Origin of the sequence: Butyricimonas faecalis (assembly GCF_003991565.1) — a bacterium.
In the GTDB taxonomy this organism is placed as follows: Bacteria; Bacteroidota; Bacteroidia; order Bacteroidales; family Marinifilaceae; genus Butyricimonas; species Butyricimonas faecalis.
The window spans coordinates 2647186-2704856 of sequence record NZ_CP032819.1 but is presented as its reverse complement, the minus strand read 5'-3'; the positions used below and the strand labels follow the sequence as shown (position 1 = coordinate 2704856).

51 protein-coding genes, 1 tRNA gene and 2 pseudogenes (2 of these 54 only partly in view) are annotated in these 57671 nt (G+C 45.0%); 30 read left to right on the top strand and 24 right to left on the bottom strand.

All coding sequences use genetic code 11. The features are described 5' to 3' along the window. The 5 genes from D8S85_RS11880 to D8S85_RS11860 all read right to left on the bottom strand — a co-directional run. Positions 1-971, bottom strand: partial view of a S41 family peptidase gene (locus D8S85_RS11880; protein ID WP_106480827.1) — the 5' portion only. 394 nt of this gene lie to the left of the window's left edge; the window shows 971 of its 1365 coding nt (coding positions 1-971); its start codon is at positions 969-971; its stop codon lies off the left edge, out of view. A gap of 158 nt (positions 972-1129) precedes the next feature. Further along, a complete protein-coding gene (locus D8S85_RS11875; protein ID WP_106480826.1) occupies positions 1130-2947 on the bottom strand; it encodes a hypothetical protein in 1818 nt (605 codons plus the stop codon). Next, positions 2940-4427 carry an O-antigen ligase family protein gene (locus D8S85_RS11870; RefSeq protein WP_106480825.1) on the bottom strand — a complete coding sequence of 496 codons (1488 nt, stop codon included), beginning with the start codon at positions 4425-4427 and terminating at the stop codon, positions 2940-2942. The genes D8S85_RS11875 and D8S85_RS11870 overlap by 8 nt, the downstream gene beginning before the upstream one ends. Before the next feature lie 78 nt (positions 4428-4505). Further along, complete coding sequence (locus tag D8S85_RS11865) at positions 4506-5165, bottom strand: hypothetical protein (RefSeq protein ID WP_106480824.1); 660 nt, start codon at positions 5163-5165, stop codon at positions 4506-4508. Further along, positions 5162-5653, bottom strand: a complete 492-nt coding sequence (locus D8S85_RS11860) for a hypothetical protein (RefSeq protein ID WP_106480823.1) — start codon at positions 5651-5653, stop codon at positions 5162-5164. Before D8S85_RS11860 ends, D8S85_RS11865 begins: the two co-directional genes overlap by 4 nt. A 505-nt stretch (positions 5654-6158) precedes the next feature. On the opposite strand from D8S85_RS11860, the gene D8S85_RS11855 reads away from it, so the two are divergent. The 8 genes from D8S85_RS11855 (at position 6159) to D8S85_RS11820 (ending at position 15276) form a co-directional block, all read left to right on the top strand. Continuing rightward, the gene (locus D8S85_RS11855) at positions 6159-6848 is read left to right on the top strand and encodes a GNAT family N-acetyltransferase (RefSeq protein ID WP_317046364.1); all 690 of its coding nucleotides are present in this window, start codon (positions 6159-6161) and stop codon (positions 6846-6848) included. A 16-nt stretch (positions 6849-6864) separates the two neighbouring features. Next, complete coding sequence (locus D8S85_RS11850) at positions 6865-8067, top strand: argininosuccinate synthase (RefSeq protein WP_106480822.1); 1203 nt, start codon at positions 6865-6867, stop codon at positions 8065-8067. After that, positions 8064-9026 carry an N-acetyl-gamma-glutamyl-phosphate reductase gene (gene argC, locus D8S85_RS11845; RefSeq protein WP_106480821.1) on the top strand — a complete coding sequence of 321 codons (963 nt, stop codon included), beginning with the start codon at positions 8064-8066 and terminating at the stop codon, positions 9024-9026. The genes D8S85_RS11850 and argC overlap by 4 nt, the downstream gene beginning before the upstream one ends. Before the next feature lie 11 nt (positions 9027-9037). Continuing rightward, positions 9038-10156 (top strand): aspartate aminotransferase family protein, encoded by a 1119-nt coding sequence (locus D8S85_RS11840; RefSeq protein WP_106480820.1) that lies wholly within the window; start codon positions 9038-9040, stop codon positions 10154-10156. Positions 10157-10159: 3 nt separating this feature from the next. After that, positions 10160-10936: an acetylglutamate kinase gene (gene argB, locus D8S85_RS11835; protein ID WP_127075105.1), complete on the top strand. Its 777-nt coding sequence runs from the start codon at positions 10160-10162 to the stop codon at positions 10934-10936. Next, positions 10936-11985 (top strand): M20 family metallo-hydrolase, encoded by a 1050-nt coding sequence (locus D8S85_RS11830; RefSeq protein ID WP_106480818.1) that lies wholly within the window; start codon positions 10936-10938, stop codon positions 11983-11985. The genes argB and D8S85_RS11830 overlap by 1 nt, the downstream gene beginning before the upstream one ends. A 232-nt stretch (positions 11986-12217) precedes the next feature. After that, a complete protein-coding gene (gene argH / locus D8S85_RS11825) occupies positions 12218-13558 on the top strand; it encodes an argininosuccinate lyase (protein ID WP_106480817.1) in 1341 nt (446 codons plus the stop codon). 383 nt (positions 13559-13941) lie between these two features. Then, positions 13942-15276 (top strand): sigma-54-dependent transcriptional regulator, encoded by a 1335-nt coding sequence (locus D8S85_RS11820; protein WP_106480816.1) that lies wholly within the window; start codon positions 13942-13944, stop codon positions 15274-15276. A 14-nt stretch (positions 15277-15290) separates the two neighbouring features. Here the strand turns inward: D8S85_RS11820 and D8S85_RS11815 are convergent, their stop codons facing one another. From D8S85_RS11815 to D8S85_RS11770, 10 genes are all read right to left on the bottom strand, one after another. Further along, a complete protein-coding gene (locus D8S85_RS11815) occupies positions 15291-17771 on the bottom strand; it encodes a hybrid sensor histidine kinase/response regulator (protein WP_106480815.1) in 2481 nt (826 codons plus the stop codon). 114 nt (positions 17772-17885) lie between these two features. Beyond that, on the bottom strand, positions 17886-18476 hold the full coding sequence (locus D8S85_RS11810; protein ID WP_106480814.1) for a type 1 glutamine amidotransferase family protein: 591 nt from the start codon (positions 18474-18476) through the stop codon (positions 17886-17888). A 22-nt stretch (positions 18477-18498) separates the two neighbouring features. Beyond that, positions 18499-19083 (bottom strand): ORF6N domain-containing protein, encoded by a 585-nt coding sequence (locus tag D8S85_RS11805; RefSeq protein WP_106480813.1) that lies wholly within the window; start codon positions 19081-19083, stop codon positions 18499-18501. Between the two features lie 130 nt (positions 19084-19213). Next, positions 19214-19288: transfer RNA gene (locus D8S85_RS11800), tRNA-Arg, on the bottom strand. Between the two features lie 80 nt (positions 19289-19368). Continuing rightward, positions 19369-19836, bottom strand: coding sequence for an ExbD/TolR family protein (locus D8S85_RS11795; RefSeq protein WP_106480812.1), 468 nt, complete (start codon positions 19834-19836; stop codon positions 19369-19371). Then, on the bottom strand, positions 19836-20420 hold the full coding sequence (locus D8S85_RS11790) for an ExbD/TolR family protein (protein ID WP_106480811.1): 585 nt from the start codon (positions 20418-20420) through the stop codon (positions 19836-19838). Before D8S85_RS11790 ends, D8S85_RS11795 begins: the two co-directional genes overlap by 1 nt. 29 nt (positions 20421-20449) lie before the next feature. Next, on the bottom strand, positions 20450-20896 hold the full coding sequence (locus tag D8S85_RS11785; RefSeq protein WP_106480810.1) for a hypothetical protein: 447 nt from the start codon (positions 20894-20896) through the stop codon (positions 20450-20452). 3 nt (positions 20897-20899) lie between these two features. Continuing rightward, on the bottom strand, positions 20900-21709 hold the full coding sequence (locus D8S85_RS11780) for a MotA/TolQ/ExbB proton channel family protein (protein WP_106480809.1): 810 nt from the start codon (positions 21707-21709) through the stop codon (positions 20900-20902). A 128-nt stretch (positions 21710-21837) separates the two neighbouring features. Beyond that, on the bottom strand, positions 21838-22878 hold the full coding sequence (locus D8S85_RS11775) for an asparaginase (protein ID WP_106480808.1): 1041 nt from the start codon (positions 22876-22878) through the stop codon (positions 21838-21840). Positions 22879-22958: 80 nt separating this feature from the next. Further along, on the bottom strand, positions 22959-23744 hold the full coding sequence (locus D8S85_RS11770; protein ID WP_106480807.1) for a TatD family hydrolase: 786 nt from the start codon (positions 23742-23744) through the stop codon (positions 22959-22961). Between the two features lie 119 nt (positions 23745-23863). On the opposite strand from D8S85_RS11770, the gene D8S85_RS11765 reads away from it, so the two are divergent. The 8 genes from D8S85_RS11765 to D8S85_RS11730 all read left to right on the top strand — a co-directional run bounded on the left by D8S85_RS11765 (position 23864) and on the right by D8S85_RS11730 (position 34773). Beyond that, positions 23864-24424 carry an RNA polymerase sigma-70 factor gene (locus tag D8S85_RS11765; RefSeq protein WP_228423196.1) on the top strand — a complete coding sequence of 187 codons (561 nt, stop codon included), beginning with the start codon at positions 23864-23866 and terminating at the stop codon, positions 24422-24424. A gap of 79 nt (positions 24425-24503) precedes the next feature. After that, entirely contained in the window at positions 24504-24770 is a 267-nt protein-coding gene (locus tag D8S85_RS11760; RefSeq protein ID WP_127075103.1) for a hypothetical protein, read from the top strand. Next, positions 24742-25446 (top strand): FecR family protein, encoded by a 705-nt coding sequence (locus D8S85_RS11755; protein ID WP_172726506.1) that lies wholly within the window; start codon positions 24742-24744, stop codon positions 25444-25446. The genes D8S85_RS11760 and D8S85_RS11755 overlap by 29 nt, the downstream gene beginning before the upstream one ends. A gap of 167 nt (positions 25447-25613) precedes the next feature. Continuing rightward, positions 25614-29147: a SusC/RagA family TonB-linked outer membrane protein gene (locus D8S85_RS11750; protein ID WP_127075099.1), complete on the top strand. Its 3534-nt coding sequence runs from the start codon at positions 25614-25616 to the stop codon at positions 29145-29147. A gap of 20 nt (positions 29148-29167) precedes the next feature. Then, positions 29168-30640 carry a RagB/SusD family nutrient uptake outer membrane protein gene (locus tag D8S85_RS11745; RefSeq protein WP_106480802.1) on the top strand — a complete coding sequence of 491 codons (1473 nt, stop codon included), beginning with the start codon at positions 29168-29170 and terminating at the stop codon, positions 30638-30640. A 17-nt stretch (positions 30641-30657) separates the two neighbouring features. Next, positions 30658-31569, top strand: coding sequence for a hypothetical protein (locus D8S85_RS11740; RefSeq protein WP_106480801.1), 912 nt, complete (start codon positions 30658-30660; stop codon positions 31567-31569). A 29-nt stretch (positions 31570-31598) separates the two neighbouring features. Beyond that, positions 31599-33611 carry a TlpA family protein disulfide reductase gene (locus tag D8S85_RS11735; RefSeq protein ID WP_127075097.1) on the top strand — a complete coding sequence of 671 codons (2013 nt, stop codon included), beginning with the start codon at positions 31599-31601 and terminating at the stop codon, positions 33609-33611. After that, complete coding sequence (locus tag D8S85_RS11730; protein ID WP_158641560.1) at positions 33598-34773, top strand: TlpA disulfide reductase family protein; 1176 nt, start codon at positions 33598-33600, stop codon at positions 34771-34773. The genes D8S85_RS11735 and D8S85_RS11730 overlap by 14 nt, the downstream gene beginning before the upstream one ends. A 90-nt stretch (positions 34774-34863) precedes the next feature. Here D8S85_RS11730 and D8S85_RS11725 read toward each other — a convergent pair whose 3' ends face one another. The 3 genes from D8S85_RS11725 to dprA all read right to left on the bottom strand — a co-directional run bounded on the left by D8S85_RS11725 (position 34864) and on the right by dprA (position 39039). Continuing rightward, a complete protein-coding gene (locus D8S85_RS11725) occupies positions 34864-36249 on the bottom strand; it encodes an MATE family efflux transporter (RefSeq protein ID WP_106480798.1) in 1386 nt (461 codons plus the stop codon). A gap of 149 nt (positions 36250-36398) precedes the next feature. After that, positions 36399-37733, bottom strand: coding sequence for an NADP-specific glutamate dehydrogenase (gdhA, locus tag D8S85_RS11720; protein ID WP_106480797.1), 1335 nt, complete (start codon positions 37731-37733; stop codon positions 36399-36401). 193 nt (positions 37734-37926) lie between these two features. Beyond that, positions 37927-39039 (bottom strand): DNA-processing protein DprA, encoded by a 1113-nt coding sequence (gene dprA / locus D8S85_RS11715; RefSeq protein ID WP_106480796.1) that lies wholly within the window; start codon positions 39037-39039, stop codon positions 37927-37929. A gap of 158 nt (positions 39040-39197) precedes the next feature. Here dprA and aroB point away from each other — a divergent pair, with 158 nt between their 5' ends. The 3 genes from aroB to D8S85_RS11700 all read left to right on the top strand — a co-directional run bounded on the left by aroB (position 39198) and on the right by D8S85_RS11700 (position 42807). Continuing rightward, a complete protein-coding gene (gene aroB / locus D8S85_RS11710) occupies positions 39198-40229 on the top strand; it encodes a 3-dehydroquinate synthase (protein ID WP_106480795.1) in 1032 nt (343 codons plus the stop codon). A 15-nt stretch (positions 40230-40244) separates the two neighbouring features. After that, positions 40245-41453, top strand: a complete 1209-nt coding sequence (locus D8S85_RS11705) for a 3-phosphoshikimate 1-carboxyvinyltransferase (RefSeq protein ID WP_127075095.1) — start codon at positions 40245-40247, stop codon at positions 41451-41453. Positions 41454-42126: 673 nt separating this feature from the next. Beyond that, entirely contained in the window at positions 42127-42807 is a 681-nt protein-coding gene (locus D8S85_RS11700; RefSeq protein WP_158641559.1) for a PdaC/SigV domain-containing protein, read from the top strand. 130 nt (positions 42808-42937) lie between these two features. Here D8S85_RS11700 and D8S85_RS21655 read toward each other — a convergent pair whose 3' ends face one another. After that, on the bottom strand, positions 42938-43354 hold the full coding sequence (locus tag D8S85_RS21655) for a hypothetical protein (RefSeq protein WP_005832096.1): 417 nt from the start codon (positions 43352-43354) through the stop codon (positions 42938-42940). 15 nt (positions 43355-43369) lie between these two features. Here D8S85_RS21655 and D8S85_RS11685 point away from each other — a divergent pair, with 15 nt between their 5' ends. From D8S85_RS11685 to D8S85_RS11675, 3 genes and pseudogenes are all read left to right on the top strand, one after another. After that, positions 43370-44197 carry a DUF4121 family protein gene (locus D8S85_RS11685; RefSeq protein ID WP_005832098.1) on the top strand — a complete coding sequence of 276 codons (828 nt, stop codon included), beginning with the start codon at positions 43370-43372 and terminating at the stop codon, positions 44195-44197. Between the two features lie 18 nt (positions 44198-44215). After that, positions 44216-45157, top strand: coding sequence for a hypothetical protein (locus D8S85_RS11680; RefSeq protein ID WP_005832100.1), 942 nt, complete (start codon positions 44216-44218; stop codon positions 45155-45157). A gap of 79 nt (positions 45158-45236) precedes the next feature. Then, positions 45237-46640, top strand: a pseudogene (locus D8S85_RS11675) (N-6 DNA methylase); the annotation flags it as partial. Between the two features lie 107 nt (positions 46641-46747). On the opposite strand, the gene D8S85_RS11670 reads toward D8S85_RS11675, so the two are convergent. The 3 genes and pseudogenes from D8S85_RS11670 to D8S85_RS11660 form a co-directional block, all read right to left on the bottom strand. Then, positions 46748-47866 carry a fimbrillin family protein gene (locus D8S85_RS11670; RefSeq protein ID WP_205702807.1) on the bottom strand — a complete coding sequence of 373 codons (1119 nt, stop codon included), beginning with the start codon at positions 47864-47866 and terminating at the stop codon, positions 46748-46750. Between the two features lie 108 nt (positions 47867-47974). Beyond that, positions 47975-48895, bottom strand: a complete 921-nt coding sequence (locus D8S85_RS11665) for a DUF5119 domain-containing protein (protein ID WP_127075091.1) — start codon at positions 48893-48895, stop codon at positions 47975-47977. Beyond that, positions 48892-50113 (bottom strand): annotated as a pseudogene (locus tag D8S85_RS11660) (DUF3575 domain-containing protein). Before D8S85_RS11660 ends, D8S85_RS11665 begins: the two are co-directional and overlap by 4 nt. A gap of 303 nt (positions 50114-50416) precedes the next feature. On the opposite strand from D8S85_RS11660, the gene D8S85_RS11655 reads away from it, so the two are divergent. Beyond that, positions 50417-51478 (top strand): helix-turn-helix domain-containing protein, encoded by a 1062-nt coding sequence (locus tag D8S85_RS11655; RefSeq protein WP_015545978.1) that lies wholly within the window; start codon positions 50417-50419, stop codon positions 51476-51478. Positions 51479-51606: 128 nt separating this feature from the next. Here the strand turns inward: D8S85_RS11655 and D8S85_RS11650 are convergent, their stop codons facing one another. After that, positions 51607-51963, bottom strand: coding sequence for a beta-barrel fold lipoprotein (locus D8S85_RS11650; protein WP_077153011.1), 357 nt, complete (start codon positions 51961-51963; stop codon positions 51607-51609). Next, positions 51951-52187: a hypothetical protein gene (locus D8S85_RS11645; RefSeq protein WP_127075089.1), complete on the bottom strand. Its 237-nt coding sequence runs from the start codon at positions 52185-52187 to the stop codon at positions 51951-51953. Before D8S85_RS11645 ends, D8S85_RS11650 begins: the two co-directional genes overlap by 13 nt. Before the next feature lie 90 nt (positions 52188-52277). Here D8S85_RS11645 and D8S85_RS11640 point away from each other — a divergent pair, with 90 nt between their 5' ends. From D8S85_RS11640 to D8S85_RS11610, 7 genes are all read left to right on the top strand, one after another. Then, positions 52278-54050, top strand: coding sequence for a DUF3945 domain-containing protein (locus D8S85_RS11640; RefSeq protein ID WP_075965624.1), 1773 nt, complete (start codon positions 52278-52280; stop codon positions 54048-54050). Between the two features lie 48 nt (positions 54051-54098). Further along, a complete protein-coding gene (locus D8S85_RS11635) occupies positions 54099-54362 on the top strand; it encodes a DUF4099 domain-containing protein (RefSeq protein ID WP_075966082.1) in 264 nt (87 codons plus the stop codon). A gap of 93 nt (positions 54363-54455) precedes the next feature. Beyond that, entirely contained in the window at positions 54456-56555 is a 2100-nt protein-coding gene (locus tag D8S85_RS11630) for a type IA DNA topoisomerase (protein WP_077153013.1), read from the top strand. 195 nt (positions 56556-56750) lie between these two features. After that, a complete protein-coding gene (locus D8S85_RS11625) occupies positions 56751-56987 on the top strand; it encodes a hypothetical protein (RefSeq protein ID WP_055300465.1) in 237 nt (78 codons plus the stop codon). 11 nt (positions 56988-56998) lie between these two features. Continuing rightward, positions 56999-57322 (top strand): hypothetical protein, encoded by a 324-nt coding sequence (locus tag D8S85_RS11620; protein ID WP_159441746.1) that lies wholly within the window; start codon positions 56999-57001, stop codon positions 57320-57322. A gap of 12 nt (positions 57323-57334) precedes the next feature. After that, a complete protein-coding gene (locus tag D8S85_RS21890) occupies positions 57335-57550 on the top strand; it encodes a hypothetical protein (protein WP_075965632.1) in 216 nt (71 codons plus the stop codon). Between the two features lie 33 nt (positions 57551-57583). Beyond that, positions 57584-57671, top strand: partial view of a PRTRC system protein E gene (locus D8S85_RS11610; RefSeq protein WP_075965633.1) — the start only. It continues 887 nt past the right edge of the window; only the first 88 of its 975 coding nucleotides appear in the window; the start codon lies at positions 57584-57586; the stop codon falls past the right edge of the window.

Here is a 57671-nt window from a genome sequence, read left to right as displayed (position 1 = left end):
CTTATCAGCATTTCGGAGGCTGACGCGGTCACGTGACTCGTGATCACCCACAGGCGTTTTAGGTTCAAGCGAGAGTCAAGGGGTACGGTATTGTCAAAATGTTCTTCCAATCGGTCAGGATCGTTCGCGTATCTTTCCTGGTATGCTTTGTTCCATTTTTTGTGAATGAGCAGTTCTTCATTTTCCACGACTTCTTCCGGGGCGAGAAGTGAGCATAGTTGTTTCACGGCAAAAATGTACCCGCCTTGATTGTAACGTAAATCTAGGATGAATTCGTCAATATTTGCCGCTTTTAAGGTTTGGAACACGTGGTTCAGTTGCGCTAACGACGCGTTGCCGCGGAACACGAAATCCGTGTAGATCATGTACCCGATGGTTAGGTGTTCCAAGGGAATCAACCCGTAATCAAGTACCGGATCGATCGCGTATGTTTGGGCGGTTAGCGTTTTCGTTTCATACGGTTCTGACGTTTCGTCGTTTGAAAGTCCGAGGGAGAGCTGGGAGGCGTAGTACAAGTCCGTGTAATTATCCGTTGTCATCCGTTCCCCGTTCATGTGAGTGATCAAGTCTCCCCGTTTAAGTCCCGCTTTTGCCGCGGGGGAATTCGGGTAAACGAAGTTAACATCAGCGAATATGTAGCCCTTTTTCTCCCAAAAAGTCAGGTTGTAACCGAAGCCTTTGTCGTAGCCGGAAGCATCGGCAATTTCTCCCAGACCGTTGGAACTTGTGATGTGTGACCAGTGGTCGTCGGGATATTTCATGGTGGCAAAATATTCCGCCGGGTTACTATCTGGATCAATGTCTTTGTCCTTGACTTCATCCGCCCAAAAGTATTGGTCGGTCATTTTGTCTTTCGTGAACGTGTTAATCCGGACATACGAGTAAGGGCCCGGAGTAGGACTTACTCCGCGTGAATCCTTGCAACTTGATAGGAATCCTGCTAAAATCAAAAAGAAGAATAATCTATACATAAGTTGATGTCTGATAGTGAATAGCAAAATTACGAATTTTTGGTGGATATCCGTATGCAATTTTGGATAAAAATTGATTTTGCAGATTCAACTCTCCCAAGGCGAAATTTAGAAGGTAGGGTTTGAAATTTGGAACAAAGTGGGGGAATAAGCGGGTATTACCAGAATATTACTTGATTCTCTATACAGGAGAATATTCTTTCCTCTACTCCCGTGGTCAAGTTACGTAACCAGTATAAAGCGTTCCCGGGCACGTTCTCGTATTCCAGGTAAAATTTGTTCCCCTCTTGTATTCCCAAGGATTGCCAGCCGTTTTGTTCAAAATAGAATAACTCGTACACGTTGTCAGGGTATATCCCATTTCCGTCACTTCTGGGTAAACAAACTAGTTTTTTCACGTTTACTGCCGAATCAAAGTGTATGACCAAATCCTCGTGCAAGTGAATGTTCGTTAGCGGATTCCCATCGATAGCGGGGCGTTTTAACGAGTCCGTCTGTCCCAGTAGTATTTCATTTTTCGAGTTAATGAAATATAATTCCGCGAGAAAGCTCTTGGGTTGTCCCTTTACTCGATACCATTTGTACCGTTTGTCGGGATGGAGATTCGTGATTTCGTAATACAATTTGTTTGTTTCATCCAGTATAAAAACCGTGTCAACCCGAGAGAATCTGTTATTGTCGGAACCTTCTACAATGGTTCCTCTCAAGTTTTTCACGTGATAGGATAGGTAATTCATTAGATCAGGATTTTTCCGTTCCAAGTGCAATGAGATATTATTTGCTTTATCCGGAACAAGGAATTTGATATTTCCCTTGGTGTCGAGGATGAAAGGGTAATTGAACGGGACTATTTCTCCGTTGGCTTCATAGTAAACCGGTAAATACACGATGTTTTTCGCCATTTGTTTGAACTCGGCTTCCCCGTGAATAACCTCCCCGGAAACAATGGGTTTCCATTGGAGATCATTGAACACGCAAAGATAGGCGTGAGGAGTGGGACGTGTTATATTACCCTTTATCTTGATATCAACAGTATGACAATACAAGCTTGTCACGTCCTGCTGAAACGGGTTTTGAAAGAATTCAGGAATAAATTCTCCCTTGTCGGGCGTGAGGAACGGGTTACGTGTGTACGTGTGCCTGTACACTTTTGCCGTTCTCCTGTCAAAAGCGTTAGGCATCGTTGATTCTTTGAAAACTAGAGGGGGATCCGTACACCAGTAATGGTAACCGTTTCGATTAGAATAAAAGGGTATGCAGTCAACAATAACAGGTATTCCTAAAGATCGACGTTCTAGCATGGCATTATAGGCTATAAAGTAACAGTCACCGAACGGATTTTGTTTTAGTAAATTGCAAATAGCATCTGGATGGTATTTTTTGTCTCCCTTTAACTTGAAATAAGATTGTAGTTTGGAAAAGTTTAGAGAGAATACCCCCGTGGGTTTTTCTTCGAAAATAACCTGTAAGGAATCTCGCCAGAGATCCAAACGTTCATGTTCGAAACGATACGGTAACACGTGTTCAAGGAAGAGATCGAAAGGAAGAATGTCGAGTAACTTTTGCTCCCTGGCCAAGTCAAACGAGGCATCAATATGGCGGATCAAGAAGTCAGCGGTGATATGTTCCACGTCTTCCTCGTGACGCACGTTCTTGTCCTCGGTAATGAAATGATCCAGGGTGATTTCGTATAATTTTTTGTAATAGTACGAACAAGTGGTATCTTGGTCGATAGCTTGTCGAAATAGATCAATCTTATCACCTCGTAAGGTATAATGTCCCGGCATGTTCTCGATCAAGAAGAGAGCAGCCTGAAGTTTCAAGCTATCAGCCGGAGAGGAATAATGTTGTAACACCTTTTCCAGTTGTACACGATTACTACCGCTAAGTTTCAACGCTTCGCACGTACCGGGCGTGTATCTCTCGCACGAGAAGAGTAACAAGGAAATCCAAATGACAGGTAAAATCTTATTCATGGTTTAAAAATTTTTTTGCATCAGCACGGGCGCGTAACACGACTGAACCGACGAAAGGTGTTTTGAAATTCAATATTTGCCTCGCATAATCCTCCGCAACGGTGCTATTTCTTTGCTTGTAAAGCAGGTAGAGTTTGTGCAAGGGTTTAATTCTACATGGGACCATTTGCCGAGCGAGAGAATAGCAACTATCCGCCCGTTTTATATCTCCCCGTGTTTCATAAAGATCTCCCATGTCACAGAGAATGTCCGTGGAGGAACAAACGTCCCTTGTGAGCCTCTCTAAAACATGGATGTCCCGTTTCTGTCGGGCAAATTGAAGCATGTACTCTCGATTATACGGGAATTGGGGAGCCGTGTCAAATTTTATATTTTTGACGGCATTGTCGTATCTTAAGGTTGTTGCAAGGGTAAACGGGATCATGACAAGGCTACATAGAAACCATTTTTTATTGAACTTCAAGCACCAACCGGGATTTTCTCCCGCGCAAAGAGCAAGGCTCAACACGAACACAATCATTAACCATTCGCAATCTGCCGGATATGAAAACATCGAGAACGTGAACCACGTGAGGATGAAAGGGAATCGGGAGGAATGGCGACAAGTTAGAATAATCCCAAATAATAATAACAAACCGATAAATCCCTGTTCCACGGTAATATGTAAGAACTCGTTGAAAGCCTGGTAATTGTTGTTCGCCACGATGGACAGGTCCGAATCGGGGTGGGCAGCGAAATATTCCGCTTGGGCGTTCATGTAATGTTGTGGGAGGGTCCCGATTCCGAGTCCCGTGAGTGGTTCTAGTTTTATTAAACGAGCACATACTTGCCATATCAGTATGCGCGCATCAGCCGACCCGGGGCGTAAGAAGTAAAGACCGACGACAAACGCCCCCGTTATAATGGAGATTATTGTTCTTTTACCCCATCCATCGTGAAGTCTGGGAAACAGAGTGACAATCCCGACAAGGGCTGCAATCCACGCTGCCCGGGAGGTTGAAATGACTAGCATGACAAGTAATAATAACAATACACCCCACGGGAATGCCTTTAACCTTGCCCCCGAACGCAACACCCATGCGATTGCAATTAACGAAACAGCCAAGAGTCCCCCGTAGGGTCCCGGGTTCTGGAATGTTCCGGTCACGGGAAAATCGGGATGGTTTGAAGGAAACCATCCCGCTAGTTGCGTGATGCCGATTATAGCCTGCGTGATGCCGATCCCGATAATAAGCCAGGTCACGAGAAGCTTGTTGGCAACATTTCGAGTGACAATGTACAATATCGTGTACATCCCCCAGTGACACAAGGCGAGCGAGTCCGGTGGAGTATCACGGGTAAACATCAAGTTACACAGACCGTGTAACAAATAGGCGATAATCGCCATATCCGTTAAGGTGATTCTTGCCAAAGAGGTACTTCCCCGTTCAAAAAGTACCCACAAGGCAATGACAATTATTATCGAAGGTAACAGAAACATGTATTGATACAAATAAACGGTGTTATACCTCTCGTAACCCCCAAATGACGATTCTTTCTCTCCCTAAAATTTGCCGGGTTACGGTTGGAGTTTTTTTCGGGATTCCTTGATGGAGTCTTGTTTCCAGATCGAATCTCGTTTTTGTAGGTATTGCTGGCGTAAAATAATTGCAGAGTCCCGTCTTCTTTTTTTCATGTCCAAAAATTTCTGATACTTTTCTTTCATCTCTGGAGGGGGATCAGTAAGAATTTTAGGGTTATTAAATTTCTCGATCTCTTTTAAATATTCCTCCACGGTTTTAAATTTTCGCTTGGTGATTTTTGCTTTGGAGTCGACTTTCTCCAAAGCCAATTGTCCCCAGCTAGTATTATCAATATAAATGATTTCTGTCACCTTGCCTATGTCCGCGAGAACAAGAGCCTTCACGAGAGTATCATTTTCATAAAACTTTTTCTCTTTGTCTGTGGCTAAATAGTACACCGCGTAAAGATATCTATCTGCATATTCTTTAAGACATTGTTTTTTATATGTCTCGCTTAGTTTATACCCGATGTCTTCAATATACGGTTTGTTTCCCGGTCGTAAATAACCAATTGAAAATCTATTGATTGCCTCGTTGGCGACCTTAACCAGAATCGAATCCCGTTCTTTTTGGGGTAACTTATCTAGGTTTTGGTGCTGTGCTAGAAGTATGTTAGAGAATAATAGAAGTATTGTTATGATAAAATTTGTTTTCATGTCTCTTTTGTTTTTAGGGGTATAGCAAGAATTCCGAAGTTGAAATTTGTATTTGGTCCAAAATTTATTTCAATTTTAGACATATCTATTCGTAAGTTCATATAGTGATCTAAGATTGTACGTAAATCTTTTAATGTTATTTTTTCTTCTGGTATATCTTCATTATCAAGTTCAAAGTATCCATATAGCATTTTTCCTGTTTTATCAAAACATAGCCTTATTTTTGATTTATATGATACAATCTTGGTCGCTATGATTTCTTTTATCATTCCATTTCGAACACTGTCGATTGAAAGTTGCATGTATTTATGATCCATGATCTCGTAACGAGAACTTCGTGTAAAATCAGGAGATGTTAAATAAATAGGTTTTACTATATAAGCATATTTACGTTTTTCTATCGTAAAATCTTTTTTAGATTGGGCGTATACCACCATGGAGATTCCCAATACGAACAACAAGATGACGATTGAAATTTTAGTTTTCATAATTTCAATTTTTTCATAGGTATAATTGGGTTAATACTATTTTGCAATGTATGCATTTAAAAAGTAGTATGCAAATTTAATTGAAGCATTAATGACGATGTAGGCATATTTTCAAAAAAATGAAATAAATTGTGTTTCAAGGTAATTTTTCTATTACTTGTTTACTGTGCTACTTTAAAAAAATTGGAACTTATATACAAATTTACGGTAAACCAACTCCCTCCCCCCTCCGGGGTACTCCCTCTATGAACAGAGGGAGAGCTAAGTTACTCACCATCTTTGAGGATGTATTATTTACTTTAAAATGGTATATAATGACCAAAAATTTAATGTAATCTGGCGTTTATGTTGCTGTTGTTTGAATAAAAATGCAATAAAAATGAATTATATGTGGTTTTTTTGTACAATATGACGATATAATGCATATATTTGCACCGTGAATAAATAAATATGCACAATGAGTAATTAAAAAGAATTTGAATGATTTAGATTAAATTGTAAAAAGATGAAGATTGAAGTTGTAGTTGCATCTGAGAAACACCTGTCATACGTGACGGCGATAAACGATGCGATTGATCAGGCTGCAAAAGCAAGAGGTACTGGTATAGCCAGAAGAACGGACGAGTATATTGCCGATAAAATCCGAAACGGGAAGGCGATTATCGCTCTGAATCGAGAGGAGTTCGTGGGCTTCTGTTATATTGAATCATGGGGGCACCAGAAATTCGTGGCGAACTCCGGATTAATCGTGGTACCGGCGTACCGGGGATTGGGAGTGGCAAAACAAATAAAGAAGGCTGCTTTTCAATTGTCGCGAAGGCGATTCCCGCAAGCAAAGCTTTTCGGCTTGACAACTGGTGAGCAGGTGATGCGAATCAATACTTCATTGGGTTACGTGCCTGTTACTTTTGCCAAACTCACGGATGATGAGGAGTTTTGGGCCGGATGCAAGTCTTGCGTGAATTATGACATATTGCAGCGGACGAATATGACCAAGTGCCTTTGTACCGGGATGATTTATGACCCGGAGGCCGTGGCCCAACAACAGGAGGCGGCTAAAAAAGCAGCTAAAAAGGCGACTAAAGGGATGTCGTTGCCTTTGTTCAAGCACCTGCGTCACGTTGTGGGAGCCACGTTGGCGGTTTGCGGGATTCCTGTTGCTCGCTCTACCATGAAACATACGGCAAATTTGTAACTTGTAATTTAGATTCATGAAAAAAGTAGTTTTAGCATATAGCGGGGGGTTGGATACCTCCTGTTGTGTCAAGTACCTGAGCGAGGAAATGGGGCTTGAGGTCTACACGGCATTGGCAAATACCGGGGGATTTACCCCCGGTGAGCTGGCCGGGATTGAAGAGAAGGCATACGCCTTGGGGGCGAAGAAGCACGTGACGCTGGACGTGACGGGAGAATATTACGAGAAGTGTATCAAATATATGATTTTCGGGAATGTTTTGCGCAACAAGACGTACCCGGTGTCGGTTAGTTCCGAGCGTACTTTTCAGGCGTTGGCTATCGTGAGGTATGCAAAGGAGATCGGGGCGGATGCTTTGGCTCACGGAAGCACGGGGGCCGGGAATGATCAGGTGCGTTTTGATTTTTGTTTTTCCGTGTTTGCCTCGGAAATGAAGATTATAACCCCGACTCGTGATCTGAAGTTGAGCCGGGAGGAGGAGATTGCCTATTTGAAATCGAAAGGGGTAGAGCGGGATTGGTCCAAGATGACGTATTCTATTAATAAGGGGCTCTGGGGAACTTCGGTGGGTGGAAAAGAGACATTGAATTCATGGGAGTGTCTTCCGGGGGAGGCTTATCCTTCTTCATTGGAGAAGGAGGGCGAGGAGGAGCTGATCTTGTCGTTTGAACGGGGGGAGTTGTGCGGGGTGAATGGTACGTGTTACACGGATAAAATCGAGGCTATCCGCCGGGTGGAGGCCTTGGCCTCTGCTTGGGCTATCGGGCGCGATACTCACGTGGGCGACACGATCGTGGGGATTAAAGGACGTGTCGGTTTCGAGGCGGCTGCTCCGTTGATGATTATTAAAGCTCATGAATTGCTGGAAAAGCATACGCTCACGAAGTGGCAGATGTACTGGAAAGAGCAACTGGGGAATTGGTACGGGATGTTTTTACACGAGGCCATGTACGGGGAGCCTGTTATGCGGAATATTGAAAGTTTCCTTCAGGATTCACAACGTTACGTGTCGGGTGACGTGCGGGTTCGGATGCGTCCTTATTGTTTCGAATTGTTGGGCATCCGCTCTGATCATGATCTGATGGATGCCGCATTTGCTTGTTACGGGGAAGAGAATAAGGCTTGGACGGCAGAGGATGTGAAGGGGTTTACCCGGATGTTGTCGATACCTTTGCAGGTTTATCACGCGGTGAACGAGAAGAGCGAGGAGGGGATATGATCAGAGTGGGCATTGCCGGGGCTGCCGGATATACGGCGGGGGAATTGATTCGCGTGTTAATTGCCCATCCGCACGTGGAATTACGTTATTTGCAAAGCGAGTCGCACCGGGGAGAACCTGTCGGTCGGGTTCATCGGGATTTGATTTACACGAATCTGCGATTTTCCGATTTGGACATGATGGATATTGATGTTCTCTTTCTGTGCATGGGACACGGGATGTCGGCCCAATTTTTGGAACGGCATCGGGTTCCGGCGTCCGTGAGAATCATTGATTTGAGTCATGATTTCCGGTTAAGGTCCCGTGCTGGGGATTTTGTTTACGGTTTGCCGGAGCAGAACCGGAAACTGATACAAGGGGCTTGGCACGTGGCGAATCCGGGATGTTTTGCAACGGCAATAGAGTTGGGACTGCTGCCGTTGGCGAAGAGCGGTTTGCTGCCTGACCGCGTGTCCGTCTTCGGGATTACCGGGGCGACGGGTGCGGGACAGAAACCGACGGAGGAGACGCATTATAGCCATCGGGCACAGAATCTTTCGGTCTATAAAGTTTTTTCTCACCAGCATCTGGCTGAAATACGAGAGACGTTGTCCGGGCAGGATGAATGTTTGCCGACGGATATTGCTTTTGTTCCCATGCGCGGGTGTCATGCCCGGGGGATCATGGTGAACGCGGTTTTCACGAGTGAACGGGATTTGTCGGAGTTGCAACATATATATGCAGCTTGTTACGAGGAACATCCTTTCACGGTGGTGAGTGACGAGCCGGTTTATTTGAAGCAGGTGGTGAACACGAATTATTGTTTTATTCATATCGAACAGCAGGGGCGTAACGTGTTGGTGACTTCCGTGATTGACAACCTGTTAAAGGGGGCATCCGGGCAGGCCGTGCAGAATATGAACCTGATGTTCGGACTGGAAGAAACGACGGGTTTGAATTTAAAGGCCAGTTATTTTTAATTTATTCGAGTATGTTTGATGTTTACAATGTATTGAATATAGAACCGGTTAAGGCGGAGAACGTCTATTTCTGGGATCGTGATGGGAATAAATACCTTGATTTTTACGGGGGACATGCTGTTATTTCCATCGGACATTCGCATCCGCATTACGTGGATTTGGTGGCGGGACAATTAAATCGTATCGGGTTTTATTCCAATGCCGTGAAGAATCATTTGCAGGAGGAGTTGGAGCAAAAGTTACGAGCGCTTTCCGGTTGCACGGATTATAATTTGTTTCTTTGTAACAGTGGGGCGGAGGCTAACGAGAATGCCCTAAAATTGTCTTCTTTTGTCACGGGGCGTTCGAAAATACTGGCGATGCGCACTGCCTTTCACGGGCGTACGAGTGGAGCGGTTGCCGTTACGGATAACCCGATAATACAGGCTCCTTGGAACCGGGGGCATCAAGTGACATTTGTCGGTTTGAATGACGCGGAGGCTTTGAAACGGGAGTTGGCCGGGAGGGAATACGCGGCCGTTATCGTGGAGGGAATTCAAGGCGTGGGGGGTATCCGGGTACCGACAAGGGAGTTTCTGCGAGTGGCTCGTGAGGTTTGTGATCAGACGGGTACGCTGTTGATTTTGGATGAAGTCCAATCGGGGTACGGGCGGACCGGGAAGTTCTTTGCCTACCAGCATGCGGGGATAGAGCCGGACTTGGTTACTATGGCTAAAGGGATGGGCAATGGATTCCCGGTGGCAGGAGTTTTGATTCACGAGTCGATCAAGGCGGAGAAGGGAATGTTGGGAACGACGTTCGGGGGAAACCACCTGGCTTGTGCGGCCGCGATTGCCGTGTTGGATGTTATTAAGGACGAGCAATTAATGGAAAATGCCGATCGTGTTGGCAGCTATCTGATGGAGCAATTAAAAGTTTTGAACGGGGTGATTGAAGTTCGGGGAAGAGGGTTGATGGTCGGGGTGGATATTGATATCCCTCATGCTATTTTTTGTCGTCGTTTGCTGGCAGATCAACACGTGATCACGGGGACTAGCGGGAAGAATACGTTGCGCTTGTTGCCCCCGTTGTGTGTTACCCGGGAGGAGATTGACGAATTTGTCGCTCGGTTTAAACAAGTAATGAGTTAACAGATGGAATGTAAAGTCATAAAAATCGGGGGTGCCTTGATCGAGGATGGCGAGCTACAGAACCGGTTGTGCCGGAAGTTCGCATCGATGAGTTCCCCTTTTGTTATCGTGCATGGTGGCGGGACTTTTGCCGGACAGCTTTCGGAGCGGTTGGGGATTCCCCGCAAGATGATTGACGGGAGGCGGGTGACCGATCGGGAAACTTTGGAGGTCACGGTGATGGTTTATTCCGGATGGATCAACAAGACGCTGGTTGCTCGTTTGCAGGCTTTGGGAGTGAATGCTTGTGGGCTTTCCGGGTGCGACTTGAATCTGGTGCAGGCCGATCGACGGGAAGGACGGGATATAGACTGGGGGTACGTGGGAGATGTCCGACAGGTAAATATGGGAGCTCTCGAATTGTTGTTGCAGGCCGGGGTGATACCTGTTGTTGCGCCGATCACGCACGATGGGAAAGGTGTGTTGTTGAATTCAAATGCAGATGGTATCGCGGCAGCGGTGGCGGAGACGTTGGGGAGGTGTTATGACGTGGAATTGATTTATTGTTTTGATAAAAAGGGGGTGTTGGCGGATGTCGGGAATGAAGATTCCGTGATTTCTTGTCTTACCCCGTCGTTGTATGAAGAATATAAGGGAAACGGAGTGATTCATTCCGGTATGATTCCCAAGTTGGATAACGCTTTTAAGTCTGTTCATAACGGTGTACGGGTTGTTCGTTTGATTCATCCTGACGATCTGGATCAACCGAACGCGGGCACTCGAATAATATTGGAAAAGTAATGGATGCGAGTGGGGCAATAGAGCTTTTAAAACAAATTATATCCATCCCCTCTTTCAGTAAGGAGGAGGCCGGGGTGGCTGATTTGATTGCCGATGTGTTGACAAGATATAGGTTCGACGTGCGTCGCAAAGGTAATAACGTGTGGAGTCGTTCAAAGAATTTCGATGAAGCGAAGCCAACGTTATTACTCGATGCACATTTGGATACCGTGCGCCCTAACGGGGGATGGGACACTGATCCTTTTACACCGATTGTGAAGGAGGGAAAGTTGTTCGGTTTGGGAAGTAATGACACGGGAGGAAGTCTTGTTTCGATGCTGGCTGTTTTTGTCGAATCGGCATCCGTGAGTTTGCCGTGTAACCTGGTGTTTTTGGCTTCTGCAGAAGAGGAGAACACGGGAAGTAACGGGATTCAAAGCGTGTTCCCGGAACTTGGGCAGATTGATTTTGCTTTTGTGGGTGAACCCACGGGGATGCGTCCGGCGATAGCGGAGAAGGGGTTGATGGTGTTGGATTGTTGTGCCCGGGGAAAAGCGGGGCACGCCGCAAGAGAGGAAGGGGTGAATGCGATTTATGAGGCAATGGAAGATATACATTGGTTTCGTACCTATCAGTTCGAGAAGGTATCGGAATTATTGGGTCCGGTGAAAATGAGCGTAACGGGGATTGAAGCGGGAACCCTGCATAACGTGGTTCCTGCAACTTGTCGTTTTATGGTAGATATACGGGTAAATGAACTTTACACAAATCAGGAAATATTTGATACGATCCGTAATCACGTGAAATGCGATGTGATCCCTCGCTCTTTTTCACTGAATTCGTCTTCCATTTCGCCTTCTCATCCGGTGGTGAAGCGGTGTGTAGAGTTGGGATTATCTCCTTACGGTTCACCAACGACGTCGAATCAAGCGGTGATTCCATGTCCCTCATTGAAGATTGGACCCGGGGATAGCGCTCGTTCACACACGGCAAATGAATATATCTGCTTGGAGGAGGTGCGGGAGGGGATTGAGTTGTTTAAATGTATGATTCGAGATTTTGAATTGTAGATTTAAATAAGGTAAAAGTTAAAAACTACCCCCTCTGGCTCCCCCTTACACAGGGGGAGGATGCGCTGCATTGAGGTGTTATGGTGGGTTCTTGCGTCTGTTTCTCCCCCTTGAAAAGGGGGAGTTAGAGGGGGATGAAGAGATGAAAACTAAAAACTACAAGTTAAAAGTAGAAAATCAAAAGGCGTTGGTCTTGTGTGACTGAAATCTAAAATTTAAAAACTAAAATCGAATGAAGCTTTGGGATAAAGGATATGATATAGATGGTTTTACGGAATCATTTACGATAGGAAAAGACCGGGAGCTGGATGTTATGCTGGCCGGGGTTGACGTTATTGGGAGTTTGGCTCACTTGAAAATGTTACATGCCGTGGGTTTGGTAAACGAGGAGGAATATAAATCTTTGCAGCGTGCTTTGGTTGATGTTCACGGGATGGTGGAAAGAGGTGAGTTCGTGATAGAGGAGGGGATTGAAGATGTGCATTCTCAGATCGAGTTGTTGTTGGTGCGGAAATGCGGGGATGCAGGGAAAAAGATTCACACGGGGCGTTCTAGGAATGATCAGGTTTTGCTTGATTTGAAGTTGTTTGCCCGGGAGGCGATATTCGAAACACTGGAGTATGTGGAACGTTTGTTTGGCTTGTTGATTCGGCGGGCAGAAGAGGATAAAGACGTGTTGATTCCCGGTTACACACATTTGCAAGTGGCCATGCCTTCTTCTTTTGGCTTGTGGTTCAGTGCTTATGCCGAATCATTGGCTGACGATTTGTTGGCGTTGAAGGCGGCTTACGATATGGTGAATACGAATCCTCTTGGTTCCGGGGCGGGGTATGGTTCATCGATAGCCTTGAACCGACAGATGACGACCGATTTGCTCGGCTTTGCAGGTTTGGCTTATAACGTGGTTTATGCCCAGATGCAAAGGGGGAAGATGGAAAAGAATGTGTTGTTTGGATTGGCTGCCGTGGCGACTACTTTGGGGCGTTTGGCTGCTGATGTTTGTCTGTTTGCCTGTGGTAATTTCGGGTTTGTACTTTTACCGGATAAGTACACGACGGGGTCCAGCATCATGCCGCACAAGAAGAATCCAGATATATTCGAGTTGATCCGGGCGAAGTGTAATCATTTGCAATCGCTTCCCATGCAAATGGCTATGATTTGTACGAACTTGACTTCCGGATATTTCCGGGATATGCAATTAACCAAGGAGTTGTTTTTACCCGCTTTTCGAGAGTTGAATGATTCCCTTTTTATGGCTCATCTGGTGTTGCAGGAGATGGAGGTGAAACAGGATGTTTTACGAGATCCCCGCTATGCTTATATTTTTTCCGTGGAGGATGTGAATGAACGCGTGATGGCCGGAATCCCGTTTCGGGAGGCTTACCGAGATATTGGCATGCAAATTCAAGAGGGACGTTATCGGGATAGGCATCGGGAGATTCATCATACACATGAAGGAAGTATGGGTAATCTTTGTTTGGCGGAGATTAGAGATAAGTTTGAGCAGAGAGTAGCTGCCTGGGACATAGCCACGGTTCGAGAGGCGGTGAAAGATCTGCTGGGGAACAGGTAATTGGCATTTGGGGAACAGGTTGTAGGGATTTTCTCCACACTTGTTCCACATCTTTCCACACGCTTGTTTTTTAAGATGATCGTGTAAATTATTGATTATCTTGATGGTGAGTTCCCGATTTAGCAGTGGCATACAATTCTCTATACGATAAGCAAATGGTTGAATGATTAAAATTGATGGGTTATGGGAATTTGTATATTTTTTATCGTGATGGCTATTTCGGGACTTTTGTTGCCGCATTTCTTGACCGATCCCGAAATGAAGTAGAGTGAATCTAATCATCTTGATGATAGACAATTATCTGCTTTCATTTCCTAAATTCCGTTAAAAACTTTTTTGTTTAGTCGATTAAGGCTATTTTCGTGTTGGAAATAAATCGACTTATGGCAAAGATTTTAATCGTGGATGATGATACAACATTTTGTATCATGCTGAGAAAATGGTTGGAAAAACGTGGATTTGAGGTAGATGCTGCTTTTTCCTATAAAGAGGCTGTAAAACAATTAGATAAAGCAGGATTTGATCTTGTGTTGACGGATTTGCGTTTGCCGGATAAAGACGGGATCGATTTGCTTCGGGTGATCAAGGAAAAAATGCCGAAAACGCAGGTGCTTCTGATGACAGGGTATGCCGATATACAGACCGCGGTCACGGCGATTAAATTGGGCGCTTTTGATTACGTGGCCAAGCCTGTCATTCCGGATGAGATTCTTAAAAAGTTGCAGGAAGCTTTAAAGTTGGAGGCTGAGCCTGTTGCCAAGTCTGTTCCTGCAAAAGCAAAGCCGACGAGTTTTTCTTATATAAAAGGAGTGAGTGAAGGTGCCGATCGGCAATATGAATATATTCATCTGGTAGGGCCTACCATGATGACAGTTTTGATTAACGGGGAGAGTGGTACGGGTAAGGAGTATATCGCTCGTTTGATACACTCGATGAGTAACCGAAAAGACGGGCCTTTCGTGGCAGTAGATTGTGGTGCGATACCGAAAGATCTTGCCGCAAGCGAATTTTTCGGACATATTAAAGGTTCTTTCACGGGTGCCGTTACCGATAAGCAGGGCTATTTCGTGACCGCATCGGGAGGAACTATTTTCTTGGATGAGATCGGTAATTTGCCTTATGACGTGCAAGTCCAGCTATTGCGTGCGCTTGAAGAACGTAAGGTACATCCCGTGGGAGGGAATGTTGATATCCCTTTTGACGTGCGTATTATCTCGGCCACAAATGAAAATTTGAAAGAAGCGGTTGCGAGTGGTCGTTTCCGGGAGGATTTGTATCATCGCTTGAATGAATTTTCTATTCAGGCTTTGCCGCTTCGAGAGAGGAAAGAGGACATTTTGATTTTTGCCAACCATTTCTTGGATAAAGCGAACGAGGAGTTGGGAAAGCAGGTGGCCGGGTTTGATGAGGAGGTGATGCGTATTTTTAGAACTTATTCGTGGCCGGGTAACTTGCGGGAAATGCGTAATATTGTGAAACGGGCAACGTTGTTGTGTATGGGGAGTCTGATTTCCAAAGCCTGTTTGCCCCCGGAGTTGGAGCAAAAGCCCGTGGAAGCTGAAAAGACATCCACTACACGGCGGGAGATGGAAATCGAACTGATCAAAGATGCCATGCGGAAATGCCGGAACAACAAGAGCGAGGCTGCCCGTATGCTCCAGATAGACAGGAAAACATTGTATAATAAATTGAAAAGTTTCGGTCTGGAGGATCTATAAGATGTTTTGAGAGATTATTGACGTGTTTCTTTTTCCAGTAATTGGAGGATATTGTTCCCCTCTTGCAAGATCTTTTCAATATTCTCTCTTATTTTATTTTCTTCTGTATCCAATGGCATTTTTTCCAGAAAAAGTAGAGAAGGAATTACCTTGTTGATCGAGAGTTGCTTGAACATGGGTAGCATTTTGTGTGCTAATTTGGCAATTTGTTCCGTTTCATGTGCTTCCAGATGCTTGGCCAATAACTGGAAATTGGTCTTGCAATCCGTTAGAAAAGACCCGATAATTTGGTTTGCTGTATCTTTGTCATTATCGGCAAAGACCATGATCATGTCTAAGTTGTAAGGAGCGTTTTTATCCGACATCTGTGTTGTCGGTTGCTTTGTTGTTATGGCACATCCTAACAGGTTGTTTACCCTGCTGTAAAGTTGTTCCGGGGTGTACGGTTTATTTAGATAAGCCGAGAAGCCGGCTTCTTGATACTCTTTTTCGTGCATATCGTCACGGGCAGACAATGCAATTACCGGAATGTTTTTTATTTGTTGATTTACGGATTTACGGATTTGTTGTACAAGTTCAAAACCGTCCATTCCCGGCATCTGAATGTCGGATAGAACCATGTTGTAGTTTCCTTTTTCCAACCGGGATAGCACTTCTTGCGGACGCGTACACGTGTCGCATTGAATCCCTACTTTTTGGAGTAGTTCTGTCGTGACGGTTAATTGAAGCGTGTCGTCATCCACGATAAAGGCTTTCATGCCTTCATGTATAACTGGGGTTGAAGAGGATGGGGCTACAGGCTGGGGTTCTTGTGCCGAGGCTTTTATCAACGGGAGTTTGACCGTGAAGGTACTTCCCTCTCCTTTTTTACTTTCGAGGGTTAATTCCCCGTCGAGTAGATGCACGAGTTGTAGCGTGATGGTTAAGCCAAGGCCTGTTCCTTCCGCCCCGTTGTTGTGTTGTGGGTTTAGACGGGTAAATTCTTTAAATATCAGCTTTTGCTCTTCTTCCGTCATTCCCGGACCGGAGTCTTTGATCGCGATAATAAATTGATCGTCTTTTGTATCGGGGACAAAGGCAGACAAAGAGATATTTCCTTCTCGGGTGTATTTTATGGCGTTCGATAGGATATTTACCACGATTTGTCGAACTTTCATGGAATCTCCAAGATAGAGCCCGTTCAGGGTGTTGCTAATATCGCTTTTCAATTTCAGGCCCTTTTGTGCTGCTAGAGGAAGGAAACTATCCGTGATCTCTTGCAATAGGCGTTCCGGATTGTATGGAACCGTGTTGACTTCCATTTTGTTCGACTCTAGTTTGGAGAAATCAAGCATATTGTTAGCAAGATGCAGGATATGTTCGGCAGATCCTTTCATGTTTTTAAGGAAATAATGCTGTCGCTCTTCTAGTTGGGTGTTATTTAACAGTTCTATGTACCCGATGATGGAACTCAGGGGGGATTTTATATCGTGAGTGACAGTCAGCATTAATTTCTCCCGGTTATGTAGTAAACGTTCCGTATATGTTTTTGCTGCTTCCAATTCCCGCCTGTAGCGTTGGCTTTGTGTGATGTCGTTGATAATGAGGACAACGAAGAATACCACCAGTACACAAGCGATGATCGCGATCCAAGATATTGTTCGGGTGAGATGATGCGTTGTGATTTGCTGTTGTTCCAAGCGGATCATCGTGCTTTCCAGTTCTTCTTTTTCCAGTTCTTTCAATACTCGTTTGAGACGCTCCGTGATGTGTTGGCCACTCTGGATAACGATACTTTCTCGTCGGGAAACTTCTGCATTAATTTCTTCTTTTTGTTGCTGGTACTGTTTCCATGAATCCCGAATCACGTTCATCAATGTATCCGTGTTGTTGCTTGTCGTGACCATGCTGAGCGTGTCAACAATGCGATGGAGGGTCGTGTCGACTTTTAGAATAGAATCTCTTTTCGTTCTGAATAATCCTTTTCTTTCCCGGATGATGTAGTTGCTGTCAATGACGGTAATGATCTTTTCCCGGAGATCGGGAATGACATCTGTCGAATCCTTGATGGTTCCTATTTTTTCGATGGTCTTGTGGTAAAAATCCTCGGGTATATAGTATTTCTTGACGTAATATAAATCTTTTAGATTCTTGATGCGTTTGCTTAAAAGTGTATTTATCGTGTCTATTCGTAAATTTTGTTCCGAGCTTATAGATAGATTTTTTAGGGTATCCATGTTGTCCCTAATTTTTTCTATCAATTTCATGTACGTGTCAAAATTCTTTTGTGCCCCCGTTTGGGAGAAAGCGATCCCGGTATTTTCTGCCTCGTATAGTTTGGTGAGCGTGTTGCTTATGATGAATAATTTTTGTTGTATGACGATTTCATCGCTCCCTTTCTGGGTTAAGGCAATCGTTTGTTTGTAGATAAAGATAATGGCAATCGCTCCTAACAAGAGAATTAGGATATATCCTGTGATTAGTTTGAGCTTGGTAAATTTGAACGGTCTTTGCATAGCAAACAGATTTATAGCAAATGTATAAAAAATGAGACTGTCTGACAAGTCTATTTTTAAATGACTACCTCCTTGTTAGACAGTTTCATTTTAGAAATCCCGGGATGCTATGCCTTAAAGTTCATTTTTGTAAAATGAATAAGTTTCTTCTATGATTTCCGGTGTTGCGGCATCCAACTGGTATAGAATTTCACGACAAAATTCCAAAGGAGCATTGCCGTTAGCAGTTACGATGTTGTTGTCTCTTACGGCTGGATCATTTATGTAATTGGCTTCACCCGTATACTGTGCACCTGCATTTTGCTTTAAGTACTCCAGTGTGTTGCTTGTATGTTTTACATGATTGAGAAAGCCATGCATTCCAAGGTATACGGATGCGTTGCAGATTCCGGCAACCAGTTTGTTTTCCGCGATGGCCTTTTCCACTAGTGGCGCGATGGGTTGTGCCTCAGGCAAAAACCAGTTCATTCCTCCGATTAGTATTAGCCCAACATGGTCATCTGGCAGGTCGCTGATATCGTAGTCCGGCAAAACTCTGAATCCACCTATTGAGGTAATAGGTTCTTTTGATAAAGACAACGTTTTCACCTTGTATTTGATTGGACTTCCCGGTTTGACACCCATATTTAGGCTGGTGGCGATATAAGCTCCTTCCCAGTCTGCGAAATTGTTTAGTAGTACAAAAATTATTTCTTTTTTATCCATATCGTTTAATATTTAGTTTATTCTATTTTTTGCTCTCTTCTTCGTATCCCGGTAGCTTGTAGCCGATCCGCTTTCTTTCTTTAAATTCCCGGTTTTTTACTTGTAATTCCGCTAAGGTTTGGTTTATTAATTCAAGTTGTATCCGGGTATCTTCGTTAATATCGTTTTGGTCGGTAAAGACGTCTTCAATGTATTCCTTCAATTCCTTTAATTCGTTTTTTAGTTCATCAACATGACTTATGGGAGTGTTGGAAATTAATAGTCGCATAGCAATAAAAGCTCTTATGATAGATATGTTGATTTCAATAGCGACCTCACTATTTAGAATTGATGAAAGCATGGCAACACCTTGTTCTGTAAAAGCGAAAGGCATGTATCTTGTACCGCCTCTTTTGTTTGAGGTCACAAATTGTGACCTCAAATTACCGAATTCTTCTTTTGTCAATTCAAACATGAAATCCGATGGGAAGCGTTTCAGGTTTCTTTTGACCGCTTGTTTTAAAACTTTGGTTTCAATGCCATATAGCTCTGCAAGATCGAAGTCCAACATGACTTTCTGCCCCCTGATCTCGTATATTTTGCTTTGTATGATTTGTAGGTTATCCATGATTGCACCGTATAGTTCTATACAAATGTAGGGAAAAACGGGAATAACTTATGTTTTTTGGCCATATATTGGTATATTATAAAAATAACCCTCTATAACATTTTATGTTTTAGAGGGTTATGTCGCAAAGTGGTGATCCCCACGGGACTCGAACCCATATCAAAGGAACCGGAATCCTTCATTCTATCCATTGAACTAGGGGACCATATTATCCGAGTGCAAAGCTAATCAAATTTTTAAAAAAAGGGAGCAATTTGCTCCCTTTTTTAATGTATAATAGATAAACTATTTTACCTTTTTACGAGTAGCGTAGCTTACACGTAACGAATTTGCTTTACGCAATTCTTGTTTTACGTCGGTTACGATACCCATTTTCGTAAACTGATCCACTTTTAAGTTGTTCGTGATCATGTTCCGTTCTTCCTCTTTACGAGTTTCTTGTTCAGCAGCAACGAAACTACTGATTTCGTTTACGTTTGCCAATTTATCATTCAACTGGATACGAGGTTCACTTCCGTAAGTAGCCACATACTGGTCTTTCGGTTTCCCGATGAAGATGTTACTAACCAAAGATTTTTTCTCCAGTTTAGTAACTTCTTTTGCTTCGGGCATACCATTATCAACCATCACGAGTACTTCTCGCATTGTAGTACTAACCATGAAGAAGAATAATAGCATGAACACGATGTCCGGTAGAGATGCTGTTGAAATAGCAGGTGTCTCTTTGCCGCCTTCTTTTCTAAATTTAGCCATTACTTCTTTCCTCCTTTCCCGATGTTTTTAGGTTCTGCCTCGGATATAGCGGTGGGAACAAGTTTTCTCACTGCATCCATTTGCTCTTCCGTGAGTTCGCTGTATTTCTTCCCCCATTTTTCCATGGCCTTCATATCTCTGACTTCATTGTATGCCGCCGTCAGTTCATCCTGAACGGCAATATACATTTTGTATGAGGTACCCCGGTCACTTTGAAGAGAAATAATTCCTCTCGAAACCTCGGCTTGTCCAAAGAACGGAATTTCTTTGATAACCTTACTCGGTAGGTCTTCTCTATTATGTGGGTTCAGAATAAACTCTTTAGCCTTCTCCCTTAACTCAGTTATTTGCATTAAGTTTCCGTTCACAGCCAGCAAATCGTTCTTGTTTACCAAAACCTGTAAAATATTACGTTTAGCAACAGGCGGAGCGATTACTTGATCTTTTGGAGGCATTGGCGGTAACCGTCTGAATAATCCTGAGTCCACATCCATGGTCGTTGACATCAAGAAGAATGTCAATAGCAAAAATGCTATATCCGCTGTGGAGGAGGCATTAATTTCTGGTGTTTTTTTGTTTGCCATAAATCTCTTTTTTTACTCTTCAGGAAACATTATCTAACACGTCTGATAATTTCCGTAACAATGATAGCACCAATAGCACCAATTCCTAAAAAATAAGTCGTGATTAGGATGGTATCAGTGAATTTTAAGGTTCCAGGAACGTTGTCTGAACCGCTGTATCCCGGAATATCCATAATGGTTCCATCAGACATAGAATAAGCGATTAACACGAGGATCACGATCCCTGCAAGAGCGATAAAGCTCTTCATCGCTTCTTTCGGTCTGGTGAATAGTCTGATAATCGGGAATATTAATGCTGCAACAATAGCAACAGCAAAAAGGATATATGACCACCATAGCAATTGTTCCGTGTATATTGGGTTGGAGTATTGTGAGTTTGGAAGTTCACCCCCGAAGTAAAATAACCCCAACAATACAACCGTAACGACGAACATTACGATGGTCAAGATATTTAATAATTTGGTTATTTTCTGCATGGTTTAGCGATTTTGATTGTATTTGACAAGAATGTCTAATAAAGTTACGGAAGCATCTTCCATATCATTAACAATACTGTCAATTTTAGCGATACAATAGTTGTAGAATACTTGAAGGATCATGGCAACGATCAAACCACCCACGGTCGTGATCAATGCAACCTTGATACCTCCGGCCACCAATGACGGTTGGATATCTCCTGCTGCCTGAATCTTATCGAAGGCGTCGATCATACCGATTACAGTTCCCAAGAATCCCAACATCGGGGCTAATGCGATAAACAAGCTAATCCAAGACATTCCTTTTTCCAAAAGTCCCATTTGAACAGAACCATAAGATACGACTGATTTTTCAACCATGTCGACACCTTGATCATAACGACACAAGCCTTGATAGAAAATACTTGCGATAGGACCTCTGGCGTTGCGGCAAACTTCTTTGGCTGCTTCAACTCCGCCGTTGTTTAATGCGTCTTCTACACTTGCAATCAATTTTTTAGAGTTGGTAGAAGCCAAGTTCAAATAGATAACTCTTTCGATAGCGATAGCCAAACCGAAGATCAAACACAAGATAACGAAACTCATGAATGCGGCACCTCCCTCGATGAATTTTTGTTTTAAGGCAGCGTGGAAAGAGGTACTTTCGATTTGTGATTCGTCTTCTAATACGGTAGGATCTGTCGTTTCCTCTTCTTCTTGATAAGTTTCAGTGGTCTCTGTTTGAGTTGTTTCATTCTCTTGAGCCATTAGCATAGATGATGCTCCAATAGTAAGCATTCCTAAAACTGCTATTAGTGCAAATAATTTTCTCATGATCAATTTAACTGATTTTTAGTTTATTAATAATTAAAATTTAACTCTATAATATCTGTTTAAGCTGTTTTGTTCTTGTTTTACACCGTACACCGGTCAAAATCGGGCACCAAGGTATAAAAAAAGTGTTAAAATCCAATATATTTGGGAGATATTTCTCCTTTCAAACCGTTATTTAAATATTTTTTTATTTCGTTAGTGTCTTTATATTTGCCGAGGACATACATCATTTTACAGACGGCAGCTTCCGTGGTAATGTCATGACCGCTGATAACTCCTGCGTTAAGTAGCTCTCTGCTTGTTTCATACTTACCCATTTCGACACTTCCTCCTTGGCATTGGGTGACGTTGTACACGAAAATATTCTTTGCTAGCACCTCCTTCACCTTGTTAAGGAAAACTTTATTTGTCGGGGCATTGCCTGAGCCGTATGTTTCCAAGATGATTCCCTTTAACCCGGGAATATTGGTTATGGCGTCAATTACCTCCGGTTTCATGCCCGGAAATATTTTCAATATGGCGATATTGGTATCTACGTCGCAGAATGCACTTACGGGTTCTGTTCGCGGAGAGTAATCGATTGCGCTATAATTGTAATGAATATGTATCCCAATGTTTGCTAATGCCGGATAGTTGAATGACTGGAATGCATCGAAACTTTCCGCGTTTATTTTTGTTGTCCGGTTGCCTCGGAATAATTTATCCCCAAACAAGATGCAGACCTCAGGAACAATGGCCTTACCTTGGTCGTAGGCGGCTGCTATTTCAATGGCTGCAATCAAGTTTTCTTTCCCATCTGTCCTGATTTTCCCGATCGGGAGTTGAGAACCGGTAAAGATCACGGGTTTGGTCAGGTTGTTTAACATGAAACTCAAGGCTGCAGCCGAGTAAGCCATGGTGTCTGTTCCATGTAGGATGACAAATCCTCGGTAATCATCGTAATTTTTCAAAATAATCGAGCAAAGATCTTTCCACAATTGCGGTTGCAGATCCGAGGAGTCGATGATCTCCGGTAGGGTGTAACTGTCTATCGTGAATCCGAATTCTTTGATTTCCGGTACTTCGCAAGCGATTTGGTCAAAATTGAAAGGACATAACGCTCCGGTTTCGGGATCGTTTACCATTCCGATGGTCCCTCCGGTATATATTATCAACACGGGTTTTGTCATACGCACTAAGTTAAAATCTAAAATGTTATAAGCTTTAAACTCCCTCTATGCTTTTCGTCAGTTGCTATTTGAATCTTGTTCTATGAACGGTTCGCACTATTGATATGCAAATTAAATAAATTCATCGCATTATTCGTTGTTGTTTCCTCTACTTTTTTCGTGTCGACCCCTAGAATTTCAGCAATTTTAGCGGCTATACACGGAATGTAACTACTTTCGTTGCGTTTACCCCGATATGGAACGGGGGCAAGATAGGGGGCGTCCGTTTCTAGTACCAGATATTCTGTGCCGATTTTTCCCACGACTTCTGCCATAGATGATTTTTTGAAAGTAACCACGCCTCCGATTCCTAGCAGAAAACCCAAATCTATTGCCCGGTGAGCATCTTCTACGGTACCTGGAAAGCAATGGAGTATGCCTTTCATATTATAGTGTTGTTTTTTCAACACGGTAAATATTTCTGTTAGCGAGTCTCTTGAATGGATGATAATGGGCAAATCCATTTCCCGGGCAATATTTAACTGCCGTTCGAAAACGATAACTTGTTCTTTGTAGAATGTTTTATCCCAGTAAAGATCGATTCCACATTCCCCGATACCGTATATTGTTTCTTGGCCTAGTAATTTTTCGAAAAGTTGTATTTCTGTTTTATAGGATTCGTTTACAGAAGTTGGGTGAACCCCCAACGTGGGATACATCATGTCCGGGAGAGCTTCTGCAAGCGATAACATGGATTGTCTGGTTGTGCTGTCAATGTCCGGAAGAATAATTTGGCGGACGTCAGCTTCCAAAGCCCGTTGGATGACTTCCGTTCTGTCGTTGTCGAATTCTTCGGCATAGATATGGGAGTGAGTATCTACAAACATATGTACAATATAAATTTTGTTGCTTTTTCTAAGCTGCAAAGGTAGCGAAAAGTGGGAAAAACGTGTTGTTTATTTATTTCTGAAATTCTATCTTTGTCGAAAATCCTATGGGGGTGAGAATGAATGGTACAGAGCAAGATTTCGTTCATCGTATAAATGTAAAGGAGGAAACTGCTTTTCATGATTTGTTCACGAGATTCCGGAATTATCTCGTGCTGTTTGCCATGCGGAGGCTTGGGCAGTTGGAGGTGGCGGAGGATATTGTACAGGAAACTTTCATTACCGTGTGGGAAAATAAAAAGACGTTCAATTCTTATCAAGGACTAAAAGCTTATTTATATGAATTGGTGCAGAATAAATGTACCAATTATTTGAAGCATAAACAAGTGGAGGACAAATATGCTTCTTACGTGAAGACGACAAGCGAGGAGACCGGGGAAGATTATAACTTGATGCAGGAAGAAATCTATCGGGAATTGTATGTGGCCGTCAGGGAGCTACCGGAAAAGTGTCAGAAAGTTTTTGGGTTGCACTTGGAAGGGAAAAAGAATGATGAGATAGCTGAAATACTGGGAATCTCCGTCTTGACTGTCAAATCTCATAAGCAAAATGCAATTCATATCCTAAAAGAGAAAATGGGAAACCTCTTCCTTTTATACGCCTACATCTGCGAGATGTAATTTTTTTTGAAAAATAATTGATTTTTATTTGCTACTTTTTAATCCCTTTCTTGTATATGGTGTAAAATAAAAAAACATCATGGATCTGTACGATGAAAATATTGCCCGGTTAATACGACATTCCTTGATAGGAGAACTCTCCGAACTGGAACGTGGGGAACTGGAGGCATGGCTACATGATTCGGAAGAGCATCAGGTACTTTTTGAGAAAATCAAAAAAGAAATACGCATCTCTTCTGAAAGGTCTTTTTTCTGCTCGTTGAATGACGAGGAGGCTTGGCAAAAATTTAAAATTGCCACGCGAGAAAGAAAACAGCGTGTCTACATCAGGAAATTTGGAATATGATTCTTTAGTAGTCCCGGTGCAAGAAGCGGCGTTAGCCATGAATACGTTAAAGATTCCTCGCGGGGGAGAATTCCGGTTAAAATTATCGGATGGAACAAATGTTTACCTGAACTCTGCTTCGGAATTGAAATATCCGGTGTGCTTTGATGAAAAAGAACGAAAGGTTTATTTGTCGGGAGAGGCCTATTTCGAGGTAACTAAGGATTCGGATCGGCCATTTTACGTGGAAACGGAAGAGCTGCAGATTCGTGTGTACGGGACGGAGTTTAACGTGAACACGAATCAACCGGGAAAAGTTCACACCGTGTTGGTTAACGGCAAGGTTGGGGTCAAAAAAAGAGGAATGACCGGGGAGATCGTGATGAAGCCGGGTGAATTGGCAAGCTTTGATCGAAAAGCGGGGACATTCGAGGTGAAAGAAGTAGATGTGCGGCAGTACGTGCTTTGGAAAGACGGGTATTTCACCTTTGAGAACGAAAGTTTGGAACAGATTCTAAACACGCTTTCATTTTGGTATGATGTTGACGTGTTTTTCCAGTCGGAATCTGCGAAACAACTGGTATTTACCGGGTATATGAAACGATATAGTGATATATCTGAAATCTTGGATGCGATTACAGACGTTGTAGGAGTAAACTTTACAATAAATGGGAAAACGATAATAGTATCTAAATAAAAAACGGAAAGGGTTGGAGCCTTCCCGTTGAACTTGAATGAAATCAATAGGTCGCTGTTGGAGAGTGACGTATTGAAAGTTTAACTGTTCTAATTTACAAATGTATGGAAAAAAAACAATTGTGCCATCGATTTTATCGAGGGTATGTGAAAAAACTTTTGATGCTTATGAAATTGTGTCTCTTGTTTATTTGTGTTTTCACGTTGACACTCTCTGCTAGCTCGTTTGCGCAACAAGAGCGGGTTAGTTTTGATCTGAAGAACGTGTCTGTGAAAGTTTTGTTGGATGAAATTCAAAAACAGACGAATTGGTGTTTCCTCTTTAACCCCGAACAAACGAAACAATTGGGTAAGTTGTCGTTACGGGTAGAAAATGAAACCGTGGAAGAGGTTTTGAATCGTATTCTAAAAGATACGGATTTAACTTTTAAGTTTAAAAATGATCTTATCATGATCGTGCCTAAGGGTGCGGTGGAAGATGATAAGAGTAAGAAAAATATTCGGATTGTCGGTCAGGTAACGGATAACAAGAAACTTCCCTTACCGGGAGTGACCGTGATCGTTAAAGGTTTAACTATCGGTACGGCAACTGACGGGAACGGACGATACGCCTTGACACTTCCCAAAACGGAAAAGTTATCCTTGCTTTTCTCCTTTGTTGGGATGAAAACTCGTGAAGTGGCATATACCGGAAAGGATACGATTAACGTGGTGATGCAAGAAGATTCGGAAAAGCTAGAAGATGTGATTGTTACCGGCTATGCCACGATCGATCGCGGTAGTTATGTCGGGGCCGTGACACAAATACGAGCCGAGGACATACAGGTGGCCGGAGAGGCTACCATCGATCAGATGTTGCAGGGATGGGTTCCGGGTATGTCTGTTATAAACAAGACCGGAAAAGTGGGTGGTTCTCCTAAAATTCGTATTCGTGGAACTTCAACTTTATTGGGAAATCAGGAGCCGCTTTGGGTTGTAGATGGTGTGATTCAATCCGATCCTCTCCCGATTCCGGATGATGCAAATCCTCTTTCTTCCGAAATGGATGGATTGCGAGAGACGGCCAGTAATGCGATCTCTTGGCTTAATCCGGCTGACATAGAAACGATTACCGTGTTGAAAGATGCCTCTGCCACGGCAATTTACGGGACAAAGGCAACCAACGGAGTTATCGTGATTACGACTAAAAAAGCGAAAGGAGACGGTTTGAACATCTCGTACAGCGGTAATTTTAACGTGGGTATGAAACCTGCTTATCGAATGTATGATATGATGAATTCTCAGGAGCACATGAGATTTTCCCAACAGTTGTGGGAGGATCGGGATAGTTACAATCAAAATATCCTGCCGATCGGATACGCCGGTTTAATCCAGAAATTACAAAAGAAAGAGATTACCCGGCAGCAATTTGAACAAGAGTATCGGAAAATGGAGAACATGAACACCGATTGGTTTGATATTTTGTTCCGGAATAGTTTTAGCCATGCCCACAATGTCAGCATCTCCGCTCAAGGAGAAAAAGTCGCAAGCCGTTTTTCCGTGGGAATCAACAGTACTCGGGGAGAGGCAAAAGGAAATAGTATGACCACTTTGACGGCTAACTCCAATACCACTTTCCGCTTGGACAAGCGGTTGATCATTGACTTGCAATTAAACGGCAGTTATCGGGAAACGGAGGATTTTGCTTTTGGGGTAAGTCCTTACGAGTACGCGATGAATACAGCCCGGGATATTCCGGCTTATCATGAAGACGGAACCCTGTACTATCATGAAAAAGTCGGGGCAACAAGTTATTCCATCCCGAATAAGTACTCATATAATTATAATATTATAAATGAACGGGATAACTCTGGTACGGAAACCGACGGCACGAACTTGCAGGCAGCTTTGAATTTGCGATTGAACTTATTGGAAGATCTGGAATTTCAGACAACGGCATCTTATGCGGTTGCAACGAATAAAATTAAATCGTGGGCAACGGAAAATACGCATTATATAACCAAAATTCGCGGTTACGAGGTGGGAGAGATTCTTCCGAATTCGGCGGAACAGAATGCCAGTGTCCTGCCATTTGGAGGATTATTGCAATCGGAGTATGCCCAGACGAAAAACTATTCTTTTAGAAGTAGTTTAGTGTATAATAAAATGTTTAACGAAGATCATCGCCTTACGTTGAATTTGGGATTTCAAGTCAATTCTGTGACCCAGGAGGGAAATGCGAGCTTGCGGTACGGTTATCTTTACTACCGGGGTGAAAAATTTGCCACGGTTCCCAAGGAAATAACGGCAGCAAACGGGTTGCACAAGAATTCGAGGGATCTTCATGATGAAATGCGGGCAGGGACCACGGTTACAACGACGAAAAATAACACTGTCAGCGAGTATTTTACTGCCGTGTACGGTTATAAAGAACGTTATATTATGAACTTCAATGCCCGCTTGGATGCTTCCAACCGTTTCGGGCAAGATGAGAATAAAAAATTTAATCCCAGTTTATCGATCGGGGTAAAATGGCGGATAGGTAACGAACCGTTTATGGCGTGGGCCTCTTCGTGGTATGATATGTTTGATATTTCGTTTTCTTACGGTTGGCGAGGAAATGCAGTGGAGGCAGTTTCTCCTTATTTGATAGCGAAAGATGGCGGATTGAATAAATATTTCCAGCAGTACACCCTGAAAATGGTATCATTGCCTTATCCTGATCTCGGTTGGGAGAAGACGGAAGATTGGAATCTGGGAGTTGATTTTTCCTTCTTCCAAGGAAGAATGAGTGCCGGGCTTAGTTGGTATAATAAAATCAGTCACGTGTTAGCTTCCCGGGAAGTGCCTATTGAGAATGGGGTTGCCAACGCTTATGTTGATGGAACGACGATGAAAAACAGCGGTTATGAATTGGCTGTCAGTGTTACTCCGGTTAGAACGAAAGACTTCACTTGGTCTCTTTCCTTCAACACAAGTAAGGTAAAAAATACAATTCGGAATAATCAACGGGAAAATACCCGGGATGACTATTTTAACGGAACCGCAATTGTCAGTGGTGAAAAGTACGGAACTTTTTATGGGTTTGCATTTAACGGATTGGATGCGACGAACGGAAGACCGACATTCAAGAATATGGATATAGATATTACGGAGAATGATTTGGATTATCTGGTAAAAATCGGTTGTTTGGAGCCGGATATCTCCGGAGGTCTTAATACCTCGTTAAGGTACAAGCGATTGCATTTGCGAGCCAGTTTTGCCATGTCGTTCGGGGCACAGACCTTTCTTCCGGATTTCTTTGCCACGGCAGGAGCGCCTAGACCGGAACAAAATGCACCCCGCTACTTGTTTAAACGTTGGCGTAAACCGGGAGACGAAAAGATCACGAATATTCCTTCTATCCCTGCCGGGAATCCGAATGAAATGAGCATTCAGTTGCCCGTTGAAGGGTATGTTGCCATGAGTCCTTATGCGATGTATAACCAATCTGATTTGAGGGTGGCAGACACTGATTTTATCCGGTGCAGGCAGATTTCTTTGCAATACGATTTACCTGATGCTTGGGTAAATAAGATTGGGGTCAGACGGGCATCCGTGAACGCCAGTCTATCCAATCCTTTCTTTATTGCTTTTGACAAAGCATGGGAAGGGCGTGACCCTGAAACGGCGAATTGGCCGGCACGTCGAACAGTTTCGTGCTCGTTGACTCTTAATTTTTAGTTGAACGGATAATTGTTAACATGATGAAAAACAAGATATTTATTTTAGGAGCTATCCTGGGATCGTTTATGCTGGGTTCTTGTAGTGATTTTTTGAAAGAAGAATCCCAAAGTGAAGTAATCCCGAAAACAGCATCTGACTTTTCGGAATTATTGTTGGGTACGGGGTATCCTGATGAGTCGACCCCGAGCTTTTCTTTCTTATCTTTGATGGATGATGATTGTGCTCATTTTTTGACTTATACAAGTCAGTGGGATCCGGAAGGGACCGTGGAAACGGCAAATGCTATCACCCAGTTCCCGATCTATTCATGGCAGCCGACTCTTGCCGATTATGATGGCTACGATAGTGAAATCAATACAACGGCAAGTTCTACCACGTACGCTCAATTCTATTCAAAGATATTGGGATGTAACGCCGTGCTGGATTATATTGATGAGGCCATAGGAACACAGGAAGATCGGGATCGGGTGAAGGCTGAAGCTCTTGCTGTGAGGGCGTTATTGTATTTCCAGCTGGTTAATATTTATGGGGAACCCTATAACCATAATAAGGACGCTTTAGGAGTTCCGGTTCGTCTGATTTCCGATTTGACGGAAAAGAACATAGAACGTTCCACGGTGGGATATATTTATGAAGAAGTGATTCTGAAAGATTTGTTGGAAGCCGCCCGTTTACTGGATCCCCTTCCGATTATGCGTAAGAATTTCCGGATCAATCAACCGGCTATTCATATCCTGCTTTCCCGGGTTTATCTGTACATGGAGAATTATAAAGAGTGTATTGCCGAGGTTGAGAAAGCAGAAAAACAAGGAATTGAATTGTTGAATATGGTAAATAACCTGGATGCTATCTTGACGGATAACGGTTATGCCACGATTTCTTACAATAACCCGGAGATCGAATGGATTTTCGGACCGACTGCGGTTGCAAGTCACTGGGAATATCTACCGGGAACAGCGCCTGCTTTCCGGGTTTTATGGGATCAGGAGAATGACCAACGTTTTTTGGCTTATGCACTCAAAACTGCGGATGAGGCAAATACTGTATACCTGAAAAAGCCAACGGGGAGTTCGGAATTAGGACAATCTATCCGTTCGGCAGAAGCCTTTTTGAACCGGATGGAAGCTTATGCCCTTTCCGGAGAGGAGGGCTTGGCGTTGGCCGAATTGAATGCATTCCGGAAGACCCGCATCATCGGTTACACGGATGTAACCCTGAGTGGTCAGTCCCTTTTAGATGAAATCCGGTTGGAACGTCGAAAAGAACTTTGTTTTGAAGGCCATCGCTGGTTCGATTTACGTCGTCAGGGAATGCCGGAAATCAAACACGCGTATAAGGCTGAAAAAGGAGGAGCGGTATATGAATATGTGCTGCAACAAGGCGATCCCATGTATACTATACCGTTTCCTAATAGTGTCGTATTACAAAACAGGGCTCTTATCCAGAATCCGTCACGGGAGATGAGTGCGAGACAAGGTGAGATTCAATAAACGTAAAATAGAAGATCATGAAAAAGATATTATTAGCTATAACTTGCCTGTGGGCTGCATGTATTTCTTGCAGCGATGACACGAAAATCGGTGCACCGGACGAAATATTGCCAGATTACGTACTGCCGCAGGGAGACGCTTCGGAGGAGGCAAACAATCGGATTCAGCAAATATTCGATACCTACACGTCTTACGTGCTTTATAATTACACGGAAAAAGATGCTTTTTGGACGCAGGCATCGGCAGGCGGTAGTGCGCAAACCTATCGGGTGACCATGGGAGAAACCCGCTATGTCGATGCCATGCTTGATTATATTCAGGATATTTGGCTCCAGTTTTTTCCGGAAGAGTTTTTGAAAAAAGGAGGAATGCCCTACCGGGTCTTTTTGGCCGATTCAATCTATTGGGATCGCGGTTGGGGTAAAATTCAATATAATTATCGCGTAAATGGTAATGCGCTTATTATTGGAGGCATGAATGCAAATTTGACTACGATGGATGCCGCAACCAAAAAAGCAAGGAAAAACGAACTATTGGGGGCGACATGGGATTACTACATCGCTCAAGGATTATTGGATGTTCCGGAAGAATTCTATGAAGATACGGATTACGAGACTGTTCCTGCCCTCCCTTCTGCCGGGGCTGAAGCGTTGGAGGCTTACCGGAAAAGAGGATTCCTGCCTTCATCCTATTATAATGGAATACCGGGAGAATGGTTCTGGGGAAGTTATGCATGGACTCGAGCCAAGGAGAATGACTTAAAATCTTTTTTATATAACCTGCGGGAAAAGACGGATGAGGAAGTTGCTTGGTTCCTGAATAACCCGGAATACGAATTAATCCAGAAAAAATGGAATATTTTAATTGATTACTATAAGAAAGAATTTGGTATTGATCTTCGAAAAATGGGTAATACCACCTTTGAATAAATCACTGTAAAAATAATTGTTTGTAGCGTATGAAAAAGAAACTTGTTTATGTCCTTTTTGCTTGCCTGGCCATGGTTAACATGGCTTTGGGCCAGCAAAAGGAGTCTCGTTTGACTTTAAATCCGGAAGTACCCGTGGCCGGTCAGAGTTTGGAATTGACGTATAATCCGAAAGGAGGACCATTAGAAGGTAAGTCCGATTTGGTCGGGATCATTTATATGTATAATTTTTATCACTGGGAGATGGGTGATGTGCAATTAAAACAGGAAGGAGAGCTTTGGAAAGGAACTTTCGAGATGCCGGAAAATTGTGCTTTTATCGCTTTTAAATTCCAGTCCACGTTTACCTTGCAACCGGATTCAACGGATAATAATAACGATAACGGGTTTATGTTTATCCCCCAAAATAGTGCGGGAGATTATTTACCGGGTAGATACCTTGCTTGGGGCGTGTTCCGGATGCCTTCGCTGGGATCGGAAACCGGGAATTATTTCTCTGGGAACTACAAGGAGATTTCTGATGAGGCTGCAATGATGTGGACAGATCAAGAGGCAAAACATTATCCTCAATATGGTCGACGCTTCTTCGGAACAATGAAATCTGTTTTGAAAAAAATGTATGGTGATAACAGCCGTCCCGGAATAGCACACTTGTTGAAAGTCATGGAAAACCAACCGGATTTGACCGAGAATGAATACGAGGAAATCAGTAATACTTACCGGTTTGACTTGAAAAATAAAGCAAAGGCGGATAGCGTGGATCAAGTGATACTTAAGTTGTTCCCTTATGGTGGAGTGGCCCGTTTTAACCGTTCATTTGAGTTGGATCGCCTATCTGGGGAGGAATACTTTGCGGCTGCCGACCGATTTAGAAAAGATTTCCCGATCGAGGCATGGAGAAAGAATCCGAATCCCCGGGGATTCGTGTATAACAATTTTTACAGAGAATTGGCCACGAGGTATTATAAATCGGGAAATTACAAGAAATTGGAAGAAATATTACCCGAGATGGATATGGTAATGATTAATGATGTCTTCCGAAAGAGTGTCGAGTTTGCTATTCGGAAAACACCCACGCCACCGGAAACTTATGTCGAGATTGCCAGAAAATTCATCGACCAGATGATTGCTAAGGTGGGGGATGGATCCTATAGTCAAACGATTACCGCTTCTCCCCGTCAAGCGGAAGAACTCGCTCGCTTGTGGTTGAATTATTATATTGGCGTGTATGCCCAGGTGGCCGAGAAATGTGGTCGTTATCAGGAAGTTGTGGATGTAATGAATTTGATAGACGAAGATCAACGGTATGCCTCTTATCCGGCAGGAAACGAAGCATATATCGCGAGTCTGGAAAAGTTGGGTCGTAATGATGAAGCCTTCGATGCCATGAAAGGCATTGCTAGTGCAGGACAGATGACCCCCGTGATTTATGATAAATTGCGAGAACAGTATGCCGCATTAAAAGATAAACCGGCCACTTTTGAAGCATGGATTGCTTCCCTAAAACCTAAACATGTAATTGAAAAAATAAAAAAGCAACTCCGGGCTGAAATGATCGATGTGCCCTTTGAACCTTTTGTTCTGGAATCACATTCGGGAGGTAAAGTAAAATCTGCTCGTTTCAAAAAAGATGAAATTGTGGTCATTGACTTCTGGGCCTTGTGGTGTGCACCTTGTATTGCAGCGTTGGATGGGATGCAAATGGCCGTGGATCTTTATGCGAATGATCCGACCGTGAAATTCTATTTCGTGATCACGCAGGATGAACCGAGAAAAGAAAAAATTGATGCATTATGGGAAAAGAATAATTTCCGGAATATGCAGGTGCTGTATGATGCGAATCCCAAAGGAAAAAATACCCGGAATGTCGTGTATAAATCCATGTTCCCGGGGACATCGGGTATTCCTCAAAAAGCCATCCTCAAAAATGGGCGTATCCGTTATCGTGCGGAAGGATACGGTGGAAGTCCCAGTGGTCTGATGGATGAGATTTCTTATGTTATCGAAATTCTTAAAGAGGAGGGAAATCATGTTGAGAAATAATCTAATCGTCCTGTTGCTCGCAGCAGCGGGACTTTTTTCTTCCTGTGAGGAAGGAAATCACTACTCGCTTACCGGGAATTTGCCTGCTCGTTATGATGGATGTCTGGTGAAGCTCACGCCTGCCACATTCTATTTTTCTAAAGAGAAAACCTGTCCCGTGGATAGCATCAAAATACAGGATGGCAAATTTCGGTTTGATGGAACGGTACAAAAACCGACAGTCTACGTGGTGACAATTGATGACGTTGACTATCAGATCCCGGATATGGGTTCTATGACCGTGGTGATTGAACCCGGAGATATTACAATGGTTTATGACACACTGGGAATCATCGTCTCCGGGACCCCTGTAAACGAACGTTACATGGCAACCATAGGAGAGGCAAAACGAGAAACAGTGCGTCAACGTCAGCTTTTATGGCAGGAACGGGATAGCGTGAAACGTTTACCGGGGAGCGTGGAAAATGAAGTGGATACTTACTATAACCAGAAAAGTAGTACGATTTTCAAAGAAAATATCATTCCGGCATCAGAAAACTTTATTCGGGAATACAGGGGTACCGAAATTGGGGAGTTCTTCTTCTTTCATTGTTGCGGGATGGATGCGTATAGTAAGGCATTTGTAGACAAAATTTACCCGACGATTCGTCCTGAAATACGGGAGCAATACGAGGCGTTAATCCGGGCTCGTCAAGAGAAACAGGATTATTTCATGTATTCGCAGAAAGCCACGAAAGTGGGAATGCCCTATCGGGAGGTTGTAGCCCGAACGCCAGAGGGGGAAGAGATTCGCTTATCGGATTATATTGGTAAGAAACAACTCGTCTTACTGGACTTCTGGGCATCTTGGTGTATTCCTTGCATTCAAGAGATTCCTTTGTTAAAGAAATTGCAGGAAAAATATGAACATCAAGGATTACAAATCGTGGGGGTATCCGTTGATTCTGACCGGGAAAAATGGGAAGGGGCTTTGGACAAGCATCACCCGGCAGGTATCCAGATTTCCGAACTGAAAGGTTGGGAAAGTACTTCCCGTGTTGATTACGGGGTACAAGCAATACCATTTACGGTTTTAATCGATACTTCCGGTAAAATTCATGCTCGTAATCCGCATGGTCCTCTTTTGGAAGAGATCATCGAGAAATATTTTTCCCGAAAATAGAAGTCATTTTTAATTGATTTAGGGTTATACCCCGAAAAACAATCTGTGTTTGAAAAGTTTTTCGGGATATAACCCTAAACATTTACCTTATTAGGCAAAAGTCGGTATTTCTTTGGGCCGGAATAACTTTTTCTGTATCACGTAATAGGCCACCAGGACGGCAGCACCGGTCACGATCCACGAAATAGGATAAATCACCATCAATGCATCGAAACTGGGCAATAACGGACAGACAAGATATATCCACAATAATCGTAAAACGCAGGTTCCGAATACGGTGAGAATAGCCGGTAGCATGGAATAGCCAAGTCCTCGGAGTGCTGCCCCGGCAATTTCATAAGAGCTCGCGATACATTGTGTCAGTAAGACAATATTCATGCGGAGCGCAGCGTAATGGAATACTTCCGGGCTGGACGTGAAGAAACTGATCGCGAAATGTTTCTGCCAGACAAATAGCACGTTCAGTAGCCCGCAACAGACAACGCTTAATAACATCGTCAGGCGGAAAATTTTTTTACAGCGCTCTATCTGTCCGGCCCCGTAATTCTGGCTGATAAAAGTTACCGCGGCCTGGCTGAAAGCGCTGACCACGAAATAGCAATAATACTCGTACGTGAGGGCCGCGGCAGAACCGGCAATGGCAGCGGAACCGAATCGGTTGACAGCAGCTTGTATGAAAATATTGGCAATCGAGAACACCATCCCCTGTATTCCCGCGGGAATTCCGATCTGAAGAACTTTCCGCAATTCGGGACGGGCAATTTGGAGATGCTTGATATCTAACTTGAAAGGCCCCTTCTCGTGCCGAAGAATGTATATGACCACCCCCGCGCTAAACATGTTGGCAATGACGGTACCGATGGCAACCCCCGCGACACTCATTTTGAAGACAATCACCAGTAACAGATTTAGCACCGTGTTGATCATCCCAGCCGCGACGAGGCAATAAAGAGGACGTTTCGTGTCACCCATACTACGAAGAATACTTGCCCCGAAATTGTATATCATGAAAAAAGGCATCCCGAGAAAGTAAATGCGGAGATACAGAACTGCCAGATCGATGACATCATCCGGGGTGTCCATGGCTTCCAGAATTGGTCGGGCGATGAGTAAACCCACCACGAGTAGCAGGCACCCGCTTACCAGGGCGATAACGGAAGTCGTGTGTACGGCACTCTTGATTCCTCGTTCATCCTTCTGCCCGATATAGTTGGCAATCACGACATTTGCCCCGACAGAAATCCCAACAAACAAGTTGATCATCAAGCTGATGACCGAAGCATTACTTCCCACGGCGGCTAGAGCTTGATCACTGGCGAATTTCCCAACAACAGCGACATCTACCGAGTTGAATAATTGTTGCAGAATACTGCTTGCCGCTAACGGTAGGGAAAACAACAGAATCTTGTTCAGCAAACTACCGTGCAGCATATCCATCCGGACCGCACTTTGTGATGATTTATTATGAGTTCCCATACTTTAATATTTTCATGACGCGAAAATATAGGAAACAACTTGACAATGACATATCCAGATTACTTTTTGTTTTATCAATTTTACAGATTCGGATATAAAAAATCCGCCCCGTTACCGAGGCGGATTCTTTATATAGACTTACTGTATGATTAGCAGTGTCCTTGAGCGCACATAGCTTCAGCAACTTTGATAAAGCCACCGATGTTAGCACCCTTAACGTAGTTGATCTTGTTACCCTCTTTACCGTATTTAACACAAGTATCGTGGATATCTTTCATGATCTGAGACAATTTAGCGTCTACTTCTTCAGCAGTCCAGCTATATCTCATTGAGTTTTGGCTCATTTCAAGACCAGAAACGGCAACACCACCGGCGTTAGCTGCTTTACCAGGAGCGAAAGTAATGTGCTCGTTCAAGTAGTTAACAGCCTCAGCAGTACAACCCATGTTAGAAGTTTCAACAACCATTTGGCAACCGTTAGCAACCAATTGTTTTGCATCTTCTTCGTTCAACTCGTTTTGGATAGCGCAAGGGAATGCGATGTCGCATTTTACTTCCCACGGTTTACGTTTCGGGAAGAATTTAGCACCGAATTTCTCAGCGTAAGGAGCTACAACGTCATTGTTGCTAGCACGCAATTCCAACATGTAGTCTACACCCTCTTGAGTTAAACCTTTCTCGTCATAGATATATCCGTCAGGACCAGAAATGGTAACCAATTTAGCTCCCAATTGAACTAATTTCTGAGCAGCACCCCAAGCCACGTTACCGAAACCAGAGATAGCTACAGTCTTACCGGCGATTTTCTCACCTTTCTCTGCCAACATGTGTTGTGCAAAGTATACGGTACCGTAACCGGTAGCTTCCGGACGTACTCTTGAACCACCGAATTCGCGGTTCTTTCCGGTTAATACACCGGTGAATTCGTTACGGATTCTCTTGTATTGTCCGAACAAGAAACCGATTTCACGAGCACCAACACCGATATCACCAGCAGGAACGTCAGTGTTCGGTCCGATATGTTTGCAAAGCTCAGTCATGAAGCTTTGGCAGAAACGCATAACTTCGTTATCTGATTTTCCTTTCGGGTTGAAGTCTGAACCTCCTTTACCACCACCCATCGGAAGAGTAGTCAAAGAGTTTTTGAATGTTTGCTCGAAACCTAAGAATTTCAAACCGCCAAGGGTTACTGACGGGTGGAAACGCAAACCTCCTTTGTACGGTCCAATAGCACTGTTGAATTGTACTCTATAACCGCGGTTGATTTGTACTTCACCTTTATCATCGATCCAGGGCACTCTGAACATGATTACTCTTTCAGGTTCTACCATCTTCTCAAGGATCTTGTTAGCCTTGTATTTCGGGTTTGCCTGATAAGTATCCCATACAGTTTCAATCACTTCTTGAACTGCCTGGTGGAATTCTGATTCACCTACGGTTCTAGCCTTTAAGGCATCCATGAATTCTTTAATCTCTGCTTTCATTTGAATATTGTTTAAGTAAAAACTTTAAAAAAACATTTTCATTTACTTGAATTATCAAAATTCGGTTCAAAGGTATGCTTTTGTTTATGATTCCAAAAATTTTTTGAGTTATTTTTTGGTAGGTGCAAACGTTATAATAGTTTAAAATTTCAATTACGATTCATGACGTGCTATAAATCTGTAATGAAACGTGTTAAATAAGCGTGTAACAATTACCGGGGAGCTGCATGGCCCGGCCTTCCAGTTCAAGTTTTAACAAAAGTACGGAGAGATCATGTACCGGGATGCGTGTAAGTTGATGTAACTGGTCGATATTTTGTTCTCCCGTTTTTCCCAAAATCTCCAGGAGCAATACTTCATGATTGGATTCGGAAAATAAATCCAGCGACATCTGCTGGGGGCCGGTGGAAAGGAGAGGCCAGTTGAGAATCCGGAGCATATCCTTGACATTTTCCACTAAGGCGGCAATATTTTGTTTGATCAACAGATTACACCCGCTGAAAGTCGGGTCTTCCGGTCTTCCGGGAATCGCCATCACGTCCCGGTTGTACGACAAGGCCTGCCGGGCAGTGGACATGGCTCCTCCTTTGACGGGTGATTCGGCAACAAGAGTCGCCTCGCTCATCCCCGCCACGATCCGATTGCGTTGAAGAAAATTGGTCGGCAAAACCTGCGCGCAAGTCGGGAACTCGGAAATTAAAGCGCCGCCTTGCTCCAGAATCTTTTCGGTCATACTTTTGTGTGAAGCAGGATAAACCATGTGCAGGCCATGTCCTAGAACGGCTTGTGCCTTTAACCCGTAATGCACGCATGCCGTGTGGGCGGCAATATCAATCCCGTAAGCCAGCCCGCTGATAATGTTTGGGTGATAGCCCGTGTCTGCCAGTTCGTGAAGCAACGTGTCGATCCGCTTCTTTCCCATCTCGGTTGCTTTACGAGTACCCACGATGGCAATATTCTTTGTGTCGTCCTCTTCAAGGCTCCCCTTATAAAATAGTACGAGAGGGGCATCCGCGCAATGCTTCAGAAGGCGAGGATAATTGGAGTCCTCGATCCCGCGTACATGAATGTGATATTTTTCCATGACCTTCAACTCTTGTTCTGCCATCTGTAACCAACGGGAGCGTTCGGGCTGGATATTTGTCAGGTTATTTTCCCGAAAAAGAGCTTCTATGTTTTGATCCGTCTCTTCGAAAAAACCGGAAATTCCACCACATTGTTGGAATAGAGAAGAAAAGAGAGCATTGTTAAGCCGAGGAGCCATCGTGATAGCAACCTTTGTCAGAATCGAGTTTTCATAATTCATATGTTGATGGTTAAAAGTGATTTTTGACAAAAGTAAATCTTAATAGTGTAAAAAACGAATGAAACGAGAAAAATGAATGTATAAACTTCACGGACCATTCTCGCCCCGTTTGGGCATCTGATCAAAATAATTTAATTTTGTACGGAAATACAGGATAAATGGAAAGTATTATTTTTACCACGGATGCTGGCATGGTCCTTGCTGAATTACTGGACGGAACCCAGCACGAGGATATATTTATCGTGGCAGATAAACATACCGTTCTCTTTTGCGATCGATTGTTCGAGAAGGTGGACTGGCTCCCCTCGCACGTGACCGTTCTGGATTGCGGGGAAGAGAATAAATCGGTGGAAAGCGTGAGCCGAATTTGGATGATGTTGAGTAAACAGGGGGCTAGGCGCTCTTCCATCCTCGTGTGCGTTGGAGGAGGTGTGGTGACCGACTTGGGAGGTTTCGCGGCTTCCACCTTCAAACGGGGGATGCGCTGCATAAATGTTCCCACGACACTGTTGGCGCAAGTCGATGCTTCCTTGGGCGGTAAAACCGGCTTCAACTTCAACGGTTTGAAAAACGAGATTGGTACCTTCTCCATTCCGGAAAAGGTAATTATCGATACCCGTTTTTTAAATCATTTACCCGTGCGGGAACGAATGTCCGGTTTCGCTGAAATGATCAAGCATGGTTTATTATCAAACCGGGAATACTTGATCCGGTTGTTGAACCTGGAACATCAGGAAACGACTCAGGAATACATGCTGGAACTGATTCGGCGTTCCGTGACAATAAAAAATGAAATCGTCACCCGGGATCCCAGGGAACAGGGGCTACGTAAGGTGTTGAATTTTGGGCACACGATCGGGCATGCCATCGAAAGTTTGTCTATCATGCAGGGATCGCCACTCTTGCATGGTGAAGCGGTGGCATTGGGTCTGGTGGCTGAATTGTACCTCTCTGTCAAGGAAAAAGGTTTTCCTGAAGAGATTTACCGGGAAGTCCGGAATTTCGTCAAGCAACATTATCCGCCCTATCCTTTGATGAATCACGTGGACACCCTGTATGAATTGATGTTGCATGACAAGAAAAACGAACGATGGGGAGTGAACTTCACGTTACTCTCGGGTATCGGGGAGTTTTCACTGGACAATTATTGTTCGAAAGATTTAGTGGTTGAGGCTTTGAGCCAAGTGTAAATTACAAGTAGAATTATGGATCGAGTTATCGCGTGGGATAAGACAAAAATTGAAGGCGTGGTTGTTTTACCGGCTTCAAAGAGTATTTCAAACAGGGCACTCGTCTTATGTGCCTTGGCCGGATGTCCGGTACCCGAGAATTTGTCGGATAGCGATGATACGCGGGTATTACGGGAAGCCTTGTCCTCCTCCAACAGGCTGGTCAACGTGGGGCATGCCGGAACTGCCATGCGTTTTTTAACCGCTTATTTTGCCTTGAAAGGCGGAACCTGGGAATTAACCGGTTCGGAGCGTATGAAACAGCGTCCCGTGCAGGTGTTGGTGGATGCTTTGCGAAACTTGGGTGCGAAGATCGCCTACATGGATGAAGAGGGTTATCCGCCTTTATGGATTACCTCCGCCCCGTTACAAGGCGGACGTTCCTTGGTGTTAGATGCTTCGATAAGCAGCCAGTACGTGTCGGCCTTGATGATGATCGCCCCTCTACTTCCGGGAGGCTTGACGCTCGATCTGGAAGAAAGAATCGTTTCAGCCGCTTACATACGGATGACGGCCTCCATGATGCGCTTGTTTGGAGTTGACGTGTGTTTGGAGGGGGGGAAGATCGTTGTTCCTGAAAAGGAGTATATCCCGGTAAATCTGCGAGTGGAATCGGACTGGACGGCGGCATCTTATTTCTACGAGGTGCTTTCTATTGTCGGGCAGGGGGAAATTTTCATTTCAGACCTGAAAAAAGATAGCTTGCAAGGAGATGCCCTGCAATATAGCTTGTGGGAGCGATTGGGCGTACGAACAGAATGGCGTGAATCGGACATCCTGTTGCGAGCTTCCGGTGAAAACACGGACTTGTTCGAGGCGGATTTCACGGAAATGCCCGATTTGGCCCTTACTTTTATCGTGGCTTGTTGTTTAAAAGATATTCCGTTTCGTGTTCGCGGGTTGGAAACTCTGCATGTTAAAGAGTGCGACCGTGTGGCTGCCTCGATCTGCGAATTGCGTAAACTGGGATATGAACTGAAAGTTCCCGTGCATGGTGAATTATGTTGGAACCGGGAACGAAACGCGTTGACTTCTCTGGAAATCGATACCTATCAAGACCACCGTATGGTGATGGCTTTTGCTCCTGCCGGGTTAAAATTGCCCGGATTAGTGATTCGCAATGCCGGGGTGGTGTCAAAGTCTTTCCCTACCTTTTGGGAACAATTGGGTAAATTGTTGATTTGATATCAACTATTAGCTATGTTAATTTGAACATGAGTTAACGGGGAAGCGGTATAATTCAAAATAAAATAAGAAGAGTGACTACATCGGGATTCAGAAAGGATGGGATGAGGTAGTCGTGGGAAAATAATCCGGAATTAAGTCCGATTTCATGCCCGAAATGAGCATGAATACATAATTACATCCGGATCGCTACCGTGTAAAACGCTATTAGAACGCTATTAGAACGCTATTAAAACGCTATACGAAATAGCGTTCTAATAGGATTTTATAAGCATACTGAAAACTTTATATCCGGAAGAGATCCGCTAGTGGTAATAATTTGTAATTCTGTTGTTTAAGTAATAATCTATATAATCCAGATTAAAACGATATGTATTTAATACTTTTGTAGCTATATTCGTAATATCCCAAAAAATAACTTAATTCTTATATCGAATTGATGTTGGATTAACACTTTAGAATGTATTCAAAGAAGCAAAAGAAGCTTATAATCAGGCATACGTGGAATCATTGAAATTGGAGGACAAGCATCAAGGGATGATGGTGCAAATGCTTGTCAAGCGTAAATTACAGGCTTTGGAGTTGGCTGAATGACATGATATTTTTGTAGAGAAAAGAAACCTTTCTTATCGCGAGCCGTATATAAAGGCAAAATTTGAAAATGAATGGAGTTATGAGGAGTTGTATTTTTTTAGCCTTGTTATTGGCATTGGGAATTTCCGGATGTAAAGAGGGAACGGTAAAAACGGGGAAAGATTTCTTCTCTTACCAAACCAATGAATTTAATATTATGGCAAGATATCCGGTTTTCACCTCTCCACGTGTAGAGGTGGATCGGGGGTGCAAGGTCGTAAATGGATGGATCTCCCACTTGATTGACAGTTTGCAAAATGATTTGAAGGTGCAGTTGAAGGAATACATTCAGAAAGCTCAAGAGATGAAAGAGGAGCCCATGCTTCCATTCGAATTGGATATTAAGGATAGTGTGTTTATGGCGGACTCGCGTTATATCAGTGTTCGTTTTTCGGTTTACACGTTGACAGGAGGGGCTAACGGATTGACGGAGTATTATGCGGTCAATTATAGTTTGAAGGACAAAAAGTTTTTGACTCCGGAGGGTATTCTGAATGATGACAAGAGAGCGGAGATAAATAAGCAGATTCAACGGAATTTCAAGAATCCAGAGAATTGTTTTTCGGAAGTTCCCACATTGGCAAATGTAACCGCGGTGAATTTTTCGGAAAGTGATGTTTGTTTTACTTATAACCCGCTGGTTTTAGGGGCTCATTATTGCGGTGCGGCGGAAATATCCGTACCACGTATGTTATTGAAAGGTGATTTATTGTTGAAATAGATAGGGAGAATTGCAGGGAAGATGAGGGCGATCCGAAAGGATCGCTCTTTTTTGTATGGATATTTTTCTTTTAAAAGATGATGATCAATGATGTTTAAATTTTCTTATATTTGTTGTAATCTGAAGTATCTTATTTGATTATCAACGCTTTGTAGAAAACTCGCATGAGAACGGGCAACGGATAAGAAAATTCCAAGCTGTTTAGAATCACTATATTCCTCATGCTTTCAAATAACTCTTTTTTCTTGATGCAAAGGTAGCATTTTTTCGTGATTGCCGGTAATTTTCGGGCATAAAATATCACGGTCATTTCAAGAAACATATACAGCGGACATGACAGCCATACCGTAGCCGAATCCCCGTAACTCACAGGCAAAGGTAACCCGTGTCCTGCTCGTACAAGCAAGGTCAAGCCCTCCGGGTGTCGTGGAAAAATCATCCTCGCCCGGAGGGCTTGCGGTATTTTTCCCGCCAACCTTGCATGTACGGGACACGACCTTTTATGGCCTGTAGTTACGGGAACTCCGGCCCCGAAAAGCCGGATCACTAAAAATAAATTGTTATGTCACAGCAGGTAACAAAAGAAAAGTACAGTATCGAAACACTCAGAGAGCGGAATGTTTCATACGACCACCAGCATTGGCTGACACAGGAAGATGTGGATATGGCCAACAGTTATGTGGAACTCATTGAGCGGACACGCTCTAAGATTACACCGCAAATCGGAGACAGGCTGGTATATGTAACCGAACACGGGGATTATTACGGAAACGCCCTTATTGACAGCAGGAGTGCAAAAGAAGGATATCTTTCCGTATGCGAACAGCCGTATGTGCCTTTCGTGTGGGAAGAGGACGGCAATATCCGTCTGAGTGTCAGCGGAGGCGCATTCCATTCCGTGAATCCGGAGGAACTGAAATTCCTGAAATGGACGGAAGGGGTGTTCAAGGACTGGGGGCATTGCGGTGCTTGCGCCAACGGTTCGGTGTCATTTCTGGCTAAGGTACCGTTATGGTTTTATGCCGAACCCAATCCCAGGTATGGAGATTTCACGACCGAGACCTACCGGAAGTTCTACCTACACAAAAGGGAGGAATCGGAAAACGGCAATCTCTATCAAGGCTTTGACATCGCTTTTCGGGACGAAGCCGAGTTCCGGCAGTTCCTGAAGGACTACGAAGGAACGGTGTTCAAGGGAAATTGGGATAATCAAATCGTGTTATGGTGTTTCCGTCGGGAATATGTGTTCTTACCTTCCGCCGAATGGGAAAAGATAAAAATCCCTGCCGTAGAGCGAAAGCTCAACTTCCATCCCGAGCAGGTCAAGATAGTCAAGGACATGGAAAAGCACATCACTTATTTCTACCGGATTAAACCGGATAATTTTTAACATTTAACCCTAACAGATATGCAAACGACAACAGCACCCAAGGCCGGCAACGCTCCCGACCTGCTTCAAGGCATTCTGAGCGTACAAGTGAGAAACGAGGACAAGATTACGGAACAGGACCGTGTCTATTGCCAGACGCAGCAAAACCTGCTTTACAAGACACTCGACCAGATTGACCGCTGGTACGCCGTCTTCAAGGAAGAAGCCGAACAATACCAAGCCGAACGTAAGTTCCATTACGAAGAAAACGGCAAGGTTTCCATGCGTGATTTCTACACTTACCATAACGACAGGGAAGACTATTCACACAACGAGTTCAAACCGTTTGACCTGATTAACGATCTGGTAGATAAGAACCGAAACGCCAACGCGAATTTTGCGAACCGCATCATTTCTTATTTCAACAGGACTTACAAAGTGTCGGTTCCTGAGTATAAAATAGACGAAAAGACCCTTCCGATGGGCTTCCGTCCTGTTTATGACACATATGTAGATGTAGTCATCGAACACTTGGGCGGCAAGAGTTTCCGGGAAACGGCCGTGGAAGAACTGCTCGCACGCCTGAGCAAAGTTGTCAGACCGGCATACTGGAGCAAAGTCAAGACGGAGTTGAAGAAGGACAAGATAATCTTTCCCGAAATCATCCGTTTCGACGATTTTTCCATGCAATACAACCAAAGGAACAGAATCTCCTACAACTACGGCGGAGAACTGGAAACCCTGTGTGCCGGCATTGCCTACGGTGCGGATGACATACTGAATGGAAATTCAAAGATGATTATCCGTTTTGATGACAACGACATTTCTGTCACAGACTGGTACGACCTTACGACCACCAATGCCGAGCAAATCCGATTCTACAAGAACGGACGTATCGATGTCCGGTTCAAGGACAGTGCGGCAGCCGAAAGTTGTTTCAAGCGTCTGCATCTGGATGAAATCACCCTAAGAGAAAACTGACCATGATAAGATTTACACAGCACCCCGTAAGGCAATCCTTGCGGGGTGTTTTCATTTTTAACGATAAACAGATAAAGTCATGTATACCATCATCCCCCAACAGATACCGCAAGGTATGCGTGCCGAAGTCAACGAGAAGATACTTTTCGCCATAGACTCCGGCAAGAACCTCATTCCGGCGGAGAGCATCTACAACTGCTATACCGGTATCGGAGGGCTGCACAACCTCAAACAGTCCGACTTTGCCAGCTACCACGAGTATGCCGAAGCGAAGAAGGAGTTCGAGATGGGACAGTTCTTCACCCCGCATGAAATATGCCGGGACATGGTGGATATGCTGTGTCCTGTCTCATCCGAAATGGTTCTTGACATGTGTTGCGGTATGGGCAATTTCTTCAACCATCTGCCCAACCCGCATAATGCCTACGGCTTCGACATAGACGGCAAGGCCGTGTCTGTCGCACGATACCTCTACCCGGAAGCCCATATCGAGAAATGCGACATCCGGCAATACTATCCGGAACAACGTTTCGATGTTATCATCGGCAATCCTCCTTTTAACTTGAAGTTCGACTACAAACTGTCGCAGGAATACTATATGGACAAGGCTTACGATGTGCTCAATCCGGCAGGAATCCTGATGGTCATCGTGCCCTGTTCCTTCATGCAGAGCGGGTTCTGGGAGAAGACACGGATAGCCGGTATAAACGGCAGATTCTCATTTGTCGGTCAGACGAAGTTGGGCCCGTCAGCCTTTGCCGCAGTCGGAGTCCATGACTTCAATACGAAAATCATGGTATTTCTCCGTAAATCGGGCCACATCAAGATGCAGGCTTACAACGCGGAAGAATTCATAACGGCGGACGAGCTGAAAAAGCGCATCGGCGAGGCAAGGGCGATGAAACACCGGTTGCGTTTCGACCTGATGCGCGAAACCAACCGGATCAACAAGGAAGAACTTGAGCTGTTCGAGTACAAACTTGCCAAGTACATGTACGAGCTGAAGGCGCACGCCAAGTTGAACAAACATATAGACAAGGCGGAAGCGTTGGTCACGAAGTTCCGTAACCAGAAACCGCCTGAGAACGCCACGCGGGAGCAGGTGGAGCAATGGGAGAAGAACAAACTGACCCCGAAGAAAGTGCTTGCCGTCATCCGCAGGTACATCACCTCGCAAAATACCGTACCTCGCAAGGAAGTGGCATTGGTGAAGACCTCATACGGCTTCAAACTGAAACAATATGCTCCGCGACTCCTTGACAAAGTTCCGCACAAGGCGGCAAGTATCAACGACCTCGTGCTGGAACGTACTGAACTGCCCATGCCGGAAGTGCCGACAGAAAAGAACATGCACCAAATCCGTGCGGCGGAGAAACTGATCCGACGCAAGCGGAGAGAGTACGAAATGCAGAACCGGCAGTTCCCGGAAATGGAGGAAGATGGCAGGCTGAAAGAATACCTGGACCGGTGTGCATTCATCAACATGTAGATACTAATTGAAAATGCGATTCCCTATAAAGAACCCGTTGGCGGGATTAATCTTGCGTATGTTTAACCTGCCAACGGGTACGATATTAATAAACGTTTGGTTTAAGGTTTAACGTTTACGTCGCTATTTGCTGCTTCAACCCAGCCTGTTGTCTCTGCATCAAACTGGATCGGATTCAACACAGCCTTTCCCTGATCAGTATAACCACCACCGAAAATCAACGTGTAGATATGACGCTTGCCCGCTCCCCATGTATCTCCGAACGGAACATAAATTGTTTTGTATTCACTTGCTGAACCCAACAGATAAACTCCGGACTGCCGGATTTTGCAGGTGATCTCCAGATAACATTGCTTCGCATTATCGGCCTCCAACTTGCTTTTGTTGGGTGCGGAAACAGTCCAAGCAGTCAGCGTCTGTGGTATATTCAGCATAGGAGTACTTGTGGAAATATCGGTAGCTGCGGTATTACTATTGACCGTGATGTTTGCGTTATTCACTACGGTAAATGCGTGTGGAAATGTTAAATCAGTCGAACTCCAACTTCCCGTTCCATCGGCTGTCGCAGGCAATGTGAAGACGCCGGCAAATTTGATATTATGAATCTTGATGTCACGGATGTCCACCTGCATGTTAGCGTATTGGGTCTTTGCTTTGAATACGACCTGAGACAGAATATGTTTGAAGTTAAATTTCACTACTCCGTTGTTTGTGGCTTTTGTCTGGCCTTTGGCTATGGCATACATCACGTCGTAGTTTGCATGAGTACCGGCTCCATACTCATCAATGCAGGTATAACTTATCTTTTGGACAGTCCCGGAGGTTTCCCACATATAAAACGTCAACATGTCGTCACTAACCGTTCCGGGATTGAACGCGTAAAAGTCCAAAGCCTCGGAAGGCCAATAACGAAGGTCGTTCGCATCGTCATAATCCCACTTACCATCTTTGTACACGATCTTCACTCCGTCATGTTCAAAATCCGTGTCGACCTTTCCCATGAAGGCAGTACCATCCGCCGTAAAAGCGAACACGTCGAAATCGGTGCTCGTCAAGTTGGAGGGGGTAGTAGGGGAAGCCCTCGTTTCCGCCGCATTACTTAACACGTTAAAACCAATCGCATTCCGCGAGGAGGTTTCCACATTCGCAATCTCCTCGTCTGAGCAACCCATGAGTAGCGCTCCAAAGATTGCCCAAAGCATTACTGTACTTTTTTTCATAAATAAAAACAAATCAAATTGATACATATAATTAATAAACTCAATTACTTAATAGTTGACATAGCGTTTACCCGGCATCCAATCCGCACTGAAAACTCAAATATCCGTTTACAACACTATATCCACATTCACATCATCCCAATCATCAACGTCCACATCAAATCCCGGACCGCCATTTCCCGGCTCGGATGGTACCTCATAATCAAAATTCAACACCAGATGCACATCACCGATATGCCCCGCTACCGGGACATCATGCACTTGGTCGCTCACGTCCTGTTCCAATACAGACATGCTGCCGGAACGGTTCTTGAGATACAGCCGGAAAACATTGGGCTCTCCTTCAAGTGCGGAATGTCCAAACGTATAGAATCCGCCTATAATCTGATTCCGTGAAACCATTCCATCAAAGAGCAGGCTCTCCGAAAGACCGGCGGGCAAACTGTCGCCGGACATGTTAAGCGAGCCGGACATGCCGGAAAGAGCGGCCCGCAAATCCGCCACCCTGTCCAGTCCCCGAAGACCGTTCACCTCATACGTGTAGTGACATACCATGTTTACGGGAGTTAGCCGTATTATCTTCGTGCTTCCTTCCGGAATGTCCTTGAGGATAACTCTGTCTATATGGTCGCCACACAGCCAGGGTGGGGTGACGGCCATTGTCCGGTTATCCGGCGACCGAACATCACGCGTATCGGCAGTAAAAAGCGTGTAACTGCCGTTTTCTTTCCAAACCATCCCGTCGGTATCGTAGTTGAAGCAAATTACCCGGTAATCATTCTCGGGGAGCTCCACTTCCCCATCCTCTCCTCCGGGGAAATCAAATATCCACGTGTTGCTTTCATCATCGGTCGGATAAAATACGACCCTCATGCCTTCAGGCTTGTCATGATTGGAAATCTTGGTCCAGTCGAATATTACCCGCACCGTGGCAAAGTGCGGATGATCGTAACATAAATCCTTATGCTCACAAGCCGTCAGTCCTATCCATAAAAATATGAACACCAGACTAAAGCGTATCCGTATCACTGCCTGCCTCCTTTCTTCCGGCTATAATTCCCCCGCCCGATCAACCACACCAAAGAGATACCCGCCTTGGTCGGGCCGAACCAGCGGCGGTTTTTAGTGGTCTGCCATACATAGTGACCGTCCAAAGGGATGTATTCCTTGTACGCTCCTCCAAGGTAGCCGATTCCCAACGTGAAATCCACATTGAACCGATGTCCCACAGGTAACGAGTAGCCGTAAGCCACGCCTCCCCCGTAACTCCATTTATCCCCCAAGTAACCTTTCCCACCCAATTCGAAATCATAGGTGACGATCTGCCCGTACAATCCGACATGATGCCCGGAAAACGGTTTTTCCACCGCTCTCCGACCGAACCAGCGGCGCAACTCCACATCTCCCCCATAGATACGCCAATAATTATGCTTCCGATCACTTTTCCACCAGGCATACATCCAATTCCCGGCCACAGACCAGTTCTTCCCCAAACAGAACTCAACCCCGATGTCAGGTATCAAAACAGCGTCATAAAGCAAGTTTGTTTTCACCGCCATGCAAAACGGCCGTTTCTTTACCGGAGCTATGACGGTAACGGTATCACGGATGCACAACGTATCACGTGTATGTATATATACCGTATCTCTGACGGGATTCATCGGATCACTATCATAGCATATTTTCACCATCGACGAACGAAGTTTCGGAAAATGGAATTTATACAAATATGAGTATGGCCTCCCCCCTTTCAGTCTTTTCAGTTCTCCCCCCCCAATAAGGGCTGTCCTGGTTTTCCAAACGGACGATCTTCTCCAACAAACGAAGGACATCCTCCCTCTCCGGAACATTCACATCCGCTCTCACCATCGTTATAAGTCCGTTCCAGTCGCTTCCCGAAAAATGAAAATCCCTCTCCAATACCGGAATCTTTATATAAGGTGATATATACCGCCACAAAACCTCTGCTCGTTTTTCAGACAGCCTTCCATTCAACAGCCCCCCTCCTTCCGGGGAAGCTCCTCCTATTATTTGAATTTTCCTGATAAGACGGACGGAGTCGTTCAATGCGGAACAGATTTTAGCAAACCGCTCCATCTCGTTCCCATTGTCAAGTAAACATGTATCTATATTTACCTTTCCTTGATGAAAATAGATCCTTACCGAATCACGCTTCTCCTGAGCGGATATTTCTCCGCTTATACTCAACACGAGCACGAACAATACACATTTAATATAAAAAAACATCTTTTCGTCATTTAATCATTTGTTAATATGACAATCCAAACCCAGGCTTTTACACCCCTTGAATTTCGACCGCAAAATACACACTTATAAACCAGCTTCCAAAGCAAAAAACAAACATTTTAAACTTATAAATACTTAAAAAGACAACCACACAACAACTACAACACTTACCACAGCAGCCAATCATGCTTACACAACAATTAAAAATACTTAACATCATAAAGAAAAGTACTTAAACATACAAAAAAACAGTTATCTTTGCAAGAAACATCATACTTAATAACACTTAAAACAATAAAATACATGATATTCAGCACAAAAGCCGCCTCTTTTCTAAGTTCAATAAAAACTCAAACTTACGACAAAAAAGAAAGAGAAATGATAATAACGTATCAACAAAAACGAGTCTTTCATCTATCCCTGCTCATGCTGGTCTTATGCGCACCCATATACATATATTCAGTTCCATTTCCCAATGAACAGTTTTATTATATTAACAGCGTATTATTCCTGTTTATCATTATGTGCACTCTCGCTTATTTTAAAAAGAGAGTAAATCTGACCACGACCTTTTCCATTATACTGATAGCCATACATATCGAGATTTTTATCGAAATAATTTATTGCTCAATATGTAGCGGATATGAATATAGTTATCAAAGAGCATTGATAATGAGTAACATTACTATCTCTCTCTTATTTACCATGCTTTCCATCTGTGCCTATATGAGTAATATCTCCATCCTATTGTCCTCCCTTACCATAGCTTCCTATACAATCTGCACACTTATCACCGACGAACCGTTCCTATACAGTTATCTGCCTTTGATCATCATCATATACACCATGATCCCCTTATTAGGAAGATCCTTACACAGTAATATCAGCAGCTTGCTAAAAAGTAGCAACTTGCTAAAAGAGGAAGAGGAAATGCTTTTGAAACGTCTCCAAATGAAAAAGGAAGAACTATTCGCGTTCGCCGAGTTGTTAAGCGAGAATAACCCGGAAGAAAAGACAAGCTCCCTGTTAAACATAATAGGGGAACAATCCAAAGAAAATCTTTTTACAGCCCTTGCCGCATACCAGAAAAAGGAAAAAAGTAAACTTGATACAATCAGGAGAATATATCCCAATTTATCCCCGTCCGAATTAAACATCTGCCGTTTAATACTGCAAGACAAGACCGTCAGCCAAATATGCGAATTATTACATCGGAGTAGCGGAAACATAACCAGCCAACGAGCGAACATACGTGCCAAACTCGGACTGAAAAAAAGCGACAATTTAAAAGAAGCATTACAAGAACGCATGAGGCTGTATGAAGAAGAACACCACCGGCAAGAGGAGTTTTCAGCCATGCGTTAGGGATTGCAGAGTAAAGCCCACAGCCTTTAGGCGAGGACTTGAAACGTAAAGCCCGACCGTCCCACGGGAACGCCCAAAAGAAAAAAAATCCCCCGAACATTCATCCGGGGGACATTCAGGTCGTCACGTCAATTATAATACAGATTAAGATCATCCATACCGATCTCCTTCCCGTCCCGGAAAGAAAGGCTCTTTTTCTCGATCTCCTTTCCGTTCTTGTAAACGGTCACAACCCACTGCATCGGCTCGTTCACGACACCGTCCTCCCCGTCCACGACACTACCGGAAACGGCGAACTCGATCGCCTTTCCCGTCGTGGTTAACGTCACCTTTTCGACGGCCAGTTCTTCATCGCTTAGAATCAACGGGCTTGCGAGGCTTTCCCCCGTCGCCCCGTCTTTCAACCGCGTACCGTTGGCGACTACCACGACCGACTTAATGAAGCTGCGGAAATCTCCCGACTGCTCGATCGTTACCTCATACATCGCCCCTTTTCCTCCCGGTTCGTCGTCGCATAATTACAGTTTTTCCTTTTCTTCCGTTCGGCAGTGCGTACCGCCATGCCCTTGTCTTTCCAGCCTGTTCCCGTCTTTTCCCTTTTCTTTCTCGTCCCTTGTTTTTTCTCCTTTTCCTGCCGTTTTCCCACGCTTTTTCGCTCCGTTTTCTCCGGCCTGCGGTGTAATGTGATGACACATGGTGTAATGTGCATCCTAACATATTGCAAATCAATTATTTATCAATTTTTCTCCTATATATTTGCGGTGACAACATGAGTTATCAACACTAAAAATCAAAAATTATGGCAAAGAAAAATGCAAGGGAAGAACCCCCGAAACCGCAGGTCTCCGAAAACGAGCAGATGAGTGACATCGTGTTCATCCTTGACAAGATGGAACTGATTCTGGAAGCGGTGTCGCAAATCGGACAGGACGGAAAATTCAACACGGTAGCCGCCGACAGGCAGAACCGGAACTCCTTCCTGAAGATTGACCGCTATGCAGACGCCTTCGAGAACTTCATCAAGAACTTCTGGAGCCAGCTGAAAGACCCGACACGCTTCGGAATCCTCTCCGTCAAGGAAGACAGGCTGGACGACCCTGCCGTACAGCAGGCCATCGAGGACATCGCCGCAGGAAAAAAGACAAAAGCCGTGGAGGAATTTCTCAAGCAGTACGAGATTGTTCCGCGCAACAAGGAAAACCAAAGTATCAACCCCAAAAACCAAGAAGAAATGGCAAAGAAAAATGAAACCCAGCAGCAGGCTGCCGCAGCTGACAGCCAGCCGCAGAACCAGTCCCCCCAGTACCGTTACAACGAGTCCATGATCAACTGGGAACAGCTCAAGAATTTCGGAATCTCCCGTGAATACCTCCAGGAACGCGGACTGCTCGAACAGATGCTCAAGGGCTACAAGACCAACCAGGTCGTGCCCATAAGCATGAACTTCGGCTCGGCCGTACTGAGAACGGACGCACGTCTGTCCTTCCAGCAGTCCATGGCGGGCGAAGTGGTGCTCGGCATCCACGGTATCCGGCAGAAACCCGACCTTGACCGACCGTACTTCGGACACATCTTCTCCGACGAGGACAAGAAGAACCTGCTCGAAACGGGCAACATGGGGCGTGTCGTGGAACTGAAAGGACGCAACGGGGAATATATCCCATCCTTCATCAGCATCGACAAGCTGACCAACGAGGTGGTCGCCATGAAAGCGGAGAATGCTTTCATCCCGAGGGAAATCAAGGGAGTGGAACTGACAGAGCAGGAGCAGAATGACCTGCGTGAAGGCAAGAAGGTCTATGTAGAGGGCATGATCGCCAAATCCGGCAACGAGTTCAACGCCTTCATTCAGGTGAATGCCGAACGCAGGGGTGTCGAGTTCATTTTCGAGAACGACAAGCTCTTCAACCGCCAGACACTCGGGGGCGTGGAACTGACACAGAAACAGATTGAGGACCTGAACGCTGGAAAAGCCATCTTCGTGGAGGGAATGCAGCGCAAGGACGGCGAGGTGTTCTCCTCCTACGTGAAGTTGGACGAGGCGACAGGCCGCCCGTCCTACACCCGCTATAATCCGGACTCTCCGGAAGGCGCACGCGAAATCTATATTCCCAACGAAATCAACGGGGTGAAGATTACGGCGGAGGAACAGCAGCAGCTCCGTGACGGCAAGGTGATTTTCCTCAATGACATGGTGAACCGCAAGGGAGAGGAATTCTCCTCCTTCATCAAGGCCGACCTGGAAACGGGACGCCTGAGCTACTCCCGTACGCCGGACGGCTTCGAGCAGCGCGAGGATTTCAAGATTCCACCCAAGGTATGGGACGTGGAACTGACCAGACAGCAGCGTGCGGACCTGCAGAGCGGAAAGGCCGTGCTGGTGGAAGGCATCAAGGGATATGACGGGAAGACCATCTCGCAGTACGTCAAGGCGAACTTCAACCAGGGGCGTCTGGACTTCTACAACGAGAATCCTGACCGCAAGCGTGATGCCTCGCAGCGCAATGTGGTGGCCAACAGCCAGCGACAGGAACAGGGAAACCGCAAGTCAAAAGGTGCGAGCATTGCCTGACAACAGGTTACTGAAAAATGAATGTTGAATCAAAAAAAAGAAAGAAATATGAAAAAGGAAAACGGAAACGACATGCCTTTCAAGGCTGATGAAGTGAACTGGGACGAACTCTCCGGTATCGGTATCATGAAGGACGAGCTGGAACTCTCCGGCGAAATGGACACCCTCCTCAGGGGAGAGAAAACGAAAGTGATGTCCCTGAGCCTCGTGCTCCTCGGCGTGGACGTGGTGATGGACGCCACGCTCCAACTGGTCCGTAAGGGCGAGTCCCCGCTACTGGAAATCCAGGGAGTGACACCGCTGGGCAAATAATCTGGGAGCAATTATCAAGTAAACCGATGTCTTACCGCCGTTTCCTGTCTTCCGCATGGAAAACGGGAAACGGCTTAATTTTTATCTTACAATATGATAGCAATCATCGCAGAAAAGCCGAGTGTAGGCATGGACATTGCCCGTGTAGTCGGGGCTGATACAAGAAATGACGGCTACTGTTCCGGTAACGGATATATGGTGACCTGGGCACTGGGACACCTCGTGTCACTGGCCATACCGGACACTTATGGTTATACGAAAACGGCGGAGGAGGACTTGCCGATGCTGCCGGACCCGTTCCGCCTGGTCTCCCGACAGATGCGCACGGACAGGGGAATGGTTACGGACATCGCCGCCTCAAAACAGCTGAAAGTCATAGAAAGCGTGTTCAACCGCTGTGACAGCATCGTCGTGGCTACCGATGCCGGTCGTGAAGGGGAACTTATCTTCCGCTGGATATACGACTTTCTGGGCTGCACGAAACCGTTCAGACGCCTGTGGATCTCCTCGCTTACTGACGAGGCCATACGAAAAGGTCTGGAGGAACTGAAGGACGGCTCGGAATACGACAGCCTGTATACCGCCGCCGACAGTCGCGCGAAGGCAGACTGGCTGGTGGGCATGAACGCCAGCCGTGCCCTGGCCATCGTTTCCGGCTCGTCCAACAACTCGATCGGACGGGTGCAGACTCCGACGCTCGCCATGATATGCAGCCGCTACAGGGAGAACCGCAGTTTCGTATCCACACCATACTGGCAGCTGCATGTCACCCTCAATGGCGGCACGTCACACCGCCGCTTCTTCCATCCCGCGACCTTTGACGACAGGCAGAAGGCGGAAGCCGCCTACCGCAGTCTCTCTCCCGATTCTTCGGCGACGGTCACGAAGGTGGAGCGCAGGAAAAGCCTGCAACAGCCGCCGTTGCTCTACGACCTAACGGCACTCCAGAAGGACTGCAACGTGCACCTCGACCTGCCCGCAGCAAAGACGCTGGACATCGCCCAGTCGCTCTACGAGAAGAAGCTCATTTCCTACCCGAGAACGGGAAGCCGGTATATCCCGCACGATGTGATGGCCTGCGTGCCCGGTCTGTTGGAAAGGATAATGGCCATGCCCGAATTCGCCACAAGTGCCGGAATCCTTGACTTTGCGCGTCTCAACACCCGTAGCGTGGACGACCGTAAAGTGACGGACCACCATGCTCTCATCACGACCGGCATCGCACCCGAAGGGCTTTCCGAAGCGGAGGAGGCCGTCTATACGCTGATAGCCGGACGTATGCTGGAGGCGTTCTCGCCCTGCTGCGAGAAGGAACTGATTCTTATGGAATGTCGCCTGGACAACATGGATTTCCGCTCGAAAAGTTCCCTTGTCGTCAGTCCGGGATGGCGCGGCATCTTCTGCAGGAAAGAGGACAGGCAGGACGACGAGCCGGAAACCGACGAGGGTACGGCCGTATTTGCCGAAGGGGACACGGTTCCTGTTTCAGGATTCGGACTGTCCCAGAAGAAGACCGTGCCCAGACCGCTCTATACCGAGGCCACGCTGCTGGCAGCAATGGAGACCTGCGGCAGGGAGATAGCCGACGAACAGGCACGCGAGGCCGTGAAGGAGCTGGGCATCGGCACGCCCGCCACAAGAGCCGCCATCATCACCACACTGTTCAAACGTGACTATATCGCCCGCTCCGGCAAGAGCATCGTCCCCACGGAAAAGGGACTCCATATCTACGATGCGGTGAAGGACATGCTCGTGGCGGATGTTTCCCTGACAGGAAGCTGGGAGAAGACCCTGCTCCAGATAGAGCGGCACACGCTCGGACCGGACACGTTCATGGCATCCATCACGGACTACACCCGCAAGGCTACCCGTGAAATCCTGAACCTCAGCCTTCCGGCGGCAGCCGCCCGCACATTCACCTGTCCCAAATGCAAGACCGGACACATTATCGTCAGGGAAAAGAGTGCCCGTTGCGACAATAAAGGGTGCGGACTGACCGTGTACCGCAGATTCCTGAACAAGGAACTGACGGACCAGCATCTGGAACAGCTTTTCTCCTCCGGTTCCACACGCCTTATCAAGGGATTCAAGGGAAAGAAGGGCGTGGCTTTCGACGCTTCGGTCACCTTTGACGCCGGGTTCACCCTGACACTCTCGTTCCCCAAAAACGGGAACGGCAGGAAAAGGAAATGATGAAGCCATCCCGATTCGCGGGGCAAAGGTCGCAGCCCGCCCGTTTCCACCGGCAAGGTCAGGCCTTACGGTTTCTGGGAAAAATCATCCTCGCCAGAGGCTCCGGTATTTTTCCCGAAAACCTTGCCTGTGGAGGCGGACTGCAAGAAAGCCCCTGAAACCGGGAATGGCATTCCCGCCAAACAAATGAAGATTATGAAAGCAAAAGAACGTATCAGAAAGATAGCGGACAGCAGATGGGCAAGGACACTCGCGCTGGCCGTAACAGCAGCCATCATATTCAGCTGGCTCTATTCCCACGGTATATCGCCTGTATGGACTGCCGTGGCCATCATCTGTTTCAGGGGACTCTTCAGGTTCCTCTACCGTATAGCCTGTTTTCTCGTGGCATTGGCAATCATTCTGTGCATACTGAGTTTTCTGGTCTTCTGAAATCTGACGATATGGAACATGCACGGAATTTATCATTGCAGCATAAGGGAGCTGTCCGGGAGCGGGCGGCTCTTTTTGTATCCGTCACAGCCGGAAATGACACGGAAAGAAAAAGGGAATGGACGGAAAACACAGACATTGGCAAACCGAGAACTACAGGGCAAAGTTGGCAAACGCTTCTTGTCGGACGGCAAGGTCAGGCCGCAAGCGGTTTCGGAAAAAATCATCCTCGCTGCGCTCCGGTATTTTTCCCGAAAACCCTGCCTTTCCGGAAGCATTTGCCGTTGGGCCCTTGTAGTTCAACGGGCTGCCAAAGCCCGGGTATTCACAGTTAAAAATTAAAGAATATGCAACAAGCGATCATCACAAGACAGTCACCAGCTCCGATAGGGATGCCCGTGACAAGAAGACCAAAAGTACACGTCCCGCAACCGGCAATCAAGCTGCCGCCAAGGGGAACCACAGGTCCCGTTCACATCTCAAAGCTGCTGAACCCCGTTCTGGAAATATGCAGACATCCGGATAGGAACAGGCTGCTGGCTGAATTATTCAGCGAATATTGAAACACATCGTCTAATCATTTAATATCTGAAATTATGTTTTTTACAGCAATCCACCAGATGATGACGGAAAGCGTGGACCTCACGATCGTCATCCGCAAGACAAACGGACAACTGACCGTTT

What these genes read in the sequence shown, in the direction of transcription:
- D8S85_RS11875 (WP_106480826.1), bottom strand. Translation starts at nt 2,947, where the DNA reads ATGAATAAGATTTTACCTGTCATTTGGATTTCCTTGTTACTCTTCTCG.
- D8S85_RS11870 (WP_106480825.1), bottom strand. Translation starts at nt 4,427, where the DNA reads ATGTTTCTGTTACCTTCGATAATAATTGTCATTGCCTTGTGGGTACTT.
- D8S85_RS11865 (WP_106480824.1), bottom strand. Translation starts at nt 5,165, where the DNA reads ATGAAAACAAATTTTATCATAACAATACTTCTATTATTCTCTAACATA.
- D8S85_RS11860 (WP_106480823.1), bottom strand. Translation starts at nt 5,653, where the DNA reads ATGAAAACTAAAATTTCAATCGTCATCTTGTTGTTCGTATTGGGAATC.
- D8S85_RS11855 (WP_317046364.1), top strand. Translation starts at nt 6,159, where the DNA reads ATGAAGATTGAAGTTGTAGTTGCATCTGAGAAACACCTGTCATACGTG.
- D8S85_RS11850 (WP_106480822.1), top strand. Translation starts at nt 6,865, where the DNA reads ATGAAAAAAGTAGTTTTAGCATATAGCGGGGGGTTGGATACCTCCTGT.
- argC (WP_106480821.1), top strand. Translation starts at nt 8,064, where the DNA reads ATGATCAGAGTGGGCATTGCCGGGGCTGCCGGATATACGGCGGGGGAA.
- D8S85_RS11840 (WP_106480820.1), top strand. Translation starts at nt 9,038, where the DNA reads ATGTTTGATGTTTACAATGTATTGAATATAGAACCGGTTAAGGCGGAG.
- argB (WP_127075105.1), top strand. Translation starts at nt 10,160, where the DNA reads ATGGAATGTAAAGTCATAAAAATCGGGGGTGCCTTGATCGAGGATGGC.
- D8S85_RS11830 (WP_106480818.1), top strand. Translation starts at nt 10,936, where the DNA reads ATGGATGCGAGTGGGGCAATAGAGCTTTTAAAACAAATTATATCCATC.
- argH (WP_106480817.1), top strand. Translation starts at nt 12,218, where the DNA reads ATGAAGCTTTGGGATAAAGGATATGATATAGATGGTTTTACGGAATCA.
- D8S85_RS11820 (WP_106480816.1), top strand. Translation starts at nt 13,942, where the DNA reads ATGGCAAAGATTTTAATCGTGGATGATGATACAACATTTTGTATCATG.
- D8S85_RS11815 (WP_106480815.1), bottom strand. Translation starts at nt 17,771, where the DNA reads ATGCAAAGACCGTTCAAATTTACCAAGCTCAAACTAATCACAGGATAT.
- D8S85_RS11810 (WP_106480814.1), bottom strand. Translation starts at nt 18,476, where the DNA reads ATGGATAAAAAAGAAATAATTTTTGTACTACTAAACAATTTCGCAGAC.
- D8S85_RS11805 (WP_106480813.1), bottom strand. Translation starts at nt 19,083, where the DNA reads ATGGATAACCTACAAATCATACAAAGCAAAATATACGAGATCAGGGGG.
- D8S85_RS11795 (WP_106480812.1), bottom strand. Translation starts at nt 19,836, where the DNA reads ATGGCTAAATTTAGAAAAGAAGGCGGCAAAGAGACACCTGCTATTTCA.
- D8S85_RS11790 (WP_106480811.1), bottom strand. Translation starts at nt 20,420, where the DNA reads ATGGCAAACAAAAAAACACCAGAAATTAATGCCTCCTCCACAGCGGAT.
- D8S85_RS11785 (WP_106480810.1), bottom strand. Translation starts at nt 20,896, where the DNA reads ATGCAGAAAATAACCAAATTATTAAATATCTTGACCATCGTAATGTTC.
- D8S85_RS11780 (WP_106480809.1), bottom strand. Translation starts at nt 21,709, where the DNA reads ATGAGAAAATTATTTGCACTAATAGCAGTTTTAGGAATGCTTACTATT.
- D8S85_RS11775 (WP_106480808.1), bottom strand. Translation starts at nt 22,878, where the DNA reads ATGACAAAACCCGTGTTGATAATATATACCGGAGGGACCATCGGAATG.
- D8S85_RS11770 (WP_106480807.1), bottom strand. Translation starts at nt 23,744, where the DNA reads ATGTTTGTAGATACTCACTCCCATATCTATGCCGAAGAATTCGACAAC.
- D8S85_RS11765 (WP_228423196.1), top strand. Translation starts at nt 23,864, where the DNA reads ATGAATGGTACAGAGCAAGATTTCGTTCATCGTATAAATGTAAAGGAG.
- D8S85_RS11760 (WP_127075103.1), top strand. Translation starts at nt 24,504, where the DNA reads ATGGATCTGTACGATGAAAATATTGCCCGGTTAATACGACATTCCTTG.
- D8S85_RS11750 (WP_127075099.1), top strand. Translation starts at nt 25,614, where the DNA reads ATGAAATTGTGTCTCTTGTTTATTTGTGTTTTCACGTTGACACTCTCT.
- D8S85_RS11745 (WP_106480802.1), top strand. Translation starts at nt 29,168, where the DNA reads ATGATGAAAAACAAGATATTTATTTTAGGAGCTATCCTGGGATCGTTT.
- D8S85_RS11740 (WP_106480801.1), top strand. Translation starts at nt 30,658, where the DNA reads ATGAAAAAGATATTATTAGCTATAACTTGCCTGTGGGCTGCATGTATT.
- D8S85_RS11735 (WP_127075097.1), top strand. Translation starts at nt 31,599, where the DNA reads ATGAAAAAGAAACTTGTTTATGTCCTTTTTGCTTGCCTGGCCATGGTT.
- D8S85_RS11730 (WP_158641560.1), top strand. Translation starts at nt 33,598, where the DNA reads ATGTTGAGAAATAATCTAATCGTCCTGTTGCTCGCAGCAGCGGGACTT.
- D8S85_RS11725 (WP_106480798.1), bottom strand. Translation starts at nt 36,249, where the DNA reads ATGGGAACTCATAATAAATCATCACAAAGTGCGGTCCGGATGGATATG.
- gdhA (WP_106480797.1), bottom strand. Translation starts at nt 37,733, where the DNA reads ATGAAAGCAGAGATTAAAGAATTCATGGATGCCTTAAAGGCTAGAACC.
- dprA (WP_106480796.1), bottom strand. Translation starts at nt 39,039, where the DNA reads ATGAATTATGAAAACTCGATTCTGACAAAGGTTGCTATCACGATGGCT.
- aroB (WP_106480795.1), top strand. Translation starts at nt 39,198, where the DNA reads ATGGAAAGTATTATTTTTACCACGGATGCTGGCATGGTCCTTGCTGAA.
- D8S85_RS11705 (WP_127075095.1), top strand. Translation starts at nt 40,245, where the DNA reads ATGGATCGAGTTATCGCGTGGGATAAGACAAAAATTGAAGGCGTGGTT.
- D8S85_RS11700 (WP_158641559.1), top strand. Translation starts at nt 42,127, where the DNA reads ATGAGGAGTTGTATTTTTTTAGCCTTGTTATTGGCATTGGGAATTTCC.
- D8S85_RS11685 (WP_005832098.1), top strand. Translation starts at nt 43,370, where the DNA reads ATGTCACAGCAGGTAACAAAAGAAAAGTACAGTATCGAAACACTCAGA.
- D8S85_RS11680 (WP_005832100.1), top strand. Translation starts at nt 44,216, where the DNA reads ATGCAAACGACAACAGCACCCAAGGCCGGCAACGCTCCCGACCTGCTT.
- D8S85_RS11670 (WP_205702807.1), bottom strand. Translation starts at nt 47,866, where the DNA reads ATGAAAAAAAGTACAGTAATGCTTTGGGCAATCTTTGGAGCGCTACTC.
- D8S85_RS11655 (WP_015545978.1), top strand. Translation starts at nt 50,417, where the DNA reads ATGATATTCAGCACAAAAGCCGCCTCTTTTCTAAGTTCAATAAAAACT.
- D8S85_RS11650 (WP_077153011.1), bottom strand. Translation starts at nt 51,963, where the DNA reads ATGTATGAGGTAACGATCGAGCAGTCGGGAGATTTCCGCAGCTTCATT.
- D8S85_RS11645 (WP_127075089.1), bottom strand. Translation starts at nt 52,187, where the DNA reads ATGCACATTACACCATGTGTCATCACATTACACCGCAGGCCGGAGAAA.
- D8S85_RS11640 (WP_075965624.1), top strand. Translation starts at nt 52,278, where the DNA reads ATGGCAAAGAAAAATGCAAGGGAAGAACCCCCGAAACCGCAGGTCTCC.
- D8S85_RS11635 (WP_075966082.1), top strand. Translation starts at nt 54,099, where the DNA reads ATGAAAAAGGAAAACGGAAACGACATGCCTTTCAAGGCTGATGAAGTG.
- D8S85_RS11630 (WP_077153013.1), top strand. Translation starts at nt 54,456, where the DNA reads ATGATAGCAATCATCGCAGAAAAGCCGAGTGTAGGCATGGACATTGCC.
- D8S85_RS11625 (WP_055300465.1), top strand. Translation starts at nt 56,751, where the DNA reads ATGAAAGCAAAAGAACGTATCAGAAAGATAGCGGACAGCAGATGGGCA.
- D8S85_RS11620 (WP_159441746.1), top strand. Translation starts at nt 56,999, where the DNA reads ATGGAACATGCACGGAATTTATCATTGCAGCATAAGGGAGCTGTCCGG.
- D8S85_RS21890 (WP_075965632.1), top strand. Translation starts at nt 57,335, where the DNA reads ATGCAACAAGCGATCATCACAAGACAGTCACCAGCTCCGATAGGGATG.